At 43.7% G+C, this 57,671-nt stretch carries 33 protein-coding genes, 1 pseudogene and 1 riboswitch (2 of these 35 only partly in view); of the genes and pseudogenes, 18 read left to right on the plus strand and 16 right to left on the minus strand.

Annotated elements, in window-relative coordinates:
• From infB to AHMF7605_RS25235, 3 genes are all read right to left on the minus strand, one after another.
• A protein-coding gene (gene infB / locus AHMF7605_RS25225) for a translation initiation factor IF-2 (RefSeq protein WP_106932730.1) crosses the window boundary here: on the minus strand, positions 1-261 show its 5' portion. It extends 2,889 nt beyond the left edge of the window; 261 of the gene's 3,150 nt are visible here — the first part of the coding sequence; its start codon is at positions 259-261; its stop codon lies beyond the left edge, outside the window.
• A 189-nt stretch (positions 262-450) separates the two neighbouring features.
• Positions 451-1,701, minus strand: coding sequence for a transcription termination factor NusA (gene nusA / locus AHMF7605_RS25230; protein WP_106932731.1), 1,251 nt, complete (start codon positions 1,699-1,701; stop codon positions 451-453).
• Between the two features lie 9 nt (positions 1,702-1,710).
• Positions 1,711-2,154 (minus strand): ribosome maturation factor RimP, encoded by a 444-nt coding sequence (locus AHMF7605_RS25235; RefSeq protein WP_106932732.1) that lies wholly within the window; start codon positions 2,152-2,154, stop codon positions 1,711-1,713.
• Positions 2,155-2,687: 533 nt separating this feature from the next.
• Between AHMF7605_RS25235 and AHMF7605_RS25245 the strand changes: the two genes are divergently transcribed.
• Together AHMF7605_RS25245 and cysS are read left to right on the plus strand one after the other, a co-directional pair.
• Positions 2,688-3,620 carry an endonuclease/exonuclease/phosphatase family protein gene (locus AHMF7605_RS25245; RefSeq protein ID WP_158267617.1) on the plus strand — a complete coding sequence of 311 codons (933 nt, stop codon included), beginning with the start codon at positions 2,688-2,690 and terminating at the stop codon, positions 3,618-3,620.
• 175 nt (positions 3,621-3,795) lie between these two features.
• Positions 3,796-5,283, plus strand: coding sequence for a cysteine--tRNA ligase (gene cysS / locus AHMF7605_RS25250; RefSeq protein ID WP_106932735.1), 1,488 nt, complete (start codon positions 3,796-3,798; stop codon positions 5,281-5,283).
• A 112-nt stretch (positions 5,284-5,395) separates the two neighbouring features.
• On the opposite strand, the gene AHMF7605_RS25255 is transcribed toward cysS, so the two are convergent.
• From AHMF7605_RS25255 to AHMF7605_RS25290, 8 genes are all read right to left on the minus strand, one after another.
• On the minus strand, positions 5,396-6,307 hold the full coding sequence (locus AHMF7605_RS25255; RefSeq protein ID WP_106932736.1) for a S66 peptidase family protein: 912 nt from the start codon (positions 6,305-6,307) through the stop codon (positions 5,396-5,398).
• A 167-nt stretch (positions 6,308-6,474) separates the two neighbouring features.
• The gene (locus AHMF7605_RS25260; RefSeq protein WP_106932737.1) at positions 6,475-7,728 is read right to left on the minus strand and encodes a homoserine dehydrogenase; all 1,254 of its coding nucleotides are present in this window, start codon (positions 7,726-7,728) and stop codon (positions 6,475-6,477) included.
• A gap of 195 nt (positions 7,729-7,923) precedes the next feature.
• Positions 7,924-8,955 (minus strand): homoserine O-acetyltransferase MetX, encoded by a 1,032-nt coding sequence (gene metX, locus AHMF7605_RS25265; RefSeq protein WP_106932738.1) that lies wholly within the window; start codon positions 8,953-8,955, stop codon positions 7,924-7,926.
• 287 nt (positions 8,956-9,242) lie between these two features.
• Complete coding sequence (locus AHMF7605_RS25270) at positions 9,243-10,631, minus strand: O-acetylhomoserine aminocarboxypropyltransferase/cysteine synthase family protein (protein ID WP_106932739.1); 1,389 nt, start codon at positions 10,629-10,631, stop codon at positions 9,243-9,245.
• Between the two features lie 251 nt (positions 10,632-10,882).
• Positions 10,883-10,988: riboswitch (SAM riboswitch) on the minus strand.
• 173 nt (positions 10,989-11,161) lie between these two features.
• A complete protein-coding gene (locus AHMF7605_RS25275) occupies positions 11,162-12,400 on the minus strand; it encodes a NupC/NupG family nucleoside CNT transporter (RefSeq protein ID WP_106932740.1) in 1,239 nt (412 codons plus the stop codon).
• 229 nt (positions 12,401-12,629) lie between these two features.
• Complete coding sequence (locus tag AHMF7605_RS25280) at positions 12,630-13,241, minus strand: superoxide dismutase (protein WP_106932741.1); 612 nt, start codon at positions 13,239-13,241, stop codon at positions 12,630-12,632.
• Positions 13,242-13,310: 69 nt separating this feature from the next.
• Complete coding sequence (locus AHMF7605_RS25285) at positions 13,311-13,757, minus strand: nucleoside deaminase (protein ID WP_262512369.1); 447 nt, start codon at positions 13,755-13,757, stop codon at positions 13,311-13,313.
• Between the two features lie 168 nt (positions 13,758-13,925).
• On the minus strand, positions 13,926-14,477 hold the full coding sequence (locus tag AHMF7605_RS25290; protein ID WP_106932743.1) for a hypothetical protein: 552 nt from the start codon (positions 14,475-14,477) through the stop codon (positions 13,926-13,928).
• Between the two features lie 487 nt (positions 14,478-14,964).
• Here AHMF7605_RS25290 and AHMF7605_RS25295 point away from each other — a divergent pair, with 487 nt between their 5' ends.
• On the plus strand, positions 14,965-15,171 hold the full coding sequence (locus tag AHMF7605_RS25295; protein WP_106932744.1) for a hypothetical protein: 207 nt from the start codon (positions 14,965-14,967) through the stop codon (positions 15,169-15,171).
• A 668-nt stretch (positions 15,172-15,839) separates the two neighbouring features.
• The gene (aspS, locus tag AHMF7605_RS25305; RefSeq protein ID WP_106932746.1) at positions 15,840-17,591 is read left to right on the plus strand and encodes an aspartate--tRNA ligase; all 1,752 of its coding nucleotides are present in this window, start codon (positions 15,840-15,842) and stop codon (positions 17,589-17,591) included.
• Between the two features lie 115 nt (positions 17,592-17,706).
• Here the strand turns inward: aspS and AHMF7605_RS25310 are convergent, their stop codons facing one another.
• Positions 17,707-18,171, minus strand: a complete 465-nt coding sequence (locus tag AHMF7605_RS25310; protein WP_106932747.1) for an Lrp/AsnC ligand binding domain-containing protein — start codon at positions 18,169-18,171, stop codon at positions 17,707-17,709.
• A 724-nt stretch (positions 18,172-18,895) separates the two neighbouring features.
• On the opposite strand from AHMF7605_RS25310, the gene AHMF7605_RS25315 reads away from it, so the two are divergent.
• The 10 genes from AHMF7605_RS25315 (at position 18,896) to AHMF7605_RS25355 (ending at position 46,603) form a co-directional block, all read left to right on the plus strand.
• Positions 18,896-22,861 (plus strand): hybrid sensor histidine kinase/response regulator transcription factor, encoded by a 3,966-nt coding sequence (locus AHMF7605_RS25315; protein WP_106932748.1) that lies wholly within the window; start codon positions 18,896-18,898, stop codon positions 22,859-22,861.
• A 277-nt stretch (positions 22,862-23,138) separates the two neighbouring features.
• Positions 23,139-28,229 carry an FG-GAP-like repeat-containing protein gene (locus AHMF7605_RS25320; protein WP_106932749.1) on the plus strand — a complete coding sequence of 1,697 codons (5,091 nt, stop codon included), beginning with the start codon at positions 23,139-23,141 and terminating at the stop codon, positions 28,227-28,229.
• 281 nt (positions 28,230-28,510) lie between these two features.
• On the plus strand, positions 28,511-30,340 hold the full coding sequence (locus tag AHMF7605_RS25325) for a tetratricopeptide repeat-containing sensor histidine kinase (RefSeq protein ID WP_146153671.1): 1,830 nt from the start codon (positions 28,511-28,513) through the stop codon (positions 30,338-30,340).
• A gap of 5 nt (positions 30,341-30,345) precedes the next feature.
• Complete coding sequence (locus AHMF7605_RS25330; protein ID WP_106932751.1) at positions 30,346-31,128, plus strand: response regulator; 783 nt, start codon at positions 30,346-30,348, stop codon at positions 31,126-31,128.
• A gap of 232 nt (positions 31,129-31,360) precedes the next feature.
• Positions 31,361-40,702 carry a LamG-like jellyroll fold domain-containing protein gene (locus tag AHMF7605_RS25335; protein WP_106932752.1) on the plus strand — a complete coding sequence of 3,114 codons (9,342 nt, stop codon included), beginning with the start codon at positions 31,361-31,363 and terminating at the stop codon, positions 40,700-40,702.
• An 834-nt stretch (positions 40,703-41,536) separates the two neighbouring features.
• Entirely contained in the window at positions 41,537-41,695 is a 159-nt protein-coding gene (locus AHMF7605_RS29965; protein ID WP_158267618.1) for a hypothetical protein, read from the plus strand.
• 183 nt (positions 41,696-41,878) lie between these two features.
• A complete protein-coding gene (locus AHMF7605_RS25340) occupies positions 41,879-42,694 on the plus strand; it encodes an ASPIC/UnbV domain-containing protein (RefSeq protein WP_233219321.1) in 816 nt (271 codons plus the stop codon).
• Positions 42,658-43,821, plus strand: a complete 1,164-nt coding sequence (locus AHMF7605_RS25345) for an FG-GAP repeat domain-containing protein (RefSeq protein ID WP_146153672.1) — start codon at positions 42,658-42,660, stop codon at positions 43,819-43,821. The genes AHMF7605_RS25340 and AHMF7605_RS25345 overlap by 37 nt, the downstream gene beginning before the upstream one ends.
• Before the next feature lie 150 nt (positions 43,822-43,971).
• Positions 43,972-45,609: an AGE family epimerase/isomerase gene (locus tag AHMF7605_RS25350; protein WP_106932754.1), complete on the plus strand. Its 1,638-nt coding sequence runs from the start codon at positions 43,972-43,974 to the stop codon at positions 45,607-45,609.
• 130 nt (positions 45,610-45,739) lie between these two features.
• A complete protein-coding gene (locus AHMF7605_RS25355) occupies positions 45,740-46,603 on the plus strand; it encodes a sugar phosphate isomerase/epimerase family protein (protein ID WP_106932755.1) in 864 nt (287 codons plus the stop codon).
• Positions 46,604-47,344: 741 nt separating this feature from the next.
• On the opposite strand, the pseudogene AHMF7605_RS25360 reads toward AHMF7605_RS25355, so the two are convergent.
• From AHMF7605_RS25360 to AHMF7605_RS25375, 4 genes and pseudogenes are all read right to left on the minus strand, one after another.
• Positions 47,345-49,060 (minus strand): annotated as a pseudogene (locus tag AHMF7605_RS25360) (GMC oxidoreductase).
• Positions 49,060-49,602, minus strand: coding sequence for a gluconate 2-dehydrogenase subunit 3 family protein (locus AHMF7605_RS25365; protein WP_233219250.1), 543 nt, complete (start codon positions 49,600-49,602; stop codon positions 49,060-49,062). Before AHMF7605_RS25365 ends, AHMF7605_RS25360 begins: the two are co-directional and overlap by 1 nt.
• An 82-nt stretch (positions 49,603-49,684) precedes the next feature.
• Positions 49,685-51,265 carry a TolB family protein gene (locus AHMF7605_RS25370; protein ID WP_106932757.1) on the minus strand — a complete coding sequence of 527 codons (1,581 nt, stop codon included), beginning with the start codon at positions 51,263-51,265 and terminating at the stop codon, positions 49,685-49,687.
• Between the two features lie 98 nt (positions 51,266-51,363).
• A complete protein-coding gene (locus AHMF7605_RS25375) occupies positions 51,364-52,236 on the minus strand; it encodes an AraC family transcriptional regulator (protein WP_106932758.1) in 873 nt (290 codons plus the stop codon).
• 395 nt (positions 52,237-52,631) lie between these two features.
• Between AHMF7605_RS25375 and AHMF7605_RS25380 the strand changes: the two genes are divergently transcribed.
• From AHMF7605_RS25380 to AHMF7605_RS25395, 4 genes are all read left to right on the plus strand, one after another.
• The gene (locus AHMF7605_RS25380; RefSeq protein ID WP_106932759.1) at positions 52,632-53,810 is read left to right on the plus strand and encodes a glycoside hydrolase family 26 protein; all 1,179 of its coding nucleotides are present in this window, start codon (positions 52,632-52,634) and stop codon (positions 53,808-53,810) included.
• 40 nt (positions 53,811-53,850) lie between these two features.
• Entirely contained in the window at positions 53,851-55,725 is a 1,875-nt protein-coding gene (locus AHMF7605_RS25385; RefSeq protein ID WP_106932760.1) for a sodium:solute symporter family protein, read from the plus strand.
• Between the two features lie 144 nt (positions 55,726-55,869).
• Positions 55,870-57,087 carry a glycoside hydrolase family 130 protein gene (locus AHMF7605_RS25390; RefSeq protein WP_106932761.1) on the plus strand — a complete coding sequence of 406 codons (1,218 nt, stop codon included), beginning with the start codon at positions 55,870-55,872 and terminating at the stop codon, positions 57,085-57,087.
• A protein-coding gene (locus AHMF7605_RS25395; protein ID WP_106932762.1) for an AGE family epimerase/isomerase crosses the window boundary here: on the plus strand, positions 57,084-57,671 show its 5' portion. Its footprint extends 639 nt past the window's final position; only the first 588 of its 1,227 coding nucleotides appear in the window; the start codon lies at positions 57,084-57,086; its stop codon lies beyond the right edge, outside the window. The genes AHMF7605_RS25390 and AHMF7605_RS25395 overlap by 4 nt, the downstream gene beginning before the upstream one ends.

Here is a 57,671-nt window from a genome sequence, read left to right on the forward strand (position 1 = left end):
TTTTTTTATCTCAGGCACTTCTGGTTGAGCAGGAACACCAGATGGCTTTTTGCTAATATTTAATTTTTCAGCTTCAATTTTAGCCTGAACCGACGATTCAAATGCACTCATCAGCACCTCGAACTGCTTCGATGTTATTTTTGAAGTAGGTTTGTTTTCGATATCAAAACCTTTTGCCGCCAGAAAGTCTACCACCGTAGACGTACTGATGTTTAAGGTTGTTGCTACCTGTTTAAGCCTCATCGTTTTTTCTTCTGCCATTCTCTAAATATGCTGTCTTTTTAATAGGTTACTGGTAATCGGTTGAATCGCCGGAATTTGTGCGCTAAATTAGTTTAAAAAAGCGTTTCTCTATTCAAATTTCGCGTAATAAAAAATATTATTCAACTGTTACTAAATAAGTATAACAAATAAATAACTGTTGTTCGTTCCTCTTAATAGGTACCAAGTTTAACTGTTGTCGGTATCAAATTCCTGGCGAATAACAGCTAGTAAATCATCTACCGTTTCTTCTTCCAATTCGGTGCGGCGTACTAAATCTTCGCGGGTAACAGCTAATACGCTTTTCGCGGTGTCTAAACCAATTCGCTTCAATTCTTCAATAACCCAACCTTCAATTTCATCGGAGAATTCGTCGAGCGAAATATCTTCTTCGTATTCTTCCTGCTCCCGGAACACATCAATTTCCAAACCTACCAAACGACTAGCGAGCTTAATGTTTTGTCCGCCTTTTCCGATTGCCAATGATACCTGATCTGGTTTCAGGAAAACTGATGCTCTGCCTTCTTCTTCGTTGATGCGGATACTGCTGATTTTAGCCGGGCTCAGGGAACGCTGGATATACAGCTCCAGATTATCGGTATAATTTATTACATCAATGTTTTCGTTTTCCAGTTCCCGCACAATGGAATGAATCCGGGATCCTTTCATTCCTACGCAGGCCCCAACCGGATCAATACGGTCATCATACGACTCTACGGCTACTTTGGCCCGCTCGCCGGGTTCGCGCACAATATTTTTTATTACAATTAAGCCGTCGTAAATTTCTGGTACTTCGTTTTCGAACAAGCGCTCTAAAAAGGCCGGAGCCGTACGCGATAAAATAATTTTAGGCGTGCCGTTATGAATCTCTACCCGGTGCACCACTGCCCGTACTACATCGCCTTTGCGGTAGCGGTCTTTAGGTATTTGTTCTGATTTCGGAATAATTAATTCGTTATCGTCCTGGTCCACGAGCATTACCTCGCGGTTCCAAACCTGGTATACTTCGCCGGAAATAATTTCCCCTACCAAATCTTTGTATTTCTGGTACATTAAATCTTTTTCCAGGTCTTTTACCCGTTGAATTAAGGTTTGACGAGCCGTTAAAACCGCCCGGCGACCAAAATCCTCTAATTTTATTTCTTCCGATACTTCTTCGCCTACTTCAAAATCTGGTTCTATTTTTTGGGCATCCGACAAAGCAATTTTGTCGTGGTCCCAGATATCTTCCGAATTATCATCGACAATTTCGCGGTTACGCCAGATTTCCAAATCGCCTTTCTCCACGTTCAGGATAATATCGAAATTTTCATCCGTTCCCCATCTCTTACGAATCATGGTCCGAAATACGTCTTCCAGAATTCGCATCATAGTAGGTCGGTCGATATTCTTGAACTTGGCAAACTCCGCAAATGATTCTATCAGGACTGAACTGTTCATTTTTCTCTCCTATTTAAAAGATATTACAATATTCGTCTTCACTATATCCGTAAAGTTTACCTGGCTTGGAACCAAGGTTACTTTCTTACTTTTTTCTTTTGCTTCTTCCGTAATTCTAATGCCATCTGCCAGTACTTCTTCTAAGGTGCCGGTTTTTTCGGAACCATCTTTTAATACTAGTTTCAGTTTACGGCCAACGTGGCGTTTATACTGCCGCTCCGACGTTAAAGGTTGATCTGCTCCCGGTGAAGTTACTTCCAGAACATAGCTAATTTCCTCACCAAAAGCAGTTTCAATGCGGTTGTTTAGCCGACGGCTAACCAAGGCACATTCATCTATTCCTACCCCGTTATCGCCATCCAGTATTACCGTAATCTTAGGTTTAGCCGGATTATCGGATACCTGTACTTTTACCACGAATAATTCATCCGAAGGCAAGCAACTCGGCAACATTGTTTTTATACTTTCCGCGTTCAGCGTCATTTATTTCCGTATTCTAACAAACAAAATAGGGGACGCTTGTCCCCCTCTTCATCCAATTAATTGTACAAATGTACGAAAAAATTACGTTTAATACAAATCCCATTCTTTTTCATTTAATTTTTTCTGGTTGTTTCATTTATATAATTATGCGTTCAAAGCTGGAATGGGTGGAAGCAAGTGGTAAAACGAGGTGCTTTGCAGTTACGGAGAGCGCTTTATCTTTAATTTTTGCAGTATTGTATATTTACTAAGGTTTAAATTACAGACATTAAAGCTTAATTTGTAAGTTTGTTCTGGTATATTTTTAGAGCGTGCGCAAAAAACTTTCGGTTACATTTTATTATTTACTGGTAATTTGGTTACTGCTGGCAATTGTATCAATGCGCATTCCATCTTATTACTTTTGGCTAACCGGCTTTTTTTTGTTTACAACTCCTATTCCCTTATTGCTTAATTTAGTTTACCTTTTTGTTTGGGCCTGGCAGCGTTCACGACTGGTTATAATGCCGATTTTAGTAGTAATAATTACCTGGAATTATTACCAGCGGGGACTCACCTTAAATTTTGGCGAAAATAATAAAGAAGTTAGAGCTGCCAGTTTAGCCAAAACGGTTACGTTAGATGTACTAAGTTATAATGTACGTATATTTAATACCTACGCGCACCTGCACGATAAGCATGCCACTAATTCCCGGAATATGATAAAATGGGTCGCGGAGAATGCGGCTGATGTATATTGCTTGCAGGAGTTTTACAATGAGCCACAATCTTCCGTTTACAATTCGGTGCAAAGAATTGTGAAGAAATACGATAAGTATTACTTTATTTCAAATACCTTAATTAACCGGGTAAATGGCCAGTTTGGCATGGCTATCATCTCTAAATATCCCATCCTGAATAAAGGCACGATTAAGTTCGAAAAGCTTACCCAGAACCACGCCATGTTTGCCGATTTAAAAGTTAAAAATGATACGGTACGGGTGTATAATTTTCATTTGCAGTCCATGAGCATTGAAGAACAGGATATTATTAATACCTACCGGGAACAGGATTTATTCGGGAAAGATTTGCGTAAAGTGTTACGCCGTTTAAAAAATGGCTTTATCAAGCGTAGCTATCAGGTTAATACTTTATACGACCACTTGAAAGAATCGCCTTACCCGGTAATTGTATGCGGCGATTTAAACGATGTGCCCTACAGTTATACTTACCAAAAATTAAATAAAAGCCTGTTAAATGCGCACACCGCTGCCGGTTGGGGAGTAGGCAGTACGTATAATGGTATTTTACCCTTGCTTCGGATTGATAACCAGTTTTTTAGTCCTGGCCTGAAAGTAGATAATTTTAAAGTGCACCACGATGTAACTTTTTCCGACCACTTTCCGCTAACAGCTACTTATATAATTAGTCCACAGTCCATGGACGATAGTCGATAGGCTACACCTTTACTGGTTAGATAGTGGTATGGTAAATGGAAGGATAAGCAATTATTCTGACTTATTTCAATATAAAAACAGCAGTATAAATTATTCATGATAACGATTGTCTGCGGATGATAGACTATTGACCATCGTCTATGGACTATCGACTAAATCTACTACCTTTGCGCCCATGCAACCTTTAGTTCTGTATAATACCCTTTCCCGTAAAAAAGAAATATTTGAGCCCTTGCATGCTCCCTTCGTGGGAATGTACGTGTGCGGACCAACGGTATACGGCGAAGCGCATTTGGGCCATAGTCGGGCGGCTATTACTTTCGATGTGCTGTTTCGCTATTTAACTCATATTGGTTACAAAGTACGGTATGTGCGCAATATTACCGATGTTGGTCACCTGGTAAACGATGCCGACGAAGGCGAAGATAAAATTGCCAAACAAGCTAAAGCCGCTCAATTAGAACCCATGGAAGTAGTGCAGCATTATACCAGCCGCTACCACCAGGATATGCAACAACTGAATGTGTTGTCACCGAGTATTGAACCGCGAGCCTCTGGTCACATGATTGAGCAAATAGCCATGATTCAGGAAATTATGGACAATGGCTTAGCTTATGAGGTAAATGGCTCGGTGTATTTTGATGTGCCGGCTTATAATCAAAACCATCATTATGGTAAACTATCCGGGCGGATTATTGATGATTTACTGGCTAATACCCGTGAACTAGATGGGCAGCAGGAAAAACGTTCCCCGCTCGATTTTGCCCTCTGGAAAAAAGCTTCGGAAGCGCATATTATGCGTTGGCCTTCGCCGTGGAGCAGTGGTTTTCCGGGTTGGCATTTAGAGTGCTCGGCTATGAGCCGTAAGTATTTAGGAGCACAGTTTGATATTCATGGGGGAGGCTTGGATTTAATGTTTCCACATCACGAATGCGAGATTGCGCAAAGTCAGGCTAGTAACCATACCGACGCCGCTAAATACTGGGTGCATAATAACCTGATTACTATTAACGGCCAGAAAATGGGAAAATCGCTGGGTAACTTTATTACGCTCCGCGAGTTATTTTCGGGGCAGCACGAGTTGCTGCAAACAGCTTACACCCCCATGACCATCCGGTTTTTTGTGTTGCAAGCGCATTACCGCAGTACTTTAGATTTCTCGAACGAAGCTTTACTAGCGGCCCGCAAAGGTTATTTAAAGTTGCTAAACGGCTTAAAGGTATTAGATAAACTTAATTTCCCGGACGAAGCAGAAGATGTGGAAACCGGAACTCAGGATGCGGACTTGCAAAAATTACTCGACGATTGCTACCGCAGCTTAAACGACGACCTGAATACAGCTAAAGCTATTGCTTCGTTATTTAATGTTTTAAAGAAGATAAACAGCATTTATATGGGGCAGATACCGGTAACCAGCTTAAGCCGCAATATGTTGCAAAATTTAAAAACGACGTACCGGGCCTTAGTAACCGATGTATTGGGCTTAATTGAAGAACGTCCGGATAACTTAGACCAAACGCTGGCTTTGTTACTCAAGTTTTACAAAGAAGCAAAGGACGCCAAAGATTACGGCAAAGTAGACGAGATTCGGGCCGAGTTTAAAAAGCTAGGCATTGTAATCAAAGATATGAAGAACGGTATCGATTGGGCTTACGAAGAGTAAGTTTTAAAACCTTTATCAGCTAAAAGTAAAACCCGGTAAATATCAACTTACCGGGTTTTACTTTTAATAGAATTCATCAGCCTGTTTTAAGCTTTAGAAAGATTCGATAAAATTATAATTCTTCTGGTAAGTATTCCAGAAAGCTGCCATTTTCGTTTACTTTTAAATGGGCTTGTTTACCACAAATTAAAGCTAGATTATGCGTTTCGTGCCCCGTTGGGAAATCAAAGCAAATAGGATAGGTATAATTAGCGGTGTGTTCCCGGATAATTTCGTAGGCGGTTTTTGCGAACGGAATAGGATTATCGCGCATATCGGTCATGTGCCCTACAATTAATCCGGCTAAGTTGGCTAATTTACCGCAACGCTTTAACTGCACCAGCATCCGGTCGAGGTTATATAAATATTCATCTATTTCTTCTACGAACAAGATTTTCCCCGCATAATCTACATCCGACGGGGTGCCGATAATGGTATTCAGCAAGCTGATGTTACCGCCAATTAATCTGCCGGAAGCTTCACCTAATCGGTTAAAAGTGTGTCCGGGTGCCTGGTAGCTAATGGGTTCGCCGAATAAAACCCGATGTAAACTTTCGATAGCCGCTTCACTGCCTGCGCGGCCAAATAAAGAAGGCATAATACCGTGAATGCTAGCGTACCCTTTCCCGAATAAATGACAGAGAAGAGCCGTAATATCACTGAAACCCACTATCCATTTCGGGTGCTGTTCAAATAAAGTAAAGTCAATCTGATCCAACAGGCGGGTAGTACCATAGCCACCACGGGCCGAGATAATGGCTTTTAATTCCGGATTATCCAGCATGGTTTGCAAATCAGAAATGCGTAACTCATCGTTACCGGCAAATTGATGAAAATCTCCGGCTAAACTTTTACCAATAACTACTTCCAGCCCCCAAGAGGTAAGTATTTGAATGGCAGGTTGAATTTCGGCTAAGGTGATTTTACGGGCCAGAGCGCAAATGGCAATTTTATCGCCGGGTTGTAGGGTAGGAGGGAAGATCATGTAGAAAAAACTGCTGTTCAGGAGGTAATTATTGAAGCCCTAAAGAAATACTGGTTTTAATTTTAGGAATGATTTATTTTGAGCAAAATATACAAGTTACTGATAGCAGGTAATAAAAAAGGCTGTGCTTTAAAAAGGCACAACCTTATCTTCCATCAGGAATAACTTTATAGTACTTCTATTTCTTCTATGGCGCTTTCGCGCACATTTTCAGGAGTAGCATTACTTGTTTGGAAATTGCCGGTGGTTACCAAAAATGCATCCGATGCGCGAATTAGTTGAATGTGCAGTAATAAGGTTTCGAGACGCACATAACCGATAACGTATTTAAAATCTTTGGCGATGAATTTCTCGGAGATATTTTCGAATTGCAGCGTTTTGAGTAATTCTTTGTTCGTGTATCGCAAATAAATTTCTACTTCAATGTTATTGGTAGAATTAACTTCAATGTGTTGCAGGTGTTTTTTGTATTCGTACTTGTAGCCGTAAGTCAGGGCGGATATATCCGATAAAACTGCCGAACCAGTAGGATAGCCACCCGCTCCTTTACCCGAAAAGAATTGTTTTTCGGAAAATGCCGCCTCTACAATTACGCCATTATATTCGTTTTCTACGTTGTAAAGCGGATGTTTACGGGTAATGAACTGCGGCATCACAAATAAGGTAACCGTAGCTTCGTCTACTTTACTTACGTGTGGCACCAGTTTAATTTTATAATCTTTCTCGCGGGCGTACTGGATATCGTACTTCGATAAATTTTGAATGCCGATGTTAAAAATGGTATCCGGGTTCAGGAACAAGCCAAAGGCGTGCGCCGCGATAATGGTTAATTTATATTTGGGGTCAAATCCGCCTACGTCTAAAGTTGGGTCAGTTTCGGCGAAACCTAAGTCTTGCGCTTGTTTAAGAGCAATGTCGTAATCTAAGTTCTCGTTAAAAATTTTTGATAATATGTAGTTGGAAGAACCATTGAAAATACCACTTACGGCATAAAGTAATTCATTATCATAGTATTCTTCCAGCGTCCGGATAATGGGAATAGAACCACAGCAAGAAGCTTCGTACAGCAGCGATACCTGGTTTTCGTGCTGTAATTGCACTAGTTCTTCCAGATGCTGAGCCACCATTTTTTTGTTAGCCGTTACTACGTTTTTTCCTTGTTTTAAAGCAGTAGCTACAATATCAAAGGCTTCGTCGGCATTATCAATTAACTCAACAATCAGGTCAATATCCGGATTGTTTAAAATATCTTCTTTCTCGAAAGTAAAACAGGAAGCGGGCAGCTTTCGTTTTTTGTGATGGTCTTTCACGCATATTTTTTCGATGCTGGCTTTTATCCCCCGGCTGTTCGCCAATACATCGTATAAGCCTTGCCCCACGCAGCCAAATCCAAATAAACCTATTTTCTGAATTTTAGTCATTGTTAATGAAGTAATACGTTTTACGTTTTAAGTGGTAGGTTAACAACTTGATTTAACGTAATCGTTATAAATATAGAAAGCTAATGTGAATCAAATGTTTATTAATATTAAATGTAAAATTGAGCATACGTTCTACCAAATAGAAATGCTACAGAAACCGTATTTCGAAACTTCCCACCTATCACCTAAAACGTACTACCTATTCGCTACCGGTACGGCCAGAAACGTTTCAATAAGCTGCGTTAATTTCTCGGTTTCAATCAAGAATCCATCGTGTCCGTAGAATGAATCAATTTCCTGGTAGAGTGCTCCCGGAATATGTTGAGCCAAAAATTGTTGCTCCGTTACCGGAAACAATAAATCAGAGCTGATGCCTATCACTAAAGTTTTGGCTTTTATTTGCTGTAAAGCACTCTCCACGCTGTGGCGCTGCCGGCCCACATTATGCGAGTCCATGGTTCTACTGAGCGATGTATAGGAATACGCATCAAAACGATTTACTAATTTATCGCCCTGATAATTTTGGTACGAGCTGGCATTAAAATTATCTGTTTTACTTAAATCTGTTTCGCGTTGCGTTTTACAATACGTATCGTAAGTACGGTAGCTGAGCAGGGCTATTGCCCGGGCGGCTTTTAAGCCTTTGCGACCTCCTTCCGGTATATTTAAATGAAAAGTTTCATCCGCGCGAATGGCCATACGCTGAGCTTCGTTAAAAGCAATACCCCACGGCGAATGAAACGCATTAGTAGCAACTATTAATAAATGTTGAATAATTTCGGGCTGTAAAATGGCCCATTCCAGGGCTTGCTGTCCACCCAAGGAGCCGCCTAGTAAAATATTAATTTTAGAAATACCCAGGTGTTGCCGTAAAATTTCGTGAGCGGCCACCATATCGCGGATAGTAATATCCGGAAAAGATTGATAATACAAGGTACCGGTTGCCGGATTTTTCGAAAGCGGACCAGTAGTACCATAGCAAGAGCCTAAAATGTTGGCGCAGACAATAAAATGTTCTTCGGGATTAAACAGGAAACCTTGACCAAATAAACCTTTCCACCAGTCAAATACATCGGCATTGGCCGTAAGAGCATGACAAACCCAAATAACATTGTTTTTTTTGGCGTTTAACTTACCGTAAGTATGATAGGTAATCTGAAGCTGAGGTACTATTTTCCCACTTTCGAGTAAAAAAGGCTGCGGGCAATGTAAAATTTCCTGACTCATGCGTTGTATTATTTCCGCAAAGATACAAAAACCAAATTTACAGTCAGGAAATTCCACTCCCGCACAGTCTGCTCGCTAGTTAGACAACAACAATTATTGTTACCGCCGCTAAACAAAGGCAGTTTTTGATTAGTGTTTTTCTTCACGGATAATTATAAAGTAAAATACGTAGTAGTTTTCAGAGATTAATATTTTATTCAGACAAAGTTCTTACTTCTACTACCAGATAAAACAAATCTTAGCCGACTTTTTCTATTAACAGAAATAGCCGACTAAGAACAATTAGATTAAACAGATTCAATTATTTTCTCGGTAATCTCAGATTCGGGGCCATCCGACGGAATGGCATCGGAATCATCGGAACCACCGCCTTTGCCTATCAGAGCAAAAGCTTGCTCAAAGTCGGCTTTAATATCGTCGATGTGTTCGATTCCTACGGAAACGCGCAGGAAAGTAGGGGAAACGCCAGCAGCCTTTTGTTCTTCATCGGATAACTGCTGATGGGTGGTTGCTGCGGGTTGAATAATCAGGGTTTTGGCATCGCCTACGTTTGCTAAGTGGCTGGTAAGTTTTAAACTATCAATAAACTTAGAAGCACTTTCTTTATCGCCTTTTATATTAAACGATAACACGCCGCCAAAACCTCTTTTTAAATATTTAGTGGCTAATTGGTAATAAGGACTGCTTGGTAAACCCGGATAATTTACGCTTTCCACTAATGGGTGTTCTTCCAGCCATTGTGCTAGTTCCAGCGCGTTTTGTACGTGGCGTTCTACGCGCAGCGACAAAGTTTCTAATCCTTGTAGCAATAAAAACGAGTTAAACGGACTAATGGCCGGACCAAAATCGCGCAGCCCTTCAACCCGGGCCCGAATGATAAACTGAATATTCCCGAACGGACCATGAGGGCCAAATACCTCGCCAAATACCAAGCCATGGTAACCTTCGGCCGGCTCCGAGAATTGCGGGTATTTACCATTGTTAAAATCGTATTTACCGCCATCTATAATTACCCCGCCTATGCTGGTACCGTGCCCACCAATCCACTTGGTAGCCGACTCAACCACAATATGTGCGCCGTGTTCTAAGGGCCGGAATAAATAACCACCCGCCCCAAAAGTATTATCCACGATTAAAGGTAAATTGTGTTTCTCGGCAACAGCAGCAATGGCTTCAAAATCCGGAATATTAAAGCCCGGATTACCAATTGTTTCCAAAAAAAGAGCTTTGGTTTTATCGTCAATTAATTTTTCAAAGCTCTCCGGATTGTCGCCATCCGCAAAACGGACTTCTACGCCGATGCGTTTAAAAGCTACTTTAAATTGATTGTAAGTACCACCGTATAAAAAAGAGGTGCTCACAAAATTATCGCCGGCTTGTAGAATATTATTTAAAGCAATAAACTGCGAAGCCTGGCCCGATGCAACGGCTAAAGCAGCAACCCCCCCTTCCAATGCGGCCATTCTTTTCTCAAACACATCGGTAGTGGGGTTCATAATCCGGGAATAAATATTACCGAATTCCTTAAGAGCGAACAAATTAGCGCCGTGCTCCGCACTATTAAATACGTAGGAAGTAGTTTGGTACAAAGGTACGGCGCGAGCGCCGGTAGTAGGGTCGGCTTCTTGGCCGGCATGTAATTGCAAAGTTTCAAATTTTAAGTTTTCAGCAGACATATGGTTGAGATTGAGATTAAAAAATACTATTAAAAATAGAACAGGCTAAAATCTGCGGTATTGCTCAATTAAAAACAAAATAGATAGAGAAAGAGCAAATGCGGAAGAAACAGGAACAGCTTAACAGTAATACCAGCTACTACAACAACCAAAAGGCGCGGTCCACGAGAAAATAGAAAGTACCGGGATAACAGCAGATTTGTGCGCACTAGCAGACCCGGAAGAATTTAAAGCGTATTTCATGTTAAATTAATTTATATTTCCCCAAGTCGGGATAGGATTTGGCACCTTTCAACAAAGGGTTGATGGTTGCCAGAGGGTCAGGGAGCCTATTCTCTCGCCTCTTCTTTATAAATCAATTCTGTTCAGGAACAGGGTTTGATGCTGCAAATTAAGCAGAGGATTTAGGATATTTCCAAATTTGCCTTCGTATTTTTATTCGTGTGAGGCAGAAGTAAAAGGCAATAATATGTACTTTATTCGAATACTTGCAAAGAAAAGATTTACCCATCTATGGGTAAAGTAATATTTTATATGAGTAATCCCGCCAGAGTAGCCGAAAGATAAGAAGCCAGAGTGCCACAGATAAGAGCCCGGAAACCTAACTTCGCTAAATCGGCCCGGCGCGAAGGAGCCAGTTCCCCGATACCGCCTACTTGAATAGCAATAGACGAAAAATTGGCAAAGCCGCAGAGAGCAAAACTGGTAATAAGTAGAGTTTTAGGTTGAAGGGTTTCTTTAATTTTAACTAAATCCAGGTAAGCTACAAATTCGTTTACTACCATTTTGGTGCCCATTAACGCTCCGGCAGTTTCTACATCTTTGGCGGGCACGCCCATGGCCCAGGCAAAAACCGCGAAAAGTTTACCCAGTAAAAAGTTTAAACTAAGGGTAGGTACTTGTATAAGCAAACCTAATTTATTAAGTAAAACATCCATTAAAGCAATTAAAGCAATAAACCCGATTAGCATGGCAACTACATTTAAACCTACTTTTAAGCCATCCGAGGCGCCGGCCGCAATAGCATCAATGATATTGGCGTGCGATTTTTTTACTTCGAGTTTTACGATGCCTTTCGTTTCGGATTGTTCAGTCTCCGGGTACACGATTTTAGCAATAACCAAAGCTCCCGGCGCGGCCATTAAACTGGCGGCCAGTAAATACGGGGCCGGTACGCCAAAAGAAATATAAGTTGCCATTACCCCGCCCGCAATACAAGCAAAAGAACCGGCCATAGAGGCCATTAATTCCGAATTAGTCATGCCTTTCAGGTAAGGTTTAATCATGATTTGAGCCTCTACCTGACCCACAAAGGCACTGGCTACATTGGATACTGCTTCGGCGCCGCTTACGCCCATCGCCCAATGCACTACCTTTGCCATACCGGATACTATTATTTGCATTAGTCCAATGTGGTAAGCAATATTCACCAGTACGGCCACAAAAATAATGGTAGGGATTACGTTAAAGAAAAAAATGTAATCGTTGCCCACGCCGAACGCTTTTGTTAATACCTCCCGGTTTACCAATGAGCCGAAAACAAAAGCAGAGCCTTGCTGAGCCAGACTCAGTAACTTTTCGATGCTGTGGCCTACGTAGCCAAACAGGGCTTTCCCTACTTCGGTTTTCAGGATAAAAACCGCCAGCCCAAATTGCAGTAATAAACCTACTCCTACCAGCCGGTAATTAATGGCTTTGCGGTTGTTGGAAAGTAAAAAAGCTAAACCTAAAATCAATACTATTCCAATCAGCCCCGTAAATCGCTCCATAAAAAGTTAAAAATGTAAATAAAAATAGTATCAGAATTTTATGATTTTGTTATCTCACCCGGCCGGTAATTCTACGCTGAACAGCTAAAGATAAATTAATTATCCAGATAAATACCTGGTTTTTACTTGCCCGAAAAAGTATCGTTTGAGTTAGATGAAACGAAAATCCGGCAAAAAGAAAAAGGCTTCAGGAAAATAACTGAAGCCTTTACAATAAATGAAAGACAATTTAGCTAGCTTGAGCGAGCCGGCGGTTTACTTCGTCCCAATTAATCAGGTTAAAGAAAGCGGCAATGTACTCGGGCCGCCGATTTTGGTATTTTAAATAATAGGCGTGTTCCCAAACATCTAATCCTAATAAAGGAAAGCCGCCGCAGTTATTCTCGGTATCCATCAGCGGATTGTCTTGGTTGGCAGTAGAGCAAATCTGTAAACTACCTCCATCCATCTGGCAAAGCCAGGCCCAACCAGAACCGAAACGGGTCGTAGCCGCTTTCGTAAATTCATCTTTAAATTTTTCGTAAGAGCCAAAGGCACTGGTAATAGCATCAGCAATTGGGCCCGTAGGCTCGCCACCCGCATTGGGGGCCAGAATAGTCCAGAACAAATTATGGTTATAATAGCCGCCGCCATTATTGCGAACTGCTGCCGGTGCTTTACTAATATTCTGCAGGATTTCTTCAATGGTTTTTCCTTCCAAATCAGTACCCTGGATAGCATTGTTCAGATTAGTAGTATAAGCCTGGTGATGCTTGGTATGGTGGATCTCCATGGTTTGACGATCAATGTTCGGCTCCAGGGCATCGTAGGCGTAAGGTAATTGAGGTAATTCGAAAGCCATAGTTTTATAGGTTTAAAGGTTAGATGATAGGGTATGTATATTGATTACACAAGCGGCCAAATATAGCCGCTAATTTCGTTTATTCAAAAAAAACTCCCGGAGCAGTTCGGCGCATTCTTGCGCCAGAATACCGCTTTCCATTTCCGTTTTAGGGTGCAAGAGAGTGCTCCCAAATCGTCGAAAACCGCGTTTTGGATCGGGGGTTGCAAATACCAGCCGCTTTAATTGCGCCCAATAACTTGCCCCCGCACACATTACGCAGGGTTCTACGGTTACGTACAGCGTGCATTCGTGTAAATATTTGTTGCCTAAATAATTTTCAGCGGCCGTAATAGCCAGTATTTCGGCGTGAGCGGTAACATCGTTTAACTTTTCCGTTTGATTATAGGCCCGGGCAATTATTTTATTCTGGCTTACTACTACTGCCCCAATCGGAAGTTCGCCTTCTTCTAAAGCGTACAGCGCTTGCTTGTAAGCTTCTTTCATGAAATGTTCGTCGCTGAATACCGAAAGCACTTAAAAATTGTATTTAATGATTAAAAATATAAGTAGTTGTTCGTTGTTCGCTTAATTTAATTTATAAGGCTCCGTAAGTTATCTCACCTGGTAGTCGAAACTACTTTCGTCGAAGTACTTAGAACCAATTAACTTTAACTGCCTTAGAGCCGATTTGTTCTATAATTTTCAGCTAATTTTTATAGAGCGCATTATTTTATTAGCCGTAACTTGCCACTCCGGTTTTAAGTTAGCCGGACAGTTAAAAGTAAAAATCAAGAGTTTATCGTTTTCGATCGTGTACTGCGCAATTGTGTATTTCTGGATAGGAGCTAATTTATTTTTTTTCTTGGCGTCATCTTTAACCGACGATACAAACTCAAAAACTAAAAATTCCCGTCCGTTTACGGTAGTTACTTCTTCCCGGATAAATTGTACCTCCGAATACATGCTCATAATAGCCGGCTTGTAAAATTTTTGTAGCAAGGGTAAATCTTTCTTAGCGAAAGTCGAAGGTTTTTCCGTTACTACTACATCAACAAAACCGTTTGCGCCGGTATAAGCGGCAATGGGTTTGCGTTGCGCCGGATACCGCGCAGCAATTAACTCGTCGGGCATAATCCCGAAATCTGCCGGCAAAGAGGTGGTAATATTTTTTGTAATCTTAACCGGTTTTAATTTACCTGGTCCAAAGCTGCATAATCCAAAAATGAATGCCAGAGAAAATAAAAAGTGTTTCATAAATAATCGCACAATGTGAAGGCAAAGGTTTGACGTATAGCCAACAGTTGTATTTATAACAAATAGGTTTTAAGGTTAGTTGCTTATGCGCAATCGCTTAAGTAAGAGCGGCTATATTACTTAAAATAAGGTTCTAAATTATTCTTTTTCTGGGTAAGATGTCGAATAATTAATCTAATAAGTACGTATTTATTCTGATTTTTTTAGCTTATCTGCGTAAATACTTAACATTTATCCGGTTTTAGGCAAATTTGTTAAAGAATAATTAAATTTATGTAGTTCTAATTCATTTCAAATGTTACCTTTGGCCTCTTACTAAAATAAGCTAAACTTTTTTCTTAAAAGACAGTACTTACAAACTTCTGATAAGCCATTTGTTTAGTCCAGAGTAGATAAAAAAGTAAATAAATTTTTCGGACGTGCAACTAAGTATGCATGGGGAGGGTCTTGACGTTGAAATCTTAAGTTTTATTTGCCGTTGATTACTATGAAAAAATTGAGTGCCAAACGAAAAAAAGAACTTTACAGTTTAAGCTCTTTGTTGTTTCATATTATTGCTTTCATCAGTTTACTTTTTATTTTAAACTACAACGCCGAGGAAAAAAAGGTAGCTAAGAAAGCAAATATCTATGCCTCCTCTCCGGAGTACGAACAGTATAAAGCCACTTCCGGCAGAATCGCTACTTTAAAATAACGGTAAGTACTAGTTGGTATCTTTCGTTAATTTTCAAAAAAATCGGTGTTCCTTCTTTTAAATAAGTTCTCCGGCATAGGCATAAAGGTTCTAATAAAACTTTATACCTATGCCCATTCAAAAATGCGTAAACCGGAAGTAAGCCCCCAACCAGAAAGTGTTCTTTATTCAAAGAAACGCAGATTACGTGTAAACTAACCTTCCAGGGGCTTTTAGTACCTGCTTTGCTCGTTGCGACAAGTGCCCGTTTTAGGTTAAGAGCTTTATACCTTGGCTTAGATCTGTAATTATTTACTGAACGTAAGTAACAAGTTCTTGCCCTAGGGTATCCAGCATTTATTTTTTGCCTTCCCGTACTGCAAGTAGTTTAGCCCTAATCTTACTCATTTAGCTTTTACAGCTTATTTTCGATTTTGTAAGTACTTCAACGAAATTAGTTTCGACTACTGTTTGAGGTAACTTACGGAGCCTCCTAAACGAATGAGTCGAACAACGAATAACCCACCACTACTTATTAAAAGCTAACCTTGGCTGAATTACTTATTTTTTATAAGTTTGCCCCCTTAACTTTTACAATTTATCCTTGCTGTTTTTTACTTAGTATGATTTGGTAAAAAACGGCTCGTTTATGTATTTAGAAGATTGTACCTTTTTATTTAAAATAGTATATGCTTAGAACCCATACTTGTGGCGAATTAAGATTAGAAAATGTAGGGCAGGCAGTTACCCTTACGGGTTGGGTACAACGTACCCGCGACAAAGGCGGGATGCTTTGGATTGATTTGCGCGACCGGTATGGCATTACGCAGTTAAAACTCGAAGAAGGAAGTACATCCGCCGAAACCATCCATCAAGCCCGTAACTTAGGTCGCGAATTTGTGATTAAAGCCACTGGTACCGTAATTGAGCGAATATCTAAAAACGATAAATTATCAACCGGCGACATTGAAATACAGTTGCAGGATTTAGCTGTTCTTAACCCGGCTAAGCTACCGCCTTTTTTAATTGAAGACGATACCGATGGCGGCGATGATTTGCGCATGAAATACCGTTACCTGGATTTACGGCGCAACAGCGTACGCAAAAACCTGGAACTACGCCACCGGATGATGCAGCAAACCCGAGCTTATCTGGATAGTTTGCAGTTTATTGAAGTAGAAACTCCGGTGCTGATTAAGTCAACGCCCGAAGGCGCGCGCGATTTTGTGGTGCCCAGCCGGATGAACCCGGGTGAGTTTTATGCTTTGCCGCAATCGCCGCAAACGTTTAAGCAATTGCTCATGGTATCGGGCTTCGATAAATATTTTCAGATTGTAAAATGTTTTCGCGACGAAGATTTACGGGCTGACCGCCAGCCTGAGTTTACGCAGATAGACTGTGAGCTTTCTTTTGTGAGCCAGGAAGATATTTTAAATACTTTTGAAGGCTTGGTAAAGCATCTGTTTAAAACCGTGCGAGGAATAAAAATATCTGAGTTGCCCCGCATGACTTACGCCGATGCCATGCAATATTACGGCAACGATAAACCCGATACGCGCTTTGACATGCGTTTTGTGGAGATGAATAGCTTCGTACAAAACAAAGGTTTTAAGGTTTTCGACGAAGCCGAACTTATAATTGGCATAAACGTTACCGGAGCCGCCTCTTATACCCGCAAGCAACTCGACGAACTAACCGAATTTGTAAAACGGCCGCAACTGGGAGCTACTGGTCTTATTTACGCCCGCGTAGAAGTGGATGGTACGGTAAAATCGTCGGTAGATAAATTTTTTAACCAGGAGAACTTGCAGCAATGGGTGCAGGCCTTTGCGGCTAAGCCCGGTGATTTATTGTTAGTAATTGCCGGCCCCGCCGATAAAACCCGCAAAGCTCTTTCGGAATTGCGCTTAGAAATGGGAGAACGCCTGGGTTTGCGCGACAAGAATACTTTTGCGCCCTTGTGGGTGCTGGATTTTCCGTTGCTGGAGTACAACGAAGAAGAAAAACGTTATTTTGCCATGCACCATCCGTTTACCTCGCCCAAGCAAGAAGATTTTAGCTTGTTGGAAACCAATCCGGGAGCCGTTCGGGCCAACGCGTACGATATGGTAATAAACGGGGTAGAAGTGGGAGGTGGCTCTATCCGGATACACGAGCGACCCTTACAGGAACGAATGTTTACATTATTAGGCTTTACGGAAGAAGAAGCCCGGGAGCAGTTTGGGTTTTTGTTAAATGCCTTTGAATTCGGAGCGCCGCCGCACGGGGGGATTGCCTTTGGTTTCGATCGTTTGTGTTCCTTGTTTGGCGGAGCCGACTCGATTCGCGATTTTATTGCCTTCCCGAAAAATAATTCCGGCCGCGATACCATGATTGATTCGCCGTCGCCCATTGCCGAAACCCAACTGAATGAGCTAAATATCCTGCTGAAAAAAAGCTAACGCACTTGTTGTTCTAATCAAAAAGCTGCATCTGCTAATGGGGTTTATATAACCTAAAGCAGATGCAGCTTTTTTGTTGACTGAACTTAGCTGATGATTACGTTTTTCTTTATAATTAAAGTAGTTGTACGGGACGGCTGATACTTTCTTCAAGGGAAATGAAAGTTTCGGTTCGTTGAATACCCGGAATTTTCTGGATTTTATCGGTTAATACGTTTTTCAGGTGCATGGTATCTTTGCAGATAAGTTTCGCAAACATGCTGTAAATACCCGTGGTATAATTTACGCTAATTACCTCTGGTATCCGACGGAGTTGCTCTAACACCTCGTTATACATAGAGCTTTTACGCAAGTAAATTCCCAAAAAAGCATTTACATCGTAGCCCAAATTACCATAATTTAACTTTAATTGGGTACCGGTTACGATTCCCATTTGTTCCATTTTTTTCATCCGGACGTGGACAGTACCACCCGAAACAAACACTTCTTTTCCTACATCTGCATACGCCATTTTAGCGTCTTCCATCAGCAGAGAGAGGATTTTCAGATCCGTATTGTCAATTTCTAAATTTTTGAGCATAAAATTCGCCGATTTTTGATTTGTTTTAACAAAAGTAAGGATAAATTTAAAATAACATAATTTTTAAGTAAAATATTTAAAATATTTTGAAGTAATTAATTTTATCTCTTATATTTGATAAATAAAAACACACTGTAGGGTGTTGAAACTGGCAGACATGCCCTCCTCTCTCGGGGGTGGAGATAAATAGGATAAAGCGTTTTGACCTCTAAGTTAATTCTTGCCTAACTACTCCGTGGAGGTTCGATTCCTTCCCCTACAGCTAAAAAGCCTCTTCGTTTTAAACGGAGAGGCTTTTTTGTTTCTTGTTAAGTATACTTTAGAACTAAATAATCGATTCTCTTTATTAAATTAAAAAGCAAGATTGAATCAGTGATTTATTTACAAACCTGGGTTATATCTTCAGACACAATTACTCTTATGTTGGGAAAGTCTAAATTTGTCCTAGTCGATGATGCTTGTTTCATCCTTAAACCCTAGAGTTTCCTTCTTATAAAAATAGGAAACCGGATATGGTTATCCTTTTCTCTTCTGCTGAATGTTAAAGCACCGAAATCTTATTAAGACTTTTATTGCAGGAAACTTTTTTATTTAAAGTTCAATGGCTTATTCTTAAAAAATTTTTGAACAAGGAGTAAGATTATCAGTATAATTAATATATTTAAGTACTGTTCTACTCTATTATTTTAAGTGCCTTTATAGTAAATTTTATTTTGGTTCTACCATGAGGTACTCCTTCTTTTGGCTTGCCATTTTCTTGTTATTAAATAGCCAAATAATTTATAGCCAACCAAGTTCTAACCAAGCTACTTCTTTCACCCTGACGGCTGGTTTGCCCCATAGCAACATTACGGGGATGGTTCAGGATAAAGTTGGATTTATTTGGGTAGCCACTGAAGATGGCCTTGCCCGTTACGATGGCCGTACTTTCAAAACTTTTCGCTTAGCCTCCGATAATTACATATTAAGCCTAGCTTTACTAAATAATGGAACCCTGCTGCTTAGCACCGCAAACGGCGATTTTTTATGCTTCAACCCCGTAACAGAACGCTTTTCCATTGTTTTCAGCGCTGAATATCTGACTAAGAACCAAGCTTCGATGGATGAGTTTGGACTAGCCGGTAATAATAGTGAAGGCTGGGGTATTATCCGGGGAGATAAACTGGTTTACTATAATTTTTTAGATAAAAAGTTTACTTATTGGGATGAATTTTCCTTAACGGGTGAACATAATTCCATGCACGATATTTTCCGAGCCTCAAACGGGTTAGACTATGTTCGTTTTAATAACGGAATAGTAGAAGTAGATGCGAAGATGCGCCGTCGGCGTATTATTCTGTTTCCGGGTAAAACGTGGCTGAACTACCCGGTTATGCCGGTGCATAACAGCGAGTATATGGTGCAGCGCAGCAACGGCGAACTTGTAATTATGGGTAATCACCGGCTTATGTTATATAATGCGGCCCGTTCCCAGATAGTACGGCACATTCCAATCCCAGCTAAATTAGACTACAATAGTTTTTACACCTTAACCAAGGTGCGGGATGGAAGTATTTACGTGGGTTGTGGCACCCACTTGTATCAGCTTACAGAGCAAGACGAACTAGAACTGATCTGGCAAAATAGCAATCCGGTGGCCACTTTTAACTTTGTTAAAGCTTTCCTGCTGGACTATTCGGGGGTATTATGGCTAAGTACCAACCGGGGAGGCTTAACAAAAATAGATCTCAGGGCCTTGCCTTTTAAGGTTTATCCCTACCAGCGGGGCTTTATGGAAGATCTTTTGCAAGTAGAATTAAAGGCTACTTTGCCGGAGTGGGAGCATCCCGAACGCCACGCTGCCTGGGTTCGTTTTGGCCGTCCGCCTCAGTCAAAAAGTACTTGGTTTATTGATTTTTACGCTCTTTACTACTACAACCCGCAGCACCGCCAGATTTACAAAAAGCTTCGTTTTCAGGAACAAGGTTACCGGTGGTATATAAATCTGAAACCCGCTGCTGACGGATACTTATGGCTTTATGCCAACGAAAAAGGCCTTTTACGGACAGATACCTTAGCTCTTGAAGCCCAACTTTTTCCTAATAGTTTAGTGCCTCCTAAATTCAAAAATGCCCCCGTGGCTTTTGATGTGGTGGATATTCAACCCCAAGCTAACTGGGTTTGGCTGGCCTCAAATTATGGCAATGGGTTGTTCCAGTATGATTGGCAGCAACAAAAAATTATTCGTCAACTGCGGCACCAACCAAAGAATCTAAACTCATTAAGTACAAATGCTTTAAACTGTTTAATCCTTGATCCGAACGATACGCAAATTCTATGGGTAGGTACTCAAGGGGGAGGTTTATGCCGCTTAAATACCCGAACCATGCACTTTAAGCGCATCGTCGAAAAAGAAGGCTTATCTTTAAATACCATTAATAGCCTGCTATCCGACAAAAAAGGTTTTATTTGGTTAAGCTCTAACCAAGGATTGACTCGGCTAAATCCTAAGACATTACAGATGCGTCATTTTACCACGACAGATGGAATTCAGGATGACGAATATTTGCGAAATAATGCGGCTGTATTACCAGATGGCCGCTTGGTTTTCGGGGGTAAAACCGGGATGACGATTTTTGATCCAACTGCTATTCACGAAGATTCTTTTCGCCCTCCGGTTGTATTTACAGCTTTTAAAATTAATAATGTGCCCGTAGAAGCAGGCAAGCCAGGTTCTCCCTTAATTAATTCTATAAATGCAACAAAGCAGCTTACCCTGGATTATACCCAAAACTTTTTAAGTTTTGATTTTGCTGGTTTAGAATTTACTAAACCCGAAAAGCTTAACTACCGCTACCGATTAACAGGAGTAAATAAAAGTTGGGTATACGCAGGTAATCAGAATACGGCTAATTATACCCAATTGGCCCCTGGAGAATATATATTTGAGGTACAGGTAACTAATACCGATGGTAACTGGAGCCACCGTACTAAACAAATACAACTGGTAATTACGCCACCTTTCTGGGCAACCTGGTGGGCCTACGGTTTTTACACTCTTGTATTGGGCGCCGGCCTATACAACTATGTTCAATTCCGAACTAAACGAGTACGCGAAAAGCAGGAAATGGCCTTGCAGTTCCGGCAAGCGGAGCAGTTAAAAGCCGTGGACGAGATGAAAACCCGTTTTTTTTCTAACATTACGCATGAATTTCGCACACCTTTATCCCTGATTTTATCGCCGGCTGAACAACTGCTGCAAAATGAGGAACTGCCGCCAGTAACGCAGCGTAAGTTATTAAATTCGGTATACCGAAACGCCCACCAATTATTGCGCTTAATAAATCAATTATTGGATCTATCTAAATTAGAGGCCTCCAGCATGCCTGTACATGTTTCGCGGGGAAACCCTGCGGTATTTCTGCAAGCAATCGTAACGTCTTTTCGCCCGCTGGCAGATGAAAAACAAAATGAACTCTGCCTGAATGATTTAGTGGTTATCACCGATTATTTGTTTGATGCCGATAAATGGGAAAAAATCATTTACAATCTGCTTTCGAACGCGCTTAAATTTACTGCTAACGGACAAGTAAAGGTAGAGGCTCAGATCTTGAATCAACAATGGTTTTGGTTACAAATCAGGGACACCGGTATTGGCATTCCGTCGGAAAAGCTTCCGCATATTTTCGATCGTTTTTACCAAGTAGATGATGCCCGTACCCGGCAATACGAAGGAACGGGAATTGGTCTGGCTTTAGTGAAAGAATTAACGGATTTATTAGGCGGAAGGGTAACCGTGCAAAGTATACCGGGCCAGGGAACTACTTTTGAAGTAAAATTGCCTCTTGTCTTGGAGAATAATGCTGAGCCAGCGGCTGCTACTACCGCTATAACCCTTCCGTTAACTTCACCGGATAAAGCTGCGTTTTTGTTTCCATCGGATAAAGAAATTTCCCGGGCGGCACCTTTGTTATTAATAGTCGAAGATAATGCGGAGCTTCGTGACTTTATTGCCGGCGCTTTGGCCAGTAGTTACCGGATAATAACTGCCGAAAATGGCCGCCAAGGCTATGAACGTACCCAACAGGAAATGCCGGAGGTAGTAATCAGCGATGTAATGATGCCCGAAATGGACGGTTACCAATTTTGTAACGCTATTAAAACCGACCCGCAAACCAACCACATTGCGGTGTTATTATTAACGGCCCGGGCATCGCACGAAAGCCTAATCGAAGGCTTAGCTGGCGGAGCCGATGATTACCTGACCAAACCTTTCCACCTGGACGAATTACAGTGGCGGGTACGCAATTTGCTCGACCGGCAAGGAAAATTGCGGGAGTTCTACCAACGGCAGTTAGCCGCCCCACAAACTACCCAGGAATTGAAAACCACGCTGGATCCTTTTCTGGAAAAGATTTATAATTTAATAGAAGCTCACCTGGACGAATCTGGCTTTGGGGTGGAAGAGCTAGCATTGGAAATAGGAATGAGCCGCCGTACGCTGCACCGGAAATTAACCGCCGTGCTGGGCATTGCCGCTAACGAACTAATACGCCAGTACCGCTTAAACCGGGCAGTGGAATTGCTACGATCAGGCTGTTCCGTAAGCGAAACCGCTTACCGGGTCGGTTTTGAAAGCCCTTCTTATTTTGCTACGGTGTTTAAAGAATTTCATCACCAATCGCCTTCTTACTTTGTGCCTACCCGGTAAAATTTACTTTTAATTGCCTTAAAAAGTACTCTTTCGCCCTTCTGTCCCAAAATCAAACGCTTTTGTCCCAAAAGTAAAGGCATTTTCAGGCTCTAAATAATAGGTTTGGTCAACTAACGAGCTGATTTTCTTGCTAAGAATGGTGATTTAAAAACAACTCATCATGGCTGAAGAGAAGCATCAGTGTAAAAACGGTGCGTAACGAGCATGTAGTAAGTACTCGCCGGTTCCTTGTCTTTTCTTTTTTCTTTTAAATGAACTTAAATCATCTAAACCAATGACTACATCTCTACTATCTTTTCGGGTTTTGGGGCCCATCTTCCCTCGCTATCTATATCCGGATTTTCTAATCAGAAAATTTTCTGCTTACACAAATAAATACATTCTGCTCTTATTCCTAGGATTGGGACTGTTGCCCTACTTGCCGGTAGTAGCGCAGGATACAACGGCTTTTACGGATATTCAGGCTAATTTAGCGGGAGTAAAATTGGGCTCGGTAGACTGGGGCGATTACGATAGCGATGGCGATTTAGATGTTTTAATCACCGGTGAAGCTGGAGATAACTACATTTCTAAGATTTACCGCAATACCAACGGCAGTTTCTCTGACATTAACGCAGGCTTAGTAGGAGTAACTGAGAGTGCGGTAGCCTGGGGCGATTATGATAACGATGGAGATCTGGATATTGCCTTAACCGGGCAGAGTGGCAACGGATCAGTCTCCTTAATTTATCAAAATAATAATGGGAGTTTTGTTAATGTTCAAGCAAACCTGCCTCCTGTGAAAATGGGGGCAGTAGACTGGGGTGACTACGACCAGGATGGCGACTTAGACCTTTTAATATCCGGCGATGCCAGTACTACTCATAAGAATTATGTAACGGCTATTTACGATAATGAGGGAGGTGAGTTTACGAGAAACTCAGCCAATATGGTAGGGGTTTTTAATAGCTCGGTAGCCTGGGGAGACTATGATAAGGATGGCGATTTAGATATTTTATTAATGGGCGAGTTTTTTAATATATTCAATTACAATCCTATATTTACCTGCCGTATATACCGCAATTTAGGTAGCAATGGATTCTTGAGCTTAGAACTCCTAAACAATTTAAAAAATGGTTCAGCAACTTGGGGAGACTACGATAGCGATAGTGATTTGGACATTATGTTTTCGGGATTTAGAGTACAAGGAGGACGTGTTGAAGGAATAAGTAATTATATTTACCGAAACGATAATGGTAACTTTAAGCAGATAGATACTGACTTTAGCAGTCAAACCGCAGCTAATGGGGATGTTGCTTGGGGCGACTATGATAATGACGGAAATTTAGATATTTTAATAGCTGGGCTTTGTCGTGCTGCAGATTGTAGAGACTTTTCTGCTAATATTTACCGTAATTCGGGCGGCATCTTCACGAACAGTAAGACCGTTCTGCCGGGTTTAATCTATGGCTCGGTTGCTTGGGGCGATTACGACAACGATGGGGATCTGGATATTCTGCTTTCCGGGGATACGAACAAAGGACCCATTGCTAGAATTTATCGAAATAATTCGGTGGCCAAAAATACGCTTCCTATATCTCCAACTGACCTCACTTCTAAAGTGCAAGGAGAGAAAGTAACTTTATCCTGGAGCCCCGGCCTGGATGAACAAACGCCAACTGCTGCATTAAGCTACAATGTGTATGTCGGTACAAGTCCGGGTACCCAGCAAAAGGTTTCGTCGCAGGCAAATCTCCCAGGTAGCTACCGTCAGGTAGCTACCTGGGGCAATGCGCAGTTAAATACCAGCTTTAACCTGAATAACCTGCCTGATGGTACCTATTATTGGAGTGTACAGGCCATTGATCAGGCTTTTGCCGGCTCGGCATTTGCGCCGGAACAAGGGTTTGTTATTGGTTATCTGCCCATCGTAAATGCAATTGCCCCCGCTGCTGCCTCGCCGGGAAACTGGGTTACCATTAAGGGTAACTATTTTCTGAATGCTACCGAGGTACGATTTAACGGAGTAAAAGCATCGGACTTTGGCGTACTTAGTAATGAGCAAATTCGGGTATTAGTACCGGAAGGTGCCACCACGGGTCCGGTAATGGTTACTACTCCTAACGGAACCGCTCTTAGTGCTGTTACTTTCTCGGTTTTGCCCACTATCACCACTATTCATCCTACGGTAGTCCGGCCCGGCGATGTAATTACGATCACAGGCGAAGGCTTTGCTAACGTTACCGCCGTCATCTTTAATCAAATCAAACAACCCGTATTTACCATTGTTAATTCTCAAACTATTACCACCAGGGTACCCGATGGAGCTACTTCCGGTTTAGTAAAGATTTTAACGCCTGAGGGTACCATAATTAGTCCGCTAACCATCTCCATTCTGCCGCGAATGAATTATGATGAAACTTTTGGCGGGATGGACCAGGATAAGCTTACTGCTTCCATTATAACGATGGACGGTGGTTATTTGCTCGGCGGGTATTCTCTTTCTGGTGTAGGCGGCGAAAAGAGTCAGGATAGTCGCGGCGACCTGGATTACTGGATTGTAAAGACGGATGGTAATGGCACCAAAATTTGGGACAAGCGCTTTGGGGGCAGTGGTGAGGATAAACTAACAACTTTATTATCTACCGGTGATGGTAGTTATCTATTAGGAGGGTATTCCACCTCTACGGTCTCGGGCGATAAAAGCCAGGCTAGTAAAGGCGATGCGGATTATTGGATCGTAAAAGTTAATGGTACAGGTAAAATAGAATGGGAGAGAACCTTAGGAGGGAATAATTCTGACCAGCTTACCGCCATGATCCCTACGGCAGATGGCGGTTACTTACTTGGGGGCTCTTCTGATTCGGATGAAACCGGCGATAAAAACCAGGGTAACAAAGGCCAGACCGATTATTGGCTCATAAAAATTGATGCCAACGGTAAGAAAATCTGGGATAAAACCTACGGAGGTCAGAATGCAGATAACCTAGCGGCTATTGTTGCCACTACCAATGGCTATTTGCTTGGTGGTTCTTCGGCTTCCGGTATTTCCGGCGATAAAAGTCAAGGGTTACGGGGCATTGATGATTATTGGGTAATACGCATCACGGAAGCAGGAGAGAAACTCTGGGACAAAACCTTTGGCGGCGCCATTGATTATTTATTGTATGAATCCTGCGGGGGTGATGAAAACCCAGGCCCTGAATGCTTTTATTATTTTGGTAGTTCTATTTTGTCGTCGTTAGTAGCTACTCCGGATGGTGGTTTTTTGCTGGGGGGATCTTCTAACGCCGATAAAGGAAACGAGAAAAGAGAAAATAACCTCCATACCGACCATACAAATTTTACCACTAGGTTAAGGGATTATTGGGTACTAAAAATTGATGGGGAAGGAAATAAAATTTGGGACCAGACCATTGGGGGCAGTGTAAAAGATTATTTTGAGATTGATAAAGGCTATTTTGTTATTGGTGACTCGGAGTTAAAATCTATGGTGGCCACTGCGGAGGGTAATTTCTTTTTAGCCGGCAGTTCAAATGCGGCAAAAGGCCGGGATAAAAGTGCAACCGGTTGGTTTTCGGCGACAGATGTCACCCTGCAGGAAAGGGATGATTACTGGCTGGTAAAGATAGATGGGCAAGGAAACAAGTTGTGGGATGAAGTAAAGGGTGGACTTCGGAATGATAATCTATCCGTTATAATTAAAAATAACGCAAACGAATTTGTATTAGGGGGGACTTCTCAGTCAGATGCTGGCGGAAATAAAACTACGGGTAGCAGGGGAGAGACGGACTACTGGCTGGTAAAAATAACCGATGATGATTCCAAAGCCTGGAACTTTCGCTACGGTGGCTCCGGCAACGAAGGTTTCACCACACTTATTAAAACGAATGACGGAGGCTACTTATCTGGTGGATATTCAAATGCGGGGATTAGCGGCGACAAAACCCAGGCCAGCCGGGGTAAAAACGATTACTGGATTGTGAAAAGTGATGCTACCGGTAGAAAACTCTGGGATAAACGGTACGGCGGTTCGGGTGAGGATTACCTAAATCGTATTATTCCCACCAAGGATGGTGGCTACTTACTGGCTGGTAGCTCACTTTCTGGTATCAGCGGCGATAAAACCCAGGCCAGCCGGGGCAATCGCGATTTTTGGATTGTTAAAATCAGTAGTACCGGCGCGAAGCAATGGGATAAGCGCTATGGTGGCTCCGGCTACGACGAACTCAAAAAAGTAATTCAGCTTTCTACCGGTGAGTATATTTTGGCTGGTTACAGTAACTCTCCCGCAAACGGCGATAAAAGTCAGGAAAGTCAAGGGAACATGGACTACTGGCTGGTAAAGGTAAGTAGCACCGGTACTAAAATCTGGGATAAACGTTACGGAGGCAGTTTAAACGAAGTATTAGGAGGAATTGTGCAAACTTCTGAGAGCGGTTTCTTGCTGGGCGGTTCTTCTGTTTCGGGTATAAGTGGAGATAAAACCGAAGAAACCCGCGGTGGAAATGATTTCTGGTTGATTCTAGTAGATAAAAACGGCACTAAGGTGTGGGATAAAACGTATGGGGGCAGTGGCAACGACGAAGCTTATTCCTTAGGCCGTAGTAACGGCAGCAATTACTTTATCTCTGGTCAAAGTGATTCACCGGTTGGTTATGATAAAACCAGAGGTACCCAAGGCGGAATAGATTTCTGGTTCCTGAAAATAAATAGTTCGGGCGCTAAAATCTGGGACAAACGTTTTGGCGGCACCAAAGACGATGAACTTAGGGCTAGCATTCAGACCAGTGATGGCGGCTATCTCTTAGCGGGTAAGTCTTCGTCTAATAAAAGCGGTAATAAATCGCAAAACAGCCATGGTTCGAGTGATTACTGGATAGTGAAAACAGATGCAGATGGCATGTACCAGTGGGACAAACGCTATGGTGGTAGCGACGCCGAGGAACTACGAGCTGTCATTCAGACCAAAGAGGGCGGTTTACTTTTAGCCGGGAAATCGGACTCTGGCGTGAGCGGAGACAGAACCCAATCAAGTCAAGGTGGTACCGATTTTTGGTTAGTGAAAGTAGCCCCTGAAAGCGTAGGTGCACCGAAGGTAGTTGCTCGGCAAGCCACCCCAGTATTTGAAACCAAGCTCAACCTACTAGTAGCATATCCTAATCCGTTTGAACAAAAATTTACCTTACAACTTGCCCAACCGCTTCCCGCCGGTGCTACCATAAAGCTGTCTGATATCCAAGGCAAATCAGTATACCAGATGAAAGTACCGGTTGGAGAATCCAGAATAGAGGTAAACTTAACCGGGAAACCCGCAGGAATGTATTTGCTTCAACTGCAATCCGGAAATAGGCGGCAGGTACTTAAAATGATAAAATCAGAGTAATAGGTTCTTATTAAAATCCGGCTGAACGCTCCTTACAAAGTTTGGGAGCTTTCAGCCGGATAAAACTCAATAAAAACTAGGTCATTATGGTAGAGTTTTAATTGAGATAAGGCACTAGTATTACCATTTTTTAGAATTTAAAATTTTGAATGTTGCCAAGGACCCTAATAAATGCCGGACGTGGTTCTCCAAATTAGTGACTGTAGATTTATTTAATCAGTAAGCCAGACAAAGAAAAAGATTCTAAAAAGAATTATCTTACCCGGGTATAAACTGCTTGTGTGACTAGATTAAAATATTTGCTTCATCTGGCTATATTTCTGCAAACCGGACTGGGCTTTTTACCAGCTTGTACCCAAACTTCGGAGAAAAAGGCGGGATTACTGGGCAATTCGTCTGATTCTGATAATATTAATAATTTATACGAATTTGCTCATCAGAATCTGTCGGATATGGATACGATTAGAAAAACGGCAGATGTATTATTGCAGATGGGGAAGCAGAACCCGGATGCATTATTAAAAGGAAAAATTTTAAAAACCAAGTACTACTGGCTTACGGGTAATTACCAAAATGCCATGCGCACGGGCGTCCAAACCTTGGCTTTGGCCCAGCGTTCGGAGCTAAATCCGGAATTACCCGTTATTTATTCCATGCTGGGCAACCTGTATAAAGAAAAAAAGAATTATCCCAAAGCGCTCGAGTGCGCAGGAACTGGGTTACAAGCAGCGGAAGCGTTAAAAGACACGGCGAACATCATCTATCTTACGCAACTAAAGGCCATGTTCACGCGCAGCTATGGTACCGAACTAAAAGATACAACTTTCATTCAGCAATCTTTCCCGATTTATTTAGCCGGGTTGCGACTCGCCGAAAGCTCCGTTAAGTTTGAGAAGAACCGGACTCCTTTTTATAACAATATTGCCCAATACTTTCTCTACGACCAAAAAGATTATAATAAAGCCATTAGTTACGCGCAAAAAGCTTTGGCGAATGGTATTAAACACCGGCAGCTTGCTTCTTTACATTATACTTACGATTGGCTGGGTGAAGCCTATTTTGAATTAGGGCAGAAAGCAAAAGGATTAAGTTATTTACGGGAGGCCTTACAAATTGCTCAGCAGGTAAACCGGCCCTACCGGGTAATGGAAATATACCAGGTAATAGCCCGCTATCACCAGCAAATGGGTAATTATCAACAAGCTTTGGTTCATTTCACGAAGTACGACTTACTGCGTGATTCGCTGGCTTTGCTGGAAAACCTGAAGCTAATGAACGAACTGGAAGTACAATACCAGGCCGGTAAAAAAGAGCAGGAGATAAATGTTCTGAAACAAATAAGTAAAACCCGGTCGGTGCAAATAACCTGGGCCTTAGGGGTGGTGGGTATTTTGTTACTATCGGGGGTGATTTTTGGTTTGCAGTTCCGGACTATCCGGCGGAAAAATAATTTGCTGAACGTGCAAAACGAACAAATAAACGAGCAAGCCGAAAAATTAAAATTACTGATGAAAGAACTGCACCACCGGGTAAAAAATAATTTACAAATTGTGTCGAGTCTCTTGAGTTTACAATCGAACCGGCTCGTAGACGAAGACGCGAAAAAAGCCGTAAAAGTGGGACGGCAACGCATCGAGGCCATGTCTTTAATTCACCGGAGTTTATACCAGCAAGACAATCCGAATCTGGTGAACATGAAAGAATACATTACCGACTTAGCCGAAAGTTTAATGGAAAGTTTTGGCCTGAGCAAAGAAGAATTAAAGTTAGATTTATGCATTACGGTTGCCGAACTGGATGTAGATAAAGCCTTGCCTCTAGGCCTAATTATTAATGAGTGGGTTACCAATGCTTTTAAATACGCGTACCACCAAGTGCCCGAACCATATTTACAAGTTGAATTGCATCATACCAACGGTCTGCACTTATTCATCCGGGATAATGGGCCGGGTTTACCGGCTATGGTGTGGGAAAAACCGCAAACTTCCTTTGGTTTAAAATTAGTGAAAGTCCTCAGTAAACAATTAAACGGTACTTGCGCCGTAGAAAATCAGAATGGTACTACTTTTACGCTTCATATACCGGAAACTACCCTTAAAAAAGCAGGCTAAATTCTATGGCAGAGGGTAACGTGCGCATTTTAATTGTAGAAGACGAAGGTATTCTGGCAATGGGCCTGGAAGATGCTTTAATGACGGATGGGTACGAAGTGGTGGGAATCGCCGATAATGGACCGGAAGCCATTACCTTATTAAAAGAAAATTCGGTTGATTTGGTTTTACTCGATATTCACATTAAAGGCGATTGGGACGGCATTGAAACGGCGAAGCACATTCGCGCGCTAAAAGATATTCCTTTTATTTACCTCACAGCCTTTGCCGACGAGGCTACCGTTAACCGGGCCAAAGATACTTTCCCGGCCGCTTACCTTACCAAACCGTACCAGCAAACCAACCTCCGCATTGCCATTGAAATGGCCTTGCACCAATTTGCGTTCCGCAAGGAGAATAATGCCAAAGTAATTCCGTTGCATAAACCAGGCGAGAAAGATAAAATGGCACCTTCCGCCGAAACCATCCTGGCTATTAACGATGCTATTTTTGTGAAGCAAAATTACCGCTTTCTTAAAATAGTTCTGGCCGACATTCTGGTGTTGGAGGCCGATAGCAATTTTACCTACATCTACACCCTGGAAAATAAATTTATCCTGCGGTGCTCCCTGCAACACGTAGTCGAAAAAATAAGCCTGCCGCAATTAGTGCGGGTGCACCGGTCTTTTGCCGTTAATCTGCAGCACCTGCAAACCTTTAACGATAGTTTCGTGGTAATTGGCAAGCACGAAGTGCCTTTGGGCCGCAATTACAAAGAAGAATTTTTTAAGCATTTCAATTTTCTGTAAGCCTCCGTTTACATACAACCTTCTATTTTTCGCATACAAACCAGCGTAGTTAACATACTATTCGTCCTACTGCCTTTTTCCATTACCTACATTCAGGCTAAATAATTAACCAAACGGGTAAAGCTCGCTAGCGCCACTTACTCGAATTAATTTTTAGTTCCGGGACCCGCGTCTGTAAAGCGGGGGAAAGCATCTGTTCTAGTCACTTTTAATTTATTTTAAATCATTGGTCATGAAACACCATTATCTCCGCTTTTTAGGATTATTCTTCCTGTTTTTTCTGGGCATAGGCAGCGCCTCGGTTTTTGCCCACGATTTTTACTATGATATTAATTATGAGCAAGGAAATGGACGAATTAAGATTGTTGTTTCGGTAAACGAAGACGATTGCAGTACCTGTAAAGACAATACCCTACAGGATTTGGATATTACCTACCGGTCACCGCAAGATGGACAATATTATTTTTTACTCCGCGATGCCAGTTATGGTAATCGGGATGGCACAAATAAAAGTTTTTGGATGGAAAATGGTGGCTCTGGTTGGGATGGACAGTACGATAAACAATATTACTACATCAATATCCGCCCCGAATGGATGGGCCAAACGGTAACTATTAAAACGCACTACGACTGGGGCGACAGAGACGATCCCAACGGGGATAGATACAACGATATTTACATTCCGAACATTGCCTCACCCACTATTACTTCTGCTTCCAACGGCGAACAAACCGAAGTTAGATTAACCTGGGATAAACCAGCTACCAATGGCTATGCTCAAAATAAAATAACTTATCAAGTGTATCAGAATAACCGGATAGTAGGCTATTTGGATTATAATACCACTTCTTTTACCGATGTTACTACCCAAAATGGCGGGAAGTACGAGTACCAGGTAAAAACCAACGTAGCTTTTGTAAATAGCCGTTCTTATACTTCTGCAAGTAATCCGGCCAGTACCCGTACTGCCTGGAAAAATGCCCAATTAGCGCTTACTCCTACCTACGTTCCCTGCGCTACCGGTATTACCTTAATCTGGCCTAAACCCAACTTAGACGGAGCATATTCTTACAAGGTATTACGAAGTGCCCGGCCCGACTTTAGTACCATCACCAATACCTTTGACGTTAACGGGGGGCTAAACACGCTTACTTATTTTGATGATACTAACTTACAACACCAAAAATCGCATTATTATAAAATTCAGGTTATCCGGCCGGATAAGCAAGTAGCGACGGAGTTAACTTCGGAGGTTGCGAGCATTACGCCCGATTTAAGTCCGGCAACTCCGCAAATTGTGTTACTCGAAAGTGGGGTAAATTTTAAAATTTCCTGGAACGGTTACTCCTGTCAGAGCCTCACTAATTTTAAACTAATCCGGAAAGTAATGCAAGCGGGTAACGTGGTTTCTAATACTACCATTAACGTGGACCCAAAGCCTGGTTCGTGGGTAGATGATAAGCTACAAGCCTGTAATACCTACGAGTACCAGCTGGTAGCCGTAAACCAATACGCCGAAGTAGCCGGTAATATTGTCAGCAAAGCCGTGCCCGATCAGATTGTCGATGCTCTGGAATGGGACACAGAGTTAAGCGAACGGAATAATCCGCAAAATCCTTTTTACAACCACGATTATAAATTTAAAGCTTCGAAAGGGTTCTTCACCAGTTATATTCAGCTGCAATGGGATGCCAAATACAAGAGTCGCATCGAAAATTATGAAATTTACCGAAAAATTGCCGGTACCAATAATACCCGGGAACTGGTGCACGTGGCCGAAGGCGGTAGCTCCACGCTCTGGCTCGATGAGTTTGCCGAGGCCAATACCATTTACGAGTATACCATTGAAGGCGTAGCCGCTTGTAACGGACAACAAATCAAAACCCGCGTGGCCAAAGCCTTAGGCTTCCGGGCGCCGTTTGGTACCGTAAGCGGCCGCATTTATTTTGAAGGCGGCCAGGTGGTAGAAAATGTGCAGGTACGGGCGCGCAACACCGATGGAGCGGCGGGCAAAGCTCTTGCATTCCCGGATAATAAAGCTGCCTTTGATATTAAAGCCTCCCGCATTTTCTGGCCTAGCCAGGAAGGTTGGTCGCTCGAAACTTGGCTACGGCCAAATGATATAAATACTAACTACGTACTCTACGATCATTACCAGAATGGGCAAGGTTTACAAATAAGCTACGAAGGCAAACACTACATTTTAACGGCGGGAGCGGAGCAGGTGCGTATTAATCCGGGCGATTTGCTCAAAGACGGCGAATTTCATCACTTGTCCGTTAGTATCAATACCGTTTCCCGGCAAGTACAATGGGTCGTGAACGATTCCGTTTTTGCCAGCCAGCAACTCACCACGGCTTTTCAGCCCCACAGTAACCTCGATCTGCCTTTAGTTTTTGGCAACAACCGCGCCTACAACCAAGGATTTCAGGGTATATTGGATGAAGTTAGAATCTGGAACAAACCCCGAACCGCTGCGCAACTAGTGCAGGATTACAGCCGGTTTTTAGATGGGAGCGAACCCGGTTTAATTGCCTACTGGAAATTAAACGAAGGCTTCAGTGATTTTGCTTTCGACGGCTCGCGGGTCGATCGAAAATATAACGAAAACCACGCGAAGCTAAGAGGCAGCTACGAATGGACTACTACTATTCCGTCGGAAGACCAATTGGCCAACGTCGCCTATACCGATAATAAAGGAAATTACCGCCTCACCAACATTCAATTCCGAGGTTCCGGCGAAAGCTTCGAAATAACGCCGCTGCTGGGAGTACATACGTTTGATCCGAATTCGCTTTTGTTATTCATCGGGGAAGGAGCACTGAGCCACAACGGGAAAGATTTTAAAGATATCTCCTCGTTTATTACCAAAGGCAGTGTGCGGTACCTAGGCACTTCTTTTCCGGTACAAGGCGTGCAAATGCTCGTAGATGGCAAAACCTTACTGAATGCCAGTAACGTGCCGGTAATGTCGGATGCCAAAGGAGAATTTGAAGCCCGGGTGCCGATTGGTCAGCACGTATTGTCGTTTGTAAAGAACGGCCACGTATTTCAGAATGCGTATTGGCCCGCCGAAAACCAACCTCACGATTTTCAGGAACATTTACGCGGGCAACTCGAAATCATCGATACCACCAAAGTAAAACTAATCGGCCGGGTAGCGGGCGGCCAAGTGCAAGGCGATAAACCCTTAGGCATGGGCCTTTCTAAAAATAATTTAGGTACCGCCAAAATAATTTTAGAACCCGAAAAAGGCGGCGACCTGGATGAATCCCCCATAAAATTCCAGAAAACCATTGACTTAACTACTGATTCGCAAACCGGCGAATATGCTGCCTGGATAATACCGGAGCGGTTTATTGTGAAAGACGTGAAAACCAATAACGTGCTTACCGATGGCTCGCGCTATACTTTTGGCGAGCAGCCCATCCTGGATTTAAGTTTACCGGTGCAGAATTTACGCTGGGAGTACCAAATCGATGATAAAGGTAAGAAAGTAGATTCGGCCAGTTACCACTTCAGTAAAAAGTATGTCCTGCACAATCAAACCAAGTGGGCCATTAATAACAACGAACTCATCGGCGAGAAAAAAATGAAACTCGGCGAAAACAGTCCCGAGATTGACCTGGCCGGTAAACCCTTTGGCGCCCCGGTGTTTCTCATGAATGCCCAATATGAGTTTCCTATCCGGTTTTTTGAAGAATACGAAAACGCCGACGACCACGACAAAGAACTGGTGCCGGTAACTAATGCCAAAATTAAAATTGTAAATAACTGGAAGCAGGGTAGCCCCGATGAAGAACTTATCCTCAATAATCCGCAAGGTATTTACAATTATAAATTCCGGGCCGGTAGTCCTAATTTAAGCGGTACTTATACTTATAATTTTTCGGCGGCTATTAAAATTGGCGACCAGTCTTACGCCGATTTGGGAACTCAGCCCGGCTACATTCTGGGGCAAGTTACGTCGGGTTCCGGTTTTGTTACCAAAGGTCCGGACGTAGTAGAATTTATTTTACGCGATCCGCCGGGTACCAATAGTTACGCTTATTTGAGCAAAGGTTCTACTACTACCAAAACCATGTCTATTATAAACACCGGCGGTAGTACTCAAACCATTAATCCAAGTTTTTATCTGGGTTTAAGCACTACGGTAGCGACAGGGGTCGGCGTAGCGGTATTGAATGAATCGGACGTAAAACACATTATTTCTAACCAGGAAGAAATTACCGAAAAACGCACGGAAACTGGCCAGTTAGTAGAAAGTATAAGTGTAACCGAAAGTTGGAAAACCAGCGCCGATCCAGGATTAGTAGGCCGTGATGCCGACTTATTTGTAGGCCGGGCCATGAATTTTATTCTGGGTAAAACCGAAACCCTGGAGATATTAGAACTAAAACCGCCGTTCGATCAATTGCCACATTCGGCGCCTTTTACTTACCAAGGCAAAACCTACGCTTTGGTGCGCCGGCAAGGCATTGCGGCGGCGCAGGACAATTTTAGCACCCGGTTTATGTACACGCAGCAACACATTCAAAATAATCTGATACCAGATCTAAAAAAATTCAGGAATAGTTTATTGCTGCGCGGCGATGGGGTGTATACTTCCAACTTTGCTAAAAATGATCCTAAGTTCGGCGCGGATAATTACGACAAGAATTTATTTGGCGGCGCAGCCCTGCCTAAATCCGATGAAGGCGTAGCTACCCGCGGCGCTTACACGGGGCCTAGTTACCGGTTTAATCCGGTTAAGACGAGCGATCCGGATTCAGTGTATCTGCTGAACCAGCAAATAACGCTCTGGGAAAATGCGCTCCGCGATAATGAGCAAAATAAATTAGATGCGAAAACCAAAGGATCCGCCGAAGGTATTAACAATGTTTCCTTCGATGGCGGGGTAACCCAAACCTGGGAAAAAAGCTTGAATTCGCTTTGGGGCACGAATACTACCGTAGAAGTAACGGCCGATGCTTCTATTGAACTGGTTACTGGATATACTTTTAATAAATTTGGGCTATCCGTACGCTTAAAAGCTAATTTCTTTGATAATTTTTCCGGCTCGGCTGGTGAATCCACGAACGAAGCTTTAACCTTCGGCTACGTATTAGCTGATGGCGATAAAGGGGATTTTTACAGTGTGGATGTTATTGACCCTTCGGCGATTAAATTTTTAAACGACAAAGGCGACCACGTCGTGTGGGCCGATTACTACGGGGTAAAGGATGATTTTGCCGCCCGGAAAGCAAATTACAACAATGGTTTTTATTCGCCCATGTTTTACACCCGCGGTGGGCAAACTTCCTGCCCCTACGAAGGCGACGAAAAAACGCAATACTACCAGCCCGGTAAAATATTAAACGCCGCCACTCTGCGCCGCGAGAAACCCGAGATTAACGTCGAGAACAATATGGTTACCGGCGTACCGGAAACCAATGCGGCTGTTTTTAAACTGTTACTCCAAAACAACGGCGACTCCGAGGAAGATATCTGGTACGGCGTGCAGGTAGATGAAAATTCTAATCCGAATGGCGCGGTGATTACCATCGACGGCTCTACCCCCAACCGGGCGTTCCGGGTGCCGCACGGCGAAGTTGTAGAAAAAATACTAACGGTAAAAAAAGGTCCCGGCGCGGTATTTAACTACGAAAACCTGGGCATTGTGCTGCACTCGCTTTGCGAACCCGGCCTGGTTGCCGATACGGTAAAAATTTCGGCTTTCTTTGCGCCGGCTTGTACGCCCGTTACGATGCTGGCTCCCCTGGATAATTGGCTCGTGAATGTGGATGCCCAAGGGAAAGTTCCCGTTCAGCTAAGCGGTTACGACGTCAACCTGCGGTCGTTTAAGAGCATCGAAATTCAGTATAAATCTACGGCTTCCAACACCTGGGCGACTATTCATACTTTCTTTAATAAAGAAGCCGATTACAATGCGGCTATTGCGCAAAACAAAGATGCCGCCGTTTCTAAAATTGCCGGTAAAACCACCCTTAACTTTAGTTGGGATATTACCGACTTACCGGACCGCAATTACGAACTACGGGCCAAATCCAATTGCACCGACGGTTCGGTGAGTTATACCGAAGTAAAAAAAGGCTTGAAAGACGTGGTACCGCCGCTGGTATTTGGGGCACCGCAACCCGCCGACGGTATCTTATCGCCCAACGATGAAATTATGATTCAGTTTGCCGATGCGGTAGAAGCCGGATTGATCAACAAGAGCAATATTACCGTGCGGGGCGTGCTGAACGGCTCGAACCTGGCGCACGGCGCTTTCCTGCATTTTGACGGCAAACAGGGACATGTCCGGATTCCGGAGGGCCTACAACTGAATAACCGTTCTTTCACGGTAGAGTTCTGGGCCCGCGTACAATCTAACACCGCTACTACCGACCGGACTATCTTTACGCAAGGTACCGGAGCCGAAGCCATCACCATTGGTTTTGATAAAACGGGTAAGCTGTTTACCGGTTGGGGTGCCACGCCCCGAGTATTAGCCGATAAAACTTTAACAGCGGGTAGCTGGCAACATTACGCGGTAGCCTTCGACGCCACGGCTAATAAAGTAGGTCTCTACGGCAACGATCAGTTATTAGCCGAGAAAAATCAGGTGGAGGTAGTTGCTATTCAAGGACCTGTATCCATTGGCCTTTCACTGGTCGGGGATAAGGCTTTTCAGGGCGATTTACACGCGCTCCGCGTGTGGGACCAGTTTAAAACCCGCGACGAAGTATACGCTGGTCAATCCATCCGGTCAAACGGCGGCGAACGCGGATTGGTAGGTTACTGGCCCTTCAACGACTTAAAAGGAACTGCCGCGAAAGATCTGGCTAGGGCCTTGCACGCCGAAGTAGCCGCCCAGTGGGTAGCCGAACCGGCCTCGAAAGCCATTTCCTTAAAAGGTAACGGTTATGTACAGGTGAGCAGCGGCCATACGCCCATCACTAAAGACGGCGACTTTACCCTCGAATTCTGGTATAAAGCCGGTGCCGATGCCGCTAAAACCGCTTTATTTTCGGCGGCCTTACTTAATACCGAGGTAAAATGGTCTTTAGAGTTCGACGATCAAGGCGCTATTTTCCTAAAACAAAATAGTCTTCTCATGAATGCCGTAGATCAGAATACCTTGGATAGTAAATGGCACCACTTGGCCATGGTAGTAGATCGAAGGGGCAATCTATCGTTCTTAGTGGATGGAGCCCTTACCAATTACCGCAAGGCCGAGGCCTTGGCTCCCTTAACAGTTCCGGCTTTGTACTTCGGGGTGCGGTATGATCAGACTTCCACGGCGGGCGGAACCCCTAAAAACTCTTTTACCAATTATTTTAAAGGTCAGTTAGACGAAATTCGTTTCTGGAACTCGGCCCGTACCGCCGAACAAATAAACCGCTCTCTAACCACTAAGCTGCCCAACGATCTGGCCGACTTACAAATTTACTACCCCTTCGAAGCCTACCAGGATAACAGCGGCGTAATGCTTTCGGTGGAATCAAAACAGGAGCAAAGCGGCAAAACCACGGACCAGGCTACTTTGATAAATGCTACTTACACCAACGAATCACCTAAAATTGACCGCCCACAACCGGAGCAAAAAGTAGATTTTAACTACGTGATAAACAACGATAAAATGCTGATTACCCTGAACGAACCGCAGGAATTAGTGGAGAAAACTATTCTGGATATAACGGTGCAGGGCGTTATGGATAAAAACAGCAACGTCATGCCCGGCGCGAAAACCTGGTCGGTGTTTGTGGATAAGAATCAGGTAAAATGGGTGGATTCTAACCGTCGTTTCGAAAAAGAAGTAAATAAACCATTGCAATTCGAAGCCGAGATTACCAATTTGGGCGGCAACCAGGAAAGTTTTCGGATTGATGGCCTGCCGGGTTGGTTAACGGTTAGCCCGGCTAGTGGTTCCATTGAGCCTAATAGTCGCCAAACCCTGGTATTTACCGTGAGCGAAAGCGTAAATAGGGGCCGGTATACCGAGGATATTTTGCTCCGCACCAATTTTGGTTACGACGAGAAATTAGCTTTGCACCTGAAAGTATTTACCCCGGCTCCGGATTGGAACGTGAATCCGCGCAACTTCAGCCAATCCATGAGCATTATCGGGCAGGTAAAAATTAACGATCAGTTTTCGATTAACCCCGACGATAAAGTGGCCGCCTTTGTCAACGGGCAATGCCGGGGAGTGGCGCAACTCGAGTACGTACCCGCCTACGATCGCTACTTGTTTTTCATGCAAGTGTACGGTCAGGGTACCGCCAATGAAAAAATAAGCTTCCAGATTTGGAATGCCGATTTGGGCGTAACCCATTCCGATGTGATTCCTTCTACCCTGGCATTTCAGGACGGAATGGTACAGGGCTCCACCGCTAACCCATATCTATTAACCGCCAACAACATTATTTACCAGGAACTGGACTTAAAGACGGGCTGGAACTGGGTTTCTTTTAACGTAGACGTGAAAAATAAAGATCTGGCTTCGGTTCTGGACCCAACGGCTATCGACCGTAGTTCGGTATTCATGTCACAAGATTGGGTAGCGGATTATTCGGCCGGGGTATGGTCGCCGCCGGGTAAACAGGTTAGCAACGTAGCCGGTTATTTACTAAAAGTAGGAGCGGCCACTAAGCTGAAAGTTAAAGGTAGTATGTTAAACCCGGCTAACGAGATTATTACCCTCAAAAAAGGCTGGAACTGGATAGGCTACACCCCGCAGGTGAGTATGCCGGTGCCGGATGCTTTAGCGGGCGTTACCTTAGCCAACGGCGACATCATTAAAAGTCAAACGGATTTTGCCATTTACGACCAGAATAAAGGCTGGGTAGGTAGTTTGAAAACGCTTAAAACGGGTCAAGGCTACCGCCTTCAATCTTCGCAGAAAACCGATCTTAAATTTGCCTATCCGAAAACTTCCGTTAATTCGGGTAATCGCCTCGCTAACGATGAGTCGCCACTAGCTAAATTGGTTAACCCAGGAATCTACCGGTATAACATGAACCTGGTGGCCGAGATTGCCTCAAATCAAATAACCGAAGAAACCGGAATTCTGGTGCATACTACTAACGGGGAAAAAGTAGGTTGGGGTACCGCTTATAAGGTAGAAGACAAAGTTTTGTTTTTCATTACGGTGTTTTCGAACCAGGAAAATCAGCAAGTGCATTTCTCTTACCACGATGAAAGCGGCAACTTGCTGGTTAACTTGAAAGAAACTATGGTTTTCCGGAGCGAGCAAATTACCGGCACTATTCAGCAACCATTCCGGTTTACTCTTAATGGTTCTTGGGAAAAACCACTGGTCAATACTTTAAAAGCAGCCCGGGTGTACCCTAATCCGTTTACCGAAACCTTTACGGTAGAGTGGCAAAATAATCCTAATGAAACTACTACCCTGGATCTGTACGATATGGCCGGCCGACAAGTAAAAAGACTCTGGCAAGGCCAAATGGCGACAGAACAAGGTACTTATGTATGCCCGGTGCAACAACAAGCTGCTTTAAAAGCCGGCGTTTACTTGCTGCGGATTACCCAAGGCTCGAAGCAGGAAATTGTTAAAGTAATCAAAAACTAAATTTTTGGTATTACCCGGCGAATATACCGGGTAATACCAAAAATTTCCCGCACCGGTAATAGCGCGAAAGTTAATGTGCAAGAGTCCTTCCGAACACTTTTTACCCCTTGGTGACTTTAAAACAAAAAACAGGTGCCAGTATTTTGTTCAGATTAACCCTTACTACAGACTTTTTTCATTTCCTTACAGATTCAGAAATTGGGTTGAAAAGCAAGCCTAACGATACATAAAATATCCGGTTGTTATTACTGTACTGGGTAAAATAATTCATGTTCAAATTTCTGGTTCTATAGAATTTTAGATGAGTTAAGATTTACACTGGAACAAATCCTGGTTTTACAAAATACTTAGCCTACAATGGCTGAATGGTAGGCTGCTCTATTTAGGTTGGTTTATCTTAAAAAAGCATGTATACGTGCTAGTTTAGATTTATCTATTACTAATTAATATAGTAATCAGATAATTTTCAATAGTATTTAAATTTGATTCATGATTTTTTAATACAAATTGGTAAGATTTATAAATGTGACAATATAATACCAGTTTCTAGGATTGATATTTACTGCGCCTAAAATAGAAATGTTGTAATTTAAATAAAAAAATTTATCATTAAATCGTAGTAAATGCAATTAATAGGCTGGTTATAGCTTGAAAAAGCAAATTTATGTAGTAGCTGATAAAATAAGGAAAGGGAACGTTTTTGGGGAGAAAAGTAAGTATTGTAGAATAAAATGATAAATGAGTATTACTTCTGAGCCTTTATTTGGGTTTACCTTGGTTGATTCATTTTAGAGTTGTTCGTCAGTATTACTATCACCCAAATTAACAGTGCCCATGAAAAAAAATACTCATTCTTGGCAACGTAAAAATTGCGTTTTACTAAGGCTGCTTGCTTTCAGCGGAGCCATCGACTCCAAAGCAGCATTAGTAGCCTATCATAAAGCAGTTATCAGAACCGTAAACCAAAGCCTGGGGCCTGGAAGAACCTTCTAACTCCAACGAGGCGGTTTACGCCGACCTGGATAATGACGGCGATCTGGATTTAGCTGTTAATAACATCAACGCCGAAGCTTTTATTTACCAGAACAACGCCGAGAAGCTCGAAAAAAATAATTTTTTAAAAATTAAGCTCAAAGGGGTGGCTCCAAATCAGGAAGGTATTGGCACTACATTCGCCTGAAAAACAAAGGCCAGCAACAATTCTACGAACACTACTTAACGCGCGGTTTTAAATCATCCATTGACCCGGTTATTTATTTTGGTTTAGGCAAAGCGCCAGTAATGGATAGCCTGGAAGTAACCTGGCCCGACGGAAAATACCAGTTACTCACGAAGGTAAAAGCTAATCAGGTTTTAGCAATATCATACCAAAACACCACAAATGCCAAGCCAATGGCAAAACCAAATCCTGAACCTTTTTTTAAAGAAGTAGCCGCCGAACACGCCATTGCCTATAAACACACCGAAGAAGATTACATCGATTTTAAGAATCAGCCTTTAATTCCGCATAAATTATCGCAGTATGGGCCCGGTTTAGCGGTAGGTGATGTAAACCAGGATGGTCTGGACGATTTTTTCGTGGGTGGCTCGGCCCGGAAAACCGGAACTATTTTTTACCAAAATAAAAACGGCAAATTCACGGGTAAATCTATAAGCTCAGTTCCCAACACCGAAGACAATACCGGCGCTTTGTTCTTCGATGCCGATAACGACCAGGATTTGGATTTGTACGTAGCCACCGGCGGCAACGAGCATCTGGACCCGCAATATTATTTACACCGCTTGTATAAAAACGATGGCAAAGATAATTTCACTTTAGATACGCAAGCCTTGCCGCAGATTATGGCCAGTGGTTCGGTAGTAACGGCCGCGGATTATGATAAAGGCGGCGACCTGGACTTGTTTGTGGGTGGGCGCAACAGCCCGAAAAATACCCCTCGCCGGGGCAAAGTTGCTTGCTGCAAAATAATAAAGGTACGTTCCGGAATGTAACCTCCAACTTGTGTAAAGAACTGGAAAATGCCGGCATGATAACCGCCGCCCTCTGGACCGACTTCGACCAGGATAACCAAGTAGATTTAATTGTTACCGGCGAATGGATGCCTGTGCTTTTTTTTAGAAATAACAACGGAATTTTTAAAAATGTGACGCGCCAGACCGGCCTGCCGCCTACCGAAGGCTGGTGGAACAGCTTAACCGCCGGCGATTTCGACAACGATGGAGACCTGGATTACGTAGCCGGAAATCTGGGTCTAAACTCACGCTACAAAGCATCAGCGGAACAACCGGTAACCTTGGTCGCCAAAGATTTTGATAAAAGCGGCAACATCGACCCGGTAATGGGCTATTACATTCAGGGCAAAAACTATCCGGCTCCGCCGCGCGACGCGCTCACCGACCAAATGGTAACGATGCGCAAAAGATTTCCGCGTTACTCTGATTACGGCGAAGCAACTTTTGATAAACTATTTACCCCGGAAAAGCTAAAAGATGCCCGGCAATTAAAAAGTCATCGCTTTACTAGCAGTTATATTCAAAACCAGAGCCAGGGCAAATTCAAGATAAAAGCTTTATCTACAGTGGCTCAGGTAGCGCCCGTATTTGGCATGGTAACCACAGATTTTAACCACGACGGCAACCTCGATTTGTTGTTAGTGGGTAATTCCTACGCTACCGAAACCGCCGTGGGCTACTACGATGCCTCGGTGGGCACTTGTTTGGCGGGTACCGGAAAAGGTACTTTTAGATCAATAGCTCCCAAAGTTTCCGGGTTTACTGTAGCTGGCGATACTAAGGCTCTAGCCCAACTCCTTACTACCGGTAATAAGCCCTTGTATTTAGTTACGCAAAATGCCGATAGCCTGAAAGTTTTTACTTCTACCTCCAACCAGAACTACCAGATAATTCCATTGCAGCCCACGGATGCTTATGCCGAGCTGCATTTTACAAACGGCAAAAAACACCGCGAAGAATTTTATTATGGTTCGGGTTATTTGTCACAATCCAGCCGGACATTAATTAGCCAAAACTTAGCTACGGTTTATATTACTGATTTTACCGGGAAGCAGCGGCAAATAGAGCTAGGTAGCAAAGCGGTTGCCCTACAAAGAACCCGGTAGCCGTATAAAAATTTAAAAAAATGCATTACTAATAGTTAATTTGTTAGAAGCCTGGTGTTTACCAGAAAATAAACTAATTATTAAACCAATGCCACGGAATTAAAACGGAAATAAGTTAAATTACTTCGTTTACTATTGGTCGATTTCGCTATGATTTTTAAAAAACAACTCTTTAAACTGCCGCTAGCCATTACTTTATTGGGGTTAGTAGCCTTGTACCTGGCCGCCTTTAAACCCGCCGATGATCCTGCGGTAAGAGCCCAATTAGCCACCGTTATTGAAAAGTCGATTAAAACCGAGATGCTGAATAAGTGGTATCCGCAAGCGGTAGATAAAGAAGCCGGTGGGTTTCTGAGTACTTTTTCCTACGATTGGAAACCCGTGGGGGAACAAGACAAAATGGTGGTAACGCAGGCGCGCCACATCTGGTCGAATTCCAAAGCCGCGCAATTATACCCCGACGTAGATTATTATCTACCCAGCGCCAAACACGGGGTAGCTTTTCTGCGCGATAAGATGTGGGATAAAACCAGCGGGGGCTTTTTTACTTTGGTAGACCGGCAGGGCAACGTGAAAGAACAAAACGGGGGCTACGCCGGGGGTGGCAAAAACGCCTACGGCAATGCTTTTGCTATTTATGCTTTGGCGGCTTATTATCAAGCTTCCGGCGATACCAGCGCCTTAAACCTCGCCAAAAAAACATTTAGGTGGCTCGAAAAATACAGCCACGACCCGGTAAACAAAGGGTACTACCAAACCCTGGCCGATGATGGTACGCCCATTCAGCGCACCAGCGAAGTTCCTTCTACTTCCGATGTGGGCTACAAAGACCAGAATAGTTCCATTCACTTGCTCGAAGCTTTTTCGGAATTATACCTGGTATGGCCCGACCCGTTGGTGCGGGAGCGATTACAGGAAATGCTGGTGCTCATCCGCGATACTTTGGTAAACCCTAAAGGATATTTAACCTTATTCTTTACCCCCGATTGGCAGCCCGTTAGTTTCCGCGATTCTTCCGAAGCCGCGATTGATAAGCACCACACCCTGGACGAAGTTTCTTTCGGGCACGACATTGAAACCGCTTATTTATTACTGGAAGCTTCGCACATCCTTGGTTTGCCGCACGATACCAAAACCATGGCCGTCGCTAAAAAATTAACCGACCACACCATCCGAAACGGTTTCGATAATAAAACGGGCGGGTTTTACGATGCTGGTTATTACTTTAAAGATAAAACGGGTATCACGATTATTAAAGACTCTAAAAACTGGTGGGCCCAGGCTGAAGGTTTAAATACCTTACTGCTCATGGCCGACCATTTCCCAAAAGACTCCCTGAACTACTTTAGCTTGTTCCAAAAAGAGTGGAATTACATCAATAAATACATCATCGACCACGAACACGGCGAATGGTTTATGGGCGGTATTGATAAAGAGCCCGACATGAAAACCGCGCAAAAAGGTCAAATCTGGAAAGCCTCGTACCACCAGTTCCGGTCCTTATCCAACATTGTACAACGCCTGCGGCCGGATAAAACGGCACCTGTTGCCCCTAAAAATTTAAAAAAGAGCGGCACTACTACTTTGGTTTTGCATTGGGATAAGTCTACCGATAACCGCAATTTAATTGGGTATAATCTGTATCAGAACGGCAAAAAAATAGGATTTACGCCTTTAACCAGTTTTGCTATGGCTAATGCCCCTAAGCTAAAAGGTAGTAAAATCACGATTAAAGCCATTGATTACCAAGGCAACCAATCAGCGGTTAGTGCGGCTATTACGCTTTAATAAAAGGTTTCACAAAATCTTTTAAAAAGTCCCCCTTCGGAGGGGGTAGGGGGAGGACAAACCCAGTAAGGTGCCCTTAGTACTAACCATTCTTAAAATATTTTAAATTACCTAAATCTATTTTCTAATCATGAAAAAAGTAATTTATTCCTTGAGTTTCGCGGCGCTGGTAGGCTTTGGAACTACCGATGCTTTGGCGCAAAAAGGAACGCCGATTTTCCCGCAAACGCCAGGCATGGAAGCGTACACGTACCGCGCAAGCTTTAAAAAAGGCGTAGCCGCTACTCTGGATTCCATTAAAGCCTTGGGCATTACCGAACTGGAAAGCGGAGCAAGTCCCAATGGCCTGACCCCGGAAGCTTACCGCAAAATGCTCGACGAACGCGGTTTAACCGTTCCCGCCATTGGCGCCGGTTACGATGATATCGTAAAAGACCCAGCCGAAGTAGCCCGCAAAGCCAAGGTTTTGGGTGCGAAATACGTAATGGTAGCCTGGATTCCGCATAAAAAAGAATTTACCCTGGACGATGCCAAAAAAGCTGCTGCCGATTTTAACCAGGCGGGTAAGGTATTGCAGGAACAAGGCGTTACCTTGTGTTACCACAACCACGGCTACGAGTTTCAGCCGTACCAAAACGGCACCTTATTCGATTACCTCGCCGAAAACACCGACCCCCAGTACGTGTCTTTTAAAATGGATATGTTGTGGGCGTACCATGGCGGCCAGGACCCGGTGAAATTGCTAAACAAATACGGTAGCCGCTGGAAACTAATGCACTTGAAAGATTTACGCAAAGGCGTAAAAGGTGATTTAACCGGCAATACTTCCACCGAAAACGACGTAGTGCTGGGTACCGGCCAATTAGATGTACCTGCTATTTTGCTGGCTGCTAAAAAAGTAGGCATCAAGCATTACTTCATCGAAGACGAAAGCCCGCGCTGGAGCAAGCAAGTTCCGAAAACGATGGCATATTTGAAAAGTTTGAAAGAGTAGTTTTTGTTCACATAGCGGCAGCAATTGCTATGCATCATCATTATGGCATTACTTTGACGCGGATTTACTTCCGGGCCTCGCTATTTGAGTAGTAGATTCTCGTTCGCATAGCAGCTGATGCTATGGTTTCTTGTTGAAGTTGTTTCATTGCTTGCTTCTTTGTTCTTTTTGTCTTGACACAAAGTAAGAGGCCCTCTGCCCCCAGAACCAAAAAAATCAAGACGCTAAAAACTCGCTGAACGCTCAAACAGTTTAGCGTCGGTTTCTGCACCTGGCCCAAGCTATTTGTTGCATAGTCAATGGAGGATAATATGTAATAAATAGTCATTAAACTAAAAAGCCCCTTGCAGTTATATGCAAGGGGCTTTTTAGTTTAATGACTATTTATTATTTCTTTGTTAACTACCTGTTATATTCAAGCCAGAATGAAGAATATTCATGCTGCTTATTTGTTGCAATCATTTAAAATAAACCCTATGCAGTAGCTAAGCGCAACAGACACCAGTTTGGCTGTGGATGGCCTTCTAAGGTTTCGGTGCGCAGCATTGCGAGGCACGAGCAAAGAAAGCTTAGACCAGCCCGGAAGAGCCAAACGAGGCCCGCCGGCCATGAGGCAAAACTTGAATCTAACAAGTTAGGTAGCACCAGAGCATGGAGACGGGTACCGGCTCCAAGTAATAGTATCAAAAAAGCTATCTTACCTAGTCTTTTGCATAGAAGCTTCTACTATCCTAATATATTTTAAATATTTCCTTTCTTCCTTTCTTTAACCGCGTAATCGGCAGCCCGAGCCGTGAAGGCCATATACGTTAACGAAGGGTTCTGGGTAGAGGTAGAAGTCATGCAGGCGCCATCAGTTACGAATACGTTTTTACAGGCGTGCATCTGGTTCCATTTGTTCAGGATGGAGGTTTTCGGGTCTTTGCCCATGCGGACGCCGCCCATTTCGTGAATATCGGAACCCGGAGCACTCTTGGAATCTACCGGTTTGATGTTAGTAAACCCAGCTTTGGTAAACATTTCGGTGAATTGCTCCAGGTAATCTTTAATCATTTTCTCGTCGTTGACGTCAAACGCCACCGAAAAACGGAGTTGCGGAATACCATAGGGGTCTTTCAAGGTTTTATCCAGGGTTATAAAATTACTTTCCTTCGGAATGGTTTCGCCCATCATCCAGGAGCTAACGTTCTAGGGGCCTAATATCGGGTTCAACAATTGCTCTTTTAAAGTAGCGCCAATGCCTTCTTTATTTTGCTGCATTCCTCTACCGCCACCAAAACCCGCCGCGTAACCTCTCAGAAAATCCGTTTCTTGCTTTTGTACATTCCGGAAACGGGGAATGTAGGAGTGATTCGGGGTTTTTCCATCGGTGGTTTTATCCATTAAACCTTCGAACTGCGCCGAAACACGAGCCCGGTAATTATGGAATGCTACGTATTTGCCTAACACGCCGCTCTCGTTACCCAAGCCATTTTCAAAGCGAGAAGAGGTAGAATTGAGTAAAATTAAATTCGTATTTATAGCGGATGCATTGACAAAAATAATTTTGGCGTAGTATTCCAGCATTTCTTTGGTGTTGGCATCTACTACCCGCACCCCAGTGGCTCGGCCTTTTTTATCGTCGTAAATAATAGAATGTACCACCGAATGCGGCCGCAACGTCATTTTGCCGGTTTTAGCTGCCCAAGGCAGGGTAGAAGCATTGCTGCTGAAATACCCGCCAAACGGACAACCCCGCACGCATAAGGCCCGGTGTTGACACTTGGCCCGGCCTTGCTGGTAATGCACTTCTTTGGGCTGAGTAAGGTGGGCGCAGCGGCCCTGAATCATTTGCCGGTCTTGGTAGTTTTTGGCGATTTGATCTTTAAAATAAGCATCGACGCAACTCATTTCGGTAGCCGGCAGAAACTCACCGTCGGGGAGGTGCGGTAGCCCGTCTTTGTTACCCGAAATACCGGCAAACTTTTCGACGTAGCTGTACCAGGGCGCTATGTCTTTGTAACGAATGGGCCAGTCTACGGCAAAACCGTCGCGGGCAGGGCCTTCAAAATCGAAGTCGCTCCAGCGCTGGGTCTGGCGCGCCCAGAGCAGCGACTTGCCGCCCACGTGGTAACCGCGCGTCCAGTTGAACGGTTTATCTTCGATATAAGGCTGCTCGCCATCTTTTACCACAAAATGCATGGTGGCTTCGTTAAACAAACCTCTTTTTTTGCTCTCAATCGGATTTTGCTTCTTAATTTCCAGCGGCACCTGGCCCCGGTGTTCAAACTCCCAGGGGTTTAAATTGGCGGTGGGGTAATCCACTACGTGTTTTACGTCGCGGCCGCGCTCCAGCACCAGGGTTTTTAAACCTTTGCCGGTTAATTCTTTGGCGGCCCAGCCGCCGCTAATGCCCGAGCCAATCACAATGGCATCGAAGGTCATTTCTTTTACTGCGTCTATAATTAAATTTGTCATTATTTCTGTAACTGAGCTTGGGAAGTTGATGCTGGAACGCAGCCGTAAAAATGCCCCGGAATCATTTTGTAATTAGTATGCTTGGTTAAGTAATACTCGGAAGTGAGATAGCCTTGCAAGGTTAAGTCTTTCACCAGCTTATAAAACGAAGACCAGTTGGGGTCGATGGAAATTTCCATGGTCGTTAATATTTCTTCGCGTTGTTTGGTGTTGCTGGTAGCAAAGGTTTTGGCGTAAGTTTGCTTGGCTAGTTGTTCGGCGGTGGCCAAGCCTTCCACCACGTTTTCCTGCACTTCCGGTTCGTAGCAATCGGCAATCATTTTGTGCACGAACGTAAAAATTTTTAAATCTTTGGCCCCGGGCGTGTCGGTGGCCGGTAGTATGGTTTCGGTAATTTCGGCCAGCAGGGCTTCTTGTTCCGGCGATAGGTAAGGCTTTACCGCCAAAATGGAAGTTTCGTTCCAGTTATTCGCCCAAGCCGGCAAAGCCACTAGGCTCCCGAAAGCCAAAGCCATGTTTTTAAGGGCTACTCGTCTTTTCATTTTTAAAATTTCAGCTAATTATTTTATAGTAATCAAAATCGCAAACCAGTAAGTTTTTTAAAATTTTAGAAGCCCCGCGGGCTTACTTTGCTTTATCTGCCACCGCTGTAGCTGCTTTCTCGGAATTACTCACAAAGGAAATAGACTTACTATCCGGCGACCAGGAGTTTACATTAATGGTGCCTTGCCCGCCGTACAAGTAGGCGATAACCCGGGGCGCTCCCCCGGCCGTAGGCATTAAACGTAAGGTAACCCGCTGGTAACTGGGGTGCGCATTCGGGTCAATATCGGTGGGGAAAGAAATATAAGCGATCCATTTGCCGTCCGGCGAAATGTGCGGAAACCAATTATGGTTTTCATCGAAAGTAATTTGCTCTTTGCCGGAGCCGTTGGGTTTCATGCGCCAGATTTGCATGGTGCCGGTGGGGTTGGCGTTGTAGTAAATATACTTGCCATCCGGCGAATATTCCGGGCCGTCCACGTGGCCGGTAGTATTTTTGGTGAGCGCTTCTTCTTTGCCCGTGTTTACATTGGCCCGGTAGATATTGTAAATTTTGCTGCTGTTGCGCTGTCCCACAAAAACTACTTCTTTGTTATTCGTGGCCCAGCCGTGCCAGTACGAAGGCGATTCTGGGGTTATTAATTTAGGTATGCCACCAGTTAAAGGCAAAACATACACGTACGAACCGCCGGTGGCGCCTTCTTTGCCGCCGCTAATGGCCAGTTGCTTGTTGTCGAAAGAAATGCCGTGGTCGTTGTTGATGCGGGTAACCGCGCCGGTGTTTAGTTTTTCCGGGGTGCCGCCGGTAACCGGCAGGGTGTATAAAGCACCATTGGCGTTAAAAAGTAATTTTTTGCCATCCGGCAGCCAGTTGGGCGCTTCAAACTTATCGGTAGATTCGTGAATAACTTTTCTTTTGCCATCCGCAATGGTCATGGTTTCCAGGCGGCAGCCTAATATGTCCTGCGTTTTAGGTAAGTTTTTTTGAATTTGGGGGTTCGGGTGATAGATGCTGGCCACGGGTTTGTCGATGCGTACGTTCCAAACCTTGGCTTCCTGTACATCATCCGGATTATGCGACGAAATAAAAAGGCCGGCCAGTACGGCGTCCGGCATATCGGGCATCTCTTGGGAGCCGACTTCCTGCAAAGGTTCACCATAATTAGCTACCCGCATCATCATTTTTTTACCGCTGCGCTCCAGCTGTATTACTTGAAATACGGTTTTCTTGGGGTAAAAAATTTCGTCCTGCGGGTCGCGCATAAAGGCACCGCGCAAGGGGCGCCACTGTAAAACCGTTAAACCATCGCCGTGCACCACCGCGTTCATGCTGGCCGCCGCTTCATCCGCCGATTCCCGAACCATCCAGCCTATTTTGCGGTGCGGGTCGCCTTTCTGGCCCACAAATTCAAAATTAGCCGTTAATATAAAATCCCCCTGAATCTTATTGTAGAGGTAGTGAAACTCGTCGCGGTTAAACCAGATGTTGCTGCCCCCGCCTTTTATGTTATAGGTTTGCGTGGTGTGGTCGTAAGTAGCACCACCGGTCATTTTGGGTTTACCAATGTCAGCGTTATTCTGAAAAATACCCACCGGGCTGGTTTGAGCGAATGCACCCGAACCAATTAAAAGAAATAGGGCAATAAATAAAAATTTGGCCATCAGGTTATTAAAGAGTTAAATAGTTAAAATCCGTATAAGTTAAGCAGTTACCCGCAGAAAAATTTAAAATTTTTAAATCTTTCTGCGGATTATAGATATTAAATGTAAATGCGGCTGCCCGAGTAATTCTGCCGAAATTCTTTGGGCGTGCAACCGTTTTTTTTGCGGAAAATCCGGTTAAAGTAAGAGAGATTATTAAAGCCACAATTGTACGATACTTCGGCAATGGTTTGGGTGGTGTCAATTAACATCCGCGAAGCGTGCCCCAGCCTAATTTGATTTAAACTTTCGATAAAGGTTTTACCGGTTCGTTTTTTAATAAACCGGCTAAACGATACTTCCGGCATATTTACCACGGCGGCCACATCGGCCAGCGAAATTTCTTTGTTATAATTGGCCTGCATAAACTCAAACGCTTTTTCGATGCGGCGGCTGTGGTAAGTAAACTGCTCGGAGGTAAAAGACGAATTCGATAAAGTGCGCATGTTCGGCGATACCGATAAGTCGTGCAGAATAGAAATCAGTTCCAATACCGAGGCAAAGCCGTTTTTCTGGGTTAGTTTTTCTAAGCGGGGCTGAAACTTTTCGGTTACTTCCCGGGGAAACGAGATGCCTTTGCTGGACCGCTCGAGTAAGTTGCGAATAAAACTTAGCTGGTTACGTTGCAGAAACTTTTCGTCGAATAAATCGGAGTGAAACTGCAACGTAATCTCAAAAATTTCTTTGCTTTTGCATTGGTGCGTAAACCAACCGTGCGGTAAATTACTCCCTACCAAAACCAATTCTAAATCATCGATTACCTCCACGTGGTCGCCCACTACGCGTTTAGTGCCGGCCGCATTGGCAATAAAGTTTAATTCCAACTCGTCGTGGTAATGCAGCGGAAAATTAAATTCTTCTTTAATCCGGTGAAAAACGGTAAAACAATCATTCTGGGTAAGCGGCGTAATTTCGCGGTAAATGGTATTCATTAAAATCTAATTCTGGTTGAATGTTATTTAATTAATACTGGAATCTTTTGGTAAATTGTTAAAATAATATCGGTTTTAACCACAAACATTCTAGCGGCCTCATAAAAAAAGATTCTTCGGATTAGGTTAAAATAGAAATTGAATTTAAGTCGTCTGGCATATTAAAAACTGGTAAATAGTTGAAAGTAAAGCTGGTTTCTAACTATTCCATTTATGGAACTATGCTTTAATAAACGGAACAAAGCAGATTGAAAAATTATTACATTATTTTTATAAAGAAAAGTAAAGGGACATTTTGGGCAAGTAATTGATAAAATAGTATTACAATTCTGAAGCTACTTAAATATAAATTTGTTTTTCTGATGTATGGTGATTTGTAGTTAAGAAAGAATGCTATGGTGTTTACCGGCCAGTGGTTTTGTGAAAAGCTAATTTGTTTTACTGCTTACAGAAAGCAATTTATTGGAATACTGATTCTTAGCTTTTTCTATGCTTCACTACCGATTCTGGCGCAATCTTTACCCACTAACCCCAAAGCTACCGCCGAAACCAAAAACCTGTTCGCGAATTTGCAGCGTTTATCCAGCAAAGGCGTGCTATTTGGCCACCACGATGATTTGGCTTACGGTATTGGCTGGAAAGACCAACCCGGCCGTTCCGATGTAAAAGAAGTGGCGGGCGAATTTCCGGCGGTTTTTGGTTGGGAAATCGGGAAGCTCGAATTTAATAATTCCCTGAGCATTGACAGCGTGCCGTTTGCGAAAATGCGGGAATACATACAACAAGTATATGCCCAAGGCGGGGTAAATACCATTAGCTGGCATTTAAACAATCCCGTTGAACCCAGCAAAACCAGTTGGGACAAAGCTGATTCTACGGTAGTTAAATTATTTGCCGATAAAAAAGCCCGGAAGCGTTACGAAAGTTGGTTAGATAACATGGCCGACTTTATGAAAAGCCTGAAAGGCTCGAAAGGCGAAGCTATTCCTATTATATTCCGGCCTTATCACGAGCATACCGGGGGCTGGTTTTGGTGGGGGCGCGGTCACGTTTCGCCGCCCGATTACGGAAAGCTTTGGCGTTTTACCGTGGATTATTTGCGGAAGAAAAAAGTAAATAACTTATTGTACGCGTACTCCACCGATAAATTTACCTCGCGGGAAGATTACCTGCAAAATTGGCACGGCGACGATTACGTGGATATTGTGGGTTTCGACTTGTATCATCGCCCCGAATCCGACCCTTACAACACGTTTGTAGCCGATGCCCGCCGCATGGTGGAAACCATAAAGCAAATTGGCCAGGAAAAACGTAAGGTATGGGCTTTTACCGAAACCGGTCAGGAAGCAGTGCCTTTTGCCAATTGGTGGACGGGTTTTTTATTACCCATTATTCAGGATGCCGGTTTATCTTACGTCATGGTGTGGCGCAACGCCCGTTTAAACCACTTCTACGCGCCGTACCCGGAGCACGTGAGCGCGAATAATTTTAAATTATTTGCCGCCAACCCCAAAGTTTTGTTCCAAATCAAAACCGCCGCCGAAAACCTATACGCGCCAGCCCCGGCTAATTAGAAAATAAACGCACCCACTATTATATTAAATTATTACCTGCATGAAATTAACCACCGTTGATGTTTGCATTATTCTGGTTTACTTGGTAGCCGTAGTTGTGCTGGGGCTAGTGCTGAAGAAAAGAGCCTCCAAAGATAAAGAAGCGTATATGCTCGGCGGTAAAACCTTGCCGTGGTACATGCTGGGCTTATCCAATGCCTCCGATATGTTTGATATTTCGGGCACCATGTGGATGGTAACGCTGGCGTTTGTCTACGGCATGAAAAGCCTCTGGATTCCCTGGCTATGGCCGGTTTTTAACCAGATTTTTATGATGATGTATTTATCGGTTTGGTTGCGCCGCTCCAACGTAACAACTGGGGCCGAGTGGATAAATACGCGTTTTGGTTACGGCAAAGGCGTACTGGCCTCGCATACCATTGTGGTGGTTTTTGCTATTCTGAGCTGCTTGGGTTTTTTGGCGTACGGCTTTGTGGGCCTGGGTAAGTTCGTGGAAATATTTATTCCGTTTAGCAGCGTTTCGCCTTATTTACCATTCTCGGTACCCGCTGAGTACGTAGCTCACTTCTACGGCGTTGTTTTTACCGCTTTTGCGGTGTTTTACGCCATTCTGGGCGGCATGACCAGTATTGTCATCGGCGACGTGCTGAAATACGTGATTATGACTATTGCGGCCTTCGTGATTGCTTACATTGCGATGCAAAACCTGGCGGTAAAAAGTCTGAATGTGCCGGAAGGCTGGTTTACGCCATTTTTCGGCGCTACCCTAAATGATTTAAACTGGACGGGTATTATTAACGAAGTAAACGCTAAAATCCGCGAAGATAAATTTACCTTATTCGGTATTTTCTTTATGATGATGCTCTTTAAAGGCACCCTGGCCAGCTTGGCCGGTCCCGCCCCGAACTACGACATGCAGAAGGTGCTTTCTACGAAATCGCCCCAAGATGCCGCTAAAATGAGCGGATTCGTTTCTATTTTTCTGTTGCCGGTTCGTTACGCCATGATTATGGGCTTTACCGTACTCGCCCTACTGCACTACGACCAGCTTAATCTGCAATCAGCCACCGGCATCGACTTTGAGAAAATTCTACCGGCGGCCATTCTGCAATTTGTTCCGGCCGGTTTAATGGGTTTACTGTTGGCTGGTTTATTAGCCGCTTTCATGGGAACCTTTGCCGGTACGCTTAACGCCGCGCAAGCCTACCTGGTGAATGATATTTACCTGAAATACGTGAACCCGAATGCTTCCAATAAGCGCATTAGCAACATGAATTATATTTCGGGTTTGGGGGTGGCCGTGGTTGGCGTATTAATGGGCTTGTTCGCGAAAGACGTAAACAGCATTTTGCAGTGGATTGTGTCGGCTTTATACGGCGGGTACGTAGCCGCCAACGTGCTAAAATGGCACTGGTGGCGCTTCAACGCGACCGGTTTCTTCTGGGGCATGCTGGCGGGTATTGTACCGGCTTTAATCTTGCCGTTGATTTTTAAAGAAACCCTGGAGTTGTATTATTTCCCGGTATTGTTCCTGCTGTCGTTGGCGGGCTGCATTATTGGTTCGCTTTCGGCTCCGCCTACCGAAGAGGCTACTTTAAAATCTTTCTACAAAAACATCCGGCCCTGGGGCTTCTGGAAACCCATTGATGCTTTGGTGAAAAAAGAAGATCCGGCGTTCGAGGAAAACAAGAATTTTAAATTAGATGCCTTTAACGTGGTCATCGGGGTAATCGCGCAATGCTGTTTAACCTTGCTCCCCATGTACCTGATTACGCGCCTGAACAGCCAGTTATTCGTTACTATTGCTATCCTGAGCGTGTGCTTACTTATTTTGAAGAAAACCTGGTGGAACCGCTTGCCCAAAGATAATCCTACGTTTGAAAATAAACCCAAGAGAGCCTTCGCCGGACATTAAATACAACCAGCAAATTTTTAAAAAAAGTTTCCACATCTGTTGTGTAGTGGATTTTGCCTAAAGAAAAAACTGGCTGATGAACAAACGAAACCTTTAATCTACTTGACTGAATTTGCCAAATCAGTTATTTAACAGTAAACAAACATGATTTTTAAAGAACGATTAATCCAACTAGAAAAAGCCTATACCCAACTAATTACCCGCCCCAACGAAAAACAGGAATTAGGCAATGGTATCTACGACCGCTATCAATACCCGGTATTAACGGCGCAGCACGCCCCGGTTTTCTGGCGCTACGATTTAAATCCGGCAACCAATCCTTACTTAATGGAGCGTTTTGGGATTAATGCCGCCTTTAACGCCGGCGCTATTAAGCTGGATGGGAAGTATTTGCTGGTGGTGCGGGTAGAAGGCCTGGACCGGAAATCGTTTTTTGCCGTTGCCGAAAGCCCCAACGGCACGGATAATTTTAAATTCTGGGACCGCCCCATTACCATGCCCGAAACCGAAGACCCGGATATTAACGTGTACGATATGCGCGTGGTGCAGCACCAGGATGGTTGGATTTACGGCTTATTTTGTACCGAACGCAAAGACCCGAACGCCAAACCCGGCGATGAGTCGTCGGCGTACGCGCAGTGCGGCATTGCCCGCACCCACGATTTAGTTAACTGGGAACGTTTACCCGATTTAAAAACTAATTCGCCGCAGCAACGCAACGTGGTTTTGCATCCTGAATTTTACGACGGAAAATACGCACTGTATACCCGTCCCCAGGATTCTTTTATTGAAGCGGGAACCCGCGGGGGCATTGGTTTTGGTTTGACGGATTCCATGGAAAATGCCGTGGTAAACGAAGAAGTCATTATCGATGAAAAACGGTACCATACCGTTTACGAAGTAAAAAACGGCCAAGGCCCGGCTCCTATTAAAACCAATAAAGGTTGGTTGCATTTGGCGCACGGTGTACGAAACACGGCCGCTGGTTTACGTTACGTACTGTACCTGTTTTTAACCGACCTAAACGATATTACCAAAGTTACGCACAAGCCGGCGGGTTATTTTATCGCGCCCGAAGGCGAAGAACGGGTCGGGGATGTATCCAACGTAACGTTTGCCAACGGCTGGATTCTGGACGACGATGGGACCGTATTTATTTACTACGCTTCTTCCGATACCCGCATGCACGTGGCTACCTCTACCCTGGACCAACTGCTGGATTACGTGGTTAATACCCCGGAAGATGGATTCCGCTCAGCTGCTTCGGTGCAGCAACTTAATGCGCTCATCGACCGCAATCGGGCATTTACAGCCATACCGGATAACAATTTTGTATTAAATACCAGCGCCGTTAATAAATGAGTATTCCGGAAGTAAGTAATACCATAACCGCTACCTTGCAAAACTACCAAACCGAGACCGAAGCGGAAGTGTACCGGATATTGGATTTCTGGGTGCAGCGGGCCCAGGATGAGCGCGGCGGTTTTATCGGGCAAATGGATAGCTGGGGCCAAGTGAACCCCGGCGCCCCGAAAGGCAGCGTACTAAATGCGCGCATTTTGTGGTCTTTTTCGGCGGCTTACCGGCATACTCATAAGGAACAGTACCGCCAAATGGCTGATCGGGCCTTTGATTACATTCTTACTTATTTTATCGATCCGGATTTTGGCGGTACGTATTGGCAGGTAAGCGCCACAGGAGAACCCCAGAATACCCGCAAACAAATTTACGGCCTGGCTTTTACGATTTACGGTTTAAGCGAATACTATTTGGCAACCAAGAACAGCCAGGCCTTGCAAGTAAGTCAGGAGCTTTTCCATTGGATAGAAAAACACAGCTACGATGAAGCCCGAGATGGGTATTTGGAAGCGTTTAGCCGCGAAGGGGAACTATTGGAAGATTTACGCTTAAGCGATAAAGACCAGAACGACCCGAAAACCATGAAT

This window comes from Adhaeribacter arboris (assembly GCF_003023845.1).
Lineage (GTDB): Bacteria > Bacteroidota > Bacteroidia > Cytophagales > Hymenobacteraceae > Adhaeribacter > Adhaeribacter arboris.

What these genes read in the sequence shown, in the direction of transcription:
- nusA (WP_106932731.1), bottom strand. Translation starts at nt 1,701, where the DNA reads ATGAACAGTTCAGTCCTGATAGAATCATTTGCGGAGTTTGCCAAGTTC.
- AHMF7605_RS25235 (WP_106932732.1), bottom strand. Translation starts at nt 2,154, where the DNA reads ATGTTGCCGAGTTGCTTGCCTTCGGATGAATTATTCGTGGTAAAAGTA.
- AHMF7605_RS25245 (WP_158267617.1), top strand. Translation starts at nt 2,688, where the DNA reads ATGCCGATTTTAGTAGTAATAATTACCTGGAATTATTACCAGCGGGGA.
- cysS (WP_106932735.1), top strand. Translation starts at nt 3,796, where the DNA reads ATGCAACCTTTAGTTCTGTATAATACCCTTTCCCGTAAAAAAGAAATA.
- AHMF7605_RS25255 (WP_106932736.1), bottom strand. Translation starts at nt 6,307, where the DNA reads ATGATCTTCCCTCCTACCCTACAACCCGGCGATAAAATTGCCATTTGC.
- AHMF7605_RS25260 (WP_106932737.1), bottom strand. Translation starts at nt 7,728, where the DNA reads ATGACTAAAATTCAGAAAATAGGTTTATTTGGATTTGGCTGCGTGGGG.
- metX (WP_106932738.1), bottom strand. Translation starts at nt 8,955, where the DNA reads ATGAGTCAGGAAATTTTACATTGCCCGCAGCCTTTTTTACTCGAAAGT.
- AHMF7605_RS25270 (WP_106932739.1), bottom strand. Translation starts at nt 10,631, where the DNA reads ATGTCTGCTGAAAACTTAAAATTTGAAACTTTGCAATTACATGCCGGC.
- AHMF7605_RS25275 (WP_106932740.1), bottom strand. Translation starts at nt 12,400, where the DNA reads ATGGAGCGATTTACGGGGCTGATTGGAATAGTATTGATTTTAGGTTTA.
- AHMF7605_RS25280 (WP_106932741.1), bottom strand. Translation starts at nt 13,241, where the DNA reads ATGGCTTTCGAATTACCTCAATTACCTTACGCCTACGATGCCCTGGAG.
- AHMF7605_RS25290 (WP_106932743.1), bottom strand. Translation starts at nt 14,477, where the DNA reads ATGAAACACTTTTTATTTTCTCTGGCATTCATTTTTGGATTATGCAGC.
- AHMF7605_RS25295 (WP_106932744.1), top strand. Translation starts at nt 14,965, where the DNA reads ATGAAAAAATTGAGTGCCAAACGAAAAAAAGAACTTTACAGTTTAAGC.
- aspS (WP_106932746.1), top strand. Translation starts at nt 15,840, where the DNA reads ATGCTTAGAACCCATACTTGTGGCGAATTAAGATTAGAAAATGTAGGG.
- AHMF7605_RS25310 (WP_106932747.1), bottom strand. Translation starts at nt 18,171, where the DNA reads ATGCTCAAAAATTTAGAAATTGACAATACGGATCTGAAAATCCTCTCT.
- AHMF7605_RS25315 (WP_106932748.1), top strand. Translation starts at nt 18,896, where the DNA reads ATGAGGTACTCCTTCTTTTGGCTTGCCATTTTCTTGTTATTAAATAGC.
- AHMF7605_RS25320 (WP_106932749.1), top strand. Translation starts at nt 23,139, where the DNA reads ATGACTACATCTCTACTATCTTTTCGGGTTTTGGGGCCCATCTTCCCT.
- AHMF7605_RS25330 (WP_106932751.1), top strand. Translation starts at nt 30,346, where the DNA reads ATGGCAGAGGGTAACGTGCGCATTTTAATTGTAGAAGACGAAGGTATT.
- AHMF7605_RS25335 (WP_106932752.1), top strand. Translation starts at nt 31,361, where the DNA reads ATGAAACACCATTATCTCCGCTTTTTAGGATTATTCTTCCTGTTTTTT.
- AHMF7605_RS29965 (WP_158267618.1), top strand. Translation starts at nt 41,537, where the DNA reads ATGAAAAAAAATACTCATTCTTGGCAACGTAAAAATTGCGTTTTACTA.
- AHMF7605_RS25350 (WP_106932754.1), top strand. Translation starts at nt 43,972, where the DNA reads ATGATTTTTAAAAAACAACTCTTTAAACTGCCGCTAGCCATTACTTTA.
- AHMF7605_RS25355 (WP_106932755.1), top strand. Translation starts at nt 45,740, where the DNA reads ATGAAAAAAGTAATTTATTCCTTGAGTTTCGCGGCGCTGGTAGGCTTT.
- AHMF7605_RS25365 (WP_233219250.1), bottom strand. Translation starts at nt 49,602, where the DNA reads ATGAAAAGACGAGTAGCCCTTAAAAACATGGCTTTGGCTTTCGGGAGC.
- AHMF7605_RS25370 (WP_106932757.1), bottom strand. Translation starts at nt 51,265, where the DNA reads ATGGCCAAATTTTTATTTATTGCCCTATTTCTTTTAATTGGTTCGGGT.
- AHMF7605_RS25375 (WP_106932758.1), bottom strand. Translation starts at nt 52,236, where the DNA reads ATGAATACCATTTACCGCGAAATTACGCCGCTTACCCAGAATGATTGT.
- AHMF7605_RS25380 (WP_106932759.1), top strand. Translation starts at nt 52,632, where the DNA reads ATGGTGTTTACCGGCCAGTGGTTTTGTGAAAAGCTAATTTGTTTTACT.
- AHMF7605_RS25385 (WP_106932760.1), top strand. Translation starts at nt 53,851, where the DNA reads ATGAAATTAACCACCGTTGATGTTTGCATTATTCTGGTTTACTTGGTA.
- AHMF7605_RS25390 (WP_106932761.1), top strand. Translation starts at nt 55,870, where the DNA reads ATGATTTTTAAAGAACGATTAATCCAACTAGAAAAAGCCTATACCCAA.